Here is a 57325-nt window from a genome sequence, read left to right as displayed (position 1 = left end):
GTCTGCCTGCTCTGCTGCCGGGGGTCGGTGCCGGGCTTGAGCCGGGAGGCGGCTCCCGGACAGCCGATGCGGGCGGCGAACTCCGGGCGTTCGTCGATGATCTGGCGGCACAGGCCGGCCTCGACGCTCTCGCCGGAGCGGGTGGTGCCGATCGCCCAGATGCTGCCGTCCATCTCTTCGACGACGACCACCTTGGGAAGTCCCCGGGGCGGCGGGCCCGCGGTGACCTCGCCGGTGCGGGCGTCGAAGATGCCCTCGTGGCAGGGGCAGTAGAGCTCGCCCTCGGTGCCGCGCTCCTTGCGCCACAGGACGGCGCAGGCGAGGTGGGTGCAGACCGCGGAGTAGCCGACGAGGGAGCCGTCCTCCAGGCGTACGGCGACGGCGCGGTCCTCGTCGCCCGGGTAGCGGAAGGAGAGCGACTCGCCGCGCGGCAGACGGTCGGCGATCTTCTTCGCCCTGGGTGCGCCGTCGCCCTCGGGTTCGCCGTGCCGGTGCAGCACTCCCCCGGCGACCGCCAGGCCGCCGACGGCGAGGCCGCCGGAGACGGTGGCGACGATGCGGAGGTAGTCGCGGCGGGTGGTGAGGGAGTCGGCACTGATCCGGTCGTGCAGGGCGGCCTGGGCGTCGTCGGTACGGGAGTCGGCGGAAGGGGAGTTGCCGGCCCGGGAGTCGCCGGCCTGGGCGTCGTCGGTGCGGGAGGGGGTTTCGGTGGTGCCCGGTGGGGGCGGCTGGACGGTGCTCATCGGACGTCGACTCCGTTCACCTCGACGACCGGGAGCCCGCCGGGCACCGGCCACTGGACCTTGTCGGCGGGGACGACCATCGCGACCCCGGTGGAGACCATCACGTCGCCGAACGCGAAGGAGTCGGCGACCTGGACGCCGGGGCGCTCGGCCTGGAGCTCTTCGAGGGTTCCGTAGAAGAGCGCTCCGGTCGGGCAGACCGTGGCGCACATGGGCGCGAGCCCGTAGGCAGTGCGGTCGTAACAGAGGTTGCACTTCATCTGCAGCTTGGCTTCGAGGTCGATCTTGGGGACTCCGAAGGGGCAGGCGTTGACGCAGTTGGCGCAGCCGATGCAGCGGGTGGTGTCGGCCTGCTGGACCACCCCGTCGGCGGTCACCAGGATCGCGTCGGCGGGACAGACCTCGGCGCAGGGTGCGACCGGGTCCTCGCAGTGCATGCAGACCGTGGGAAGGGAGGCGACGGATTGACCGGGCTCGGTGTAGTCGAGGTGGATCATCGACTTGCCGCGGTGCGAGTCGCATTCGCGGCAGGCCGAGACACAGGCCTGGCAGCCGATGCAGCGCCCCGGGTCGATGAAGATCGTTTTACCCATCATGGCTGGTCAGCGCCTCTCTTCTGCGGTTGCCCTGCCCTGCGGGGCGGTGGGCGGCAGGGGGTCGGTGCGGGAGACCTGGGTCTCGGGGTACGCCTCGTGGCCAGGGGCGACCGGCGGCGCCGGGACCTCGTCGATGTGGTCCGCGCGTTCGATCCGGCAGGCGCAGACCTTGTACTCGGGGATCTTGGCGCGGGGGTCCAGTGCGTCGATGGTCAGGACGTTCGCGGCCGTCGGCGCGGGCCAGTGGTACGGGATGAAGAAGGTGTCCGGGCGGATCGCCTCCGTGACGAGTGCCGGGTAGACGGAGCTGCCGCGCCGGGTGACGACACGTACCGGGTCGCCGTTCTTGAAGCCGTGCGAGGGGTGCACCTCCACCCACGGCCGCGGGGTCTGCTCGACCAGGGCGCCGAGCCGGCGGGTCTGGTTGCCGGAGAGGAAGTGCGCGACGGTGCGGCCCGTGGTGAGCGACATCGGGAAGTCGTCGTCGTACGGGTCCATCGGCAGGTGCCACTCGACGACCTGGAGGTGGATCTTGCCGTCCGGGTGGTAGGTCCGGCCGTCCTCGAAGAGGCGGGGGGTGCCGGGGTGGGCGGTGTCCGGGCAGGGCCAGGCGATGCCGCCGGTCTCCTCCAGGCGTTCGTAGGTGATGCCGTAGTAGTCGTTGACGGTGCCGGCGGAGGCGGTGCGCAGCTCGTCGAAGACCTCGCGGGACCCGGCGAAGGCGAACTTGTCGCCCTGTCCCAGGCGTTGGGCGAGCTGACACATCACCCAGGTGTCGGTGCGTACACCGGCCGGGGGCTCCTGCGCCTTGTTGTGCTTGACGACGCGGGCCTCGGCGTTGGCCATCACCCCCTCGTCCTCGGCCCAGGTGGTGACGGGGAAGACGACGTGCGCGTTGGCGGCCGTCTCGGAGAGGAAGAAGTCGAACTGGGCGTGGAACTCGGTCGCGTCGTACCCCTCCTTCACCACCCGGTGGTTGGGGAGCGAGACGAAGGGGTTGTTGCAGACGCCGATCAGGCCGCGGATCTCACCGCGCTGCATCTGCCAGACCATTTCCATCATCGAAGTTCCGGCGGCGGGGAGTTCGGACTCCTCGATGCCCCAGATCTCGCAGATCTGGCGGCGGTGCTCCGGGTTCATGATCGAGCGCCCGCCGGGCAGCAGGTCCGACTTCTGGCCGTGCTCGCGGCCGCCCTGCCCGTTGCCCTGGCCGGTGATGGTGCCGTAGCCCGCGCCCGGCTTGCCGATGTTGCCGGTGGCGGCGCACAGATTGATGACGGTCAGGCAGTTCTCGACGCCCTGCGAGTGGTGCTCGATGCCGCGCGCGTGCCAGGCCATCGCCTTGCCCGCGCCCGCGAAGACCCGTGCGACCTGCACGACCTGGGAGGCGGGGATCCCGCAGATCTCCGCGGCGCGCTCCGGCGGGTACTCGGCAACCTTGGCCCTGACCTCGTCCCAGCCGGTGGCGTGCGCGGCCAGGTACGCCTCGTCGACGAGGTTCTCCCGTACGACGACGTTCAGCACGGCGTTGAAGAACGCGGCGTCCGTGCCCGGTCTGAGGGCGACGTGGATGTCGGCGGTGCGGGCGACCGCCGTCTCGCGCGGATCGACCACGATCAGCGTGGCCCCCCTGTCCCGGGCACCCCACAGGTACTGGGTCATCACCGGGAAGCACTCACCGACGTTGGAGCCCGCGATGAGCAGGCAGTCGGTGAGGAGGATGTCGGAGAACGGGTTGCCCGCGCGGTCGATGCCGAAGGCCAGCTTGTTGGCCCCGGCGGCGGCGACCATGCACAGCCGCCCGTTGTAGTCGACGTGCCGCGTCTTCAGGGCGACCCTGGCGAACTTGCCGACCAGGTACGTCTTCTCCGAGAAGAGGCTCGCGCCGCCGAGCATGCCGAACGCGTCGTTCCCGTACGTCTGCTGGATGCGGCGGACCTCGGAGACGGTGAAGTCGAGGGCCTCCTCCCAGGAGACCTCCCGGAACGCCTCGTCGCGGGAGCGCCGCATGAGCGGGGCGGTCAGCCGGTCCGGGTGGTTGACCTGCTGGTAGGCGTTGATGCCCTTGGGGCACAGCCGCATCCGGTTGATGTCGTGGTTGCGGGGCTCGACGCCGAAGACCTTGCCTCCCTTGTCGACACGCAGGTACATGCCGCACTGCACGCCACAGAAGCAGCAGTGGGTGGGGACGAGGGTCTCGCCGTTCTGGTCCGCGTGCCACTGGTCGGCGGGGATGCCGCCCGCGTCGCGGAAGCCGCGGGTGCCGGGCGGGGCGATGGACGGGTCCAGCGGGATGCGAGCGCCCGAGGGCGCGGGCCTCCCGCCCCGTACGGTGGGCCCCAACGGGACGTCCTGCGCGGTCACTTGAACCCCTTCTTGACGTTCGCGAGGTAGGCGTTGCCGCGCAGTTCGCGCTTGCAGCGCGGGCAGTACTCGGCCCACTGCGCGAAGTCGAGCTTCAGGTCCCGCATGGTCGCTTCGAGGTTCTCGACGTACGGAGCGGTGTCGATCGGCGTGTCGCAGCGGCGGCAGTGGAAGACCTCGTCCTTCTGCCGGGCGGTGTACTTGAACAGCTGCATGCCGACGGCCGCGGGCCGCTGCACGATGTGGAAGAACTTCCCGAACGGGATGTAGATCAGGGTGAAGACCACCGAGACCATGTGCAGGATCGCCAGGAACTCGTAGCCGCCGCCGTGCAGGAAGATCGACGAGAAGGTGAGGAGCAGACCGGTCACCGAGATCACGATCAGCGCGATGAGCGGTACGAGGTCGTAGGCGAAGCGCTGTCCTGTCATCGCGCCGCGGTCCTTCATGCGGCGCCACAGGAAGTACGAGGCGCCGGGGATGACCAGTACCGCGGCGACGTCGAGGCCGTGGAACATCAGCCAGCCGATGATGCTGGAGGAGTCGTAGCCGAGGACCTTGATGCCCCAGACGCGCATCTCGTAGCCGGGGCCCGCACCACTGCCCGACGTGAAGGTGAACCAGCCCCAGGTGAGCGGGAAGGTGATCGCGGCGGCCAGGATGCAGCCCCAGAAGATGAGCTGGTGGGCGGCCCAGCGGGCGTGCGAGCGGGCGCCGAGGAACTTCTGGAAGCCGAGGTAGGTGGCGATCATCTTCGGCAGGGCGGTGGGGGCCTTGCGGAAGTTCTCCGCCGAGAAGAGGCTGCCCCAGCCCCTCTTGAAGAGGCGGCGGGCGCCGGGGGCGGAGACCCAGACGGTGTAGCGGTAGGCGATGCCGAAGGCGAGGAAGATCGTCGCCACCGCGTAGGGGATGAGGGCGGAGTCGAAGTCGCGCAGCATTCGGCTGCCGAAGTAGATGGCGAGGATGAGGAGGAGGGAGACGGTGGTGCCGGCGAGGGTGGCGCGCCGGGTCACCTGCGGTGGGCTTGCGGGGGGAAGTACCGGGGCCTTGGGCGGTACGGGGGTGCCCGGCGGTACCGGTTCGCCGGGCGGTACCGGTTCGCCGGGCGGTACCGGGGTGCGCGGGAGCGAGGGGGCAGCGTCCGCCGGGGGCCGCCCTGTGCCCACCCGTTCCGCCCCCAGGGCGGCCCTGCTGCCCACAGAGCTGGGGTCTGGCGGCGAGGCGGGGTTCGTGGGGTCAGTCACGAACTCAAATTAGGGTGAACAGGGCATTTTCACCTCCCAAGTGACTCAAACGGCGTACAGGCCGTGTCCCTCGAAGATCTCGCGGGCTGCCGTCACCTGTTCCGGGCCCGGTGACGGGGTGTCGTGCAGGGTGAAGGGCTTGCCGAGGGCTTCCCACTTGGTCTCGCCGAGCTTGTGGAAGGGCAGGACGTCGACGCGGGAGACGACGCCCAGGGAGGCGGCGAAGGCGGCGACGCCCTCGATGTTCGCGGGATCGTCCGTGAGGCCGGGCACCAGGACGAAACGTATGTGCACCGGCTTGTCGAGGGCGGCCAGCCGGCGGGCGAAGGCCAGGGTGGGGGCCACCTCGCGTCCTGTGACCTTCGCGTACGTCGCCGGGTCCCAGGACTTGATGTCGAGCAGGACCAGATCGACGTCCCTCAACAGGGCGTCGGTGGCACGGGCGCCGAGGTACCCCGAGGTGTCCAGGGCGGTGTGCAGGCCCAGTTCGTGCTTGAAGCGGTGGAAGAGTTCGCCCGCGAAGACCGGCTGGAGGAGGGGCTCGCCGCCGCTGAGGGTGGCGCCGCCGCCGGAAGCCCGGATGAACGCCGTGTACTTCGCGGCCTCCGCGACGATGTCGTCCGCCGCATACCGCTTCCCGTTGCGCATCTTCCAGGTGTCCGGGTTGTGGCAGTACAGGCAGCTCAGCGGGCAGCCGGAGAGGAACGTGACGAAGCGGGTGCCGGGCCCGTCGACGCCGGTGGACAGGTCCCAGGAGTGCGCCGAGCCGCTGATCGGCCGCCGGGTGGCGGCGCCGGCCGGGGTGGCGGGTTCCACCGGGACCGCCGCCCCGAGCCGGACTGTGGTGGTCATGGCAGCACCTCTCTGAAGCTCTACGGCGGGAAGCTCTACAGCGAGCAGCTCTACAGCGAGCCGTGGAAGGTGCGGTTGATGACGTCGAGCTGCTGCTCGCGGGTCAGCCGCACGAAGTTGACCGCGTAGCCGGAGACCCGGATGGTCAGTTGCGGGTAGTTCTCCGGGTGCTCCATGGCGTCTTCGAGCATCGCCTTGTCGAGGACGTTGACGTTCATGTGGAAGCCGTTGCTCGCCATGAAGCCGTCCAGCACTCCGGCCAGGTTCTGGATCCGCTCCCCCGCGGTGCGGCCGAGCGCGTCCGGGGTGATGGTGTTGGTCAGCGAGATGCCGTCCTCGGCGTCGTCGTACGGCAGCTTCGCGACCGACAGGGCGGAGGCGATGTAGCCGTGCTCGTCGCGCCCGTTCATCGGGTTGGCGCCGGGCGCGAAGGGGGTGCCCGCCCGGCGGCCGTCGGGGGTGTTGCCGGTCTTCTTGCCGTAGACGACGTTTGAAGTGATCGTCAGCACAGACTGTGTGTGCACGGCGTCGCGGTACGTCGGGTGCTTGCGGATCTTCTGCATGAAGTCCTCGACGATGCGCTTGGCGATCGCGTCCGCACGGTCGTCGTTGTTGCCGTACGCCGGGTAGTCGCCCTCGATCTCGTAGTCGACGGCGAGCCCTGTCTCGTCGCGGATCACTCTCACGCGGGCGTGCTTGATGGCGGAGAGGGAGTCCGCCGCCACCGACAGTCCTGCGATGCCGCAGGCCATGGTGCGCAGGATCTCCTGATCGTGCAGGGCCATCTCGATGCGCTCGTAGGCGTACTTGTCGTGCATGTAGTGGATGACGTTGAGCGCGTGTACGTACGTCTTCGCCAGCCAGTCCAGCATCGCGTCGTAGCGCGGCGCGACGTCCTCGTAGTCGAGGTGGTCGCCCGTGACGGGTTCGAAGCCCTCCACCACGCGCTTGCCGGTCTTCTCGTCCCGGCCGCCGTTGATCGCGTACAGCAGCGCCTTGGCGACGTTGACCCGCGCGCCGAAGAACTGCATCTGCTTGCCGACCGCCATCGCCGAGACGCAGCACGCGATCGCGGTGTCGTCGCCGTACTTGGGGCGCATCAGCTCGTCGGACTCGAACTGGATCGCCGAGGTGTCGATGGCGACCTGCGAGGCGAACGACTTGAAGCCCTGCGGCAGGTGCTGCGACCAGAACACGGTGAGGTTGGGCTCGGGGGCCGGGCCGAGGTTGTAGAGCGTCTGGAGGGCGCGGAAGGTGGTGCGCGAGACCAACGGGCGGCCGTCCTCGCCGATGCCGGCCATCGACCAGGTGACCCAGGTCGGGTCCCCGGAGAAGCCTTCGTTGTACTCGGGCGTGCGCAGGAAGCGGACGATGCGCAGCTTGATGACGAAGTCGTCGATGAACTCCTGCGCCTGCTCCTCGGTGAGGAGACCCCGCTCGATGTCGCGCTGGAGATAGATGTCGAGGAAGTTGTCGATGCGGCCGATCGACATGGCCGCGCCGTTCTGCTCCTTCACCGCCGCCAGGTAGGCGAAGTACAGCCACTGGACGGCCTCGCGGCCGGTGCGGGCCGGGCCCGAGATGTCGTAGCCGTACGAGGCGGCCATCGACTTGAGCTCGTTCAGGGCCCTGATCTGCTCGGAGACCTCCTCCCGGTCCCGGATGACGTGCTCGGTGGCCCACTGCTCGCCGAGGCGTGCCTTGTCGGCCTCCTTCGCCTCTATGAGGCGGTCGACGCCGTACAGGGCGACCCGGCGGTAGTCGCCGATGATGCGGCCGCGGCCGTACGCGTCGGGGAGGCCGGTGATGATGCCGGAGGAGCGGCAGGCGCGGATCTCGGGGGTGTACGCGTCGAAGACGCCCGCGTTGTGGGTCTTGCGCAGGTGCGTGTAGATGTCGCGGACCTCGGGGTCGGCCTCGTAGCCGTACGCGTGGAGGGCGTTCTCGACCATCCGCCAGCCGCCGTTGGGCATGATCGCCCTCTTGAGGGGGGCGTCCGTCTGGAGGCCGACGATGAGGTCCTTGTCGGCGTCGACGAAGCCGGGGGCGAAGGCGTCGATGCGCGACGGAGTCTTCACGTCGACGTCGTGGATGCCCTTGCTGTTCTCCTCGGGGAACATCTTGAGGAGCTTCTGCCAGACGGCGGTGGTGCGCCCGGTGGGTCCGGCGAGGAAGGCGGCGTCGCCCTCGTACGGGGTGTAGTTGCGCTGGACGAAGTCGCGGACGTCGACCGCGTCGCTCCACAGGCCGCCCCGGAAGCCTTCCCAGGCGTCCGTGGTCGCTGTGCCTTCCGCGCCGTTCACCGCTGTCTCCACGGGGGCTGTGGTCATCGTCCGCACCTTCCGTTTCCTGCTCCGTCGCTATGTCTTCATTGCACTCCTCCGGGCCCCGTCCCGGGGCGCGCAATGGTCCTCGTTCGAGGGCCGAAGGTCCCCACTTTCGGAGGTCCTGTTCACCGCTTCCGCGCGCGCCCCGCCGCCGCCTCTGGTCTCTTGTACGTATGAGCCACTCGACCGCGCCCGCCGGCCTGCTGCGCCGTATGACGGCGCGCAGCCCCGACGAGGGCCACCGCGCCGCGACCCCGCTGGAACTGTTCTTCGACCTGTGTTTCGTGGTCGCCGTCGCCCAGGCGGGCGCGCGGCTGGTGCACGCGGTCGCGGAGGGGCACTTCGGATCCGGGATCCTCGGCTATTTCCTGGTGTTCTTCGCCATCTGGTGGGCGTGGATGAACTTCACCTGGTTCGCCTCGGCGTACGACAACGACGACGTGTTCTACCGTGTCGCCGTACTCGTGCAGATCGCGGGCGTGCTGGTGCTGGCGGCCGGGGTGCCGCGCGCCTTCGACGACGGGAACTGGGCCGTCGCCATCATCGGCTACGTCGTGATGCGTCTCGCCATGACCTGCCAGTGGCTGCGGGCCGCCCGGCACAACACGGGCGCCGAGCGCGCCACCGCTCTGAAGTACGCCCTGGGACTGGTGATCGTCCAACTGGGCTGGATCGCCGTGCTGTTCGTTCCCGACAGTGTGCGCCTGTACCTCTTCCTGCTGCTCGCCGTCGCCGAACTGAGCGTGCCGGTGATCGCGGAGAGGAGCTTCCAGACCTCCTGGCACCCGCACCACATCGCCGAGCGGTACGGCCTGTTCACCATCATCGTGCTGGGCGAGTCCGTCACCGCCGCCACCATCGCCGTACAGGAGGGCCTGGACGAGTACGACGAGCTGGGCGAGCTGCTGTCCATCGCGGCCGGCGGCCTGCTGATCGTCTTCGCCGCCTGGTGGATCTACTTCTCCTCGCCCGCCCAGGAATGGCTCACCTCTTTGAGGCGGTCCCTCCAGTGGGGATACGGGCACCTCTTCATCCTGGGATCCGCGGCGGCGATCGGAGCGGGCGTCGAAGTGGCGGTCGAGCAGGTCGTCGGCAAGGCGCACATCTCCTCCGTCGCGGCGACAGCGGCGGTGACGATCCCGACGGCACTGTTCCTGTTCACCAGCTGGTTCCTGCAGGCGCGGCACTTCAAGCGGGACACCGCCGAGCTGGCACTGATGCCGGTGGCAGTGGTCGCGGTGCTCGCGTGCACCTTCCTCGGCACCTGGGGAGTGCTCGCGGCGGGCCTGGTCCTGATGCTGGCGGTGGCCGTCGGCGTACTGCTGTCCAACCGGCCGGACACGGACACGCTGCGCATGCCCCAACTGACGTGATACGCAAGGCCCCATGGGAGAACTCAGCGGGAAGCCGGGACCGAACGACGCACTGACCGACGTGGCCGGCCTCCGGGTCGGCCACGCGCGCGTGGGGGGTGCGTACGCCCTGTCGGGGAGCACCGTGGTGCTCGCCCCCGAGGGCGGCTTCGTCGCCGCCGTGGACGTACGGGGCGGAGGTCCCGGCACCCGCGAGACGGACGCCTTGGACCCGCGCAATCTGGTGCAGCGCACCGACGCGATCGTGCTGACCGGCGGCAGCGCGTACGGGCTCGACTCGGCGTCCGGGGTGGTGGCCTGGCTGGAGGAGCAGCAGCGCGGCTTCCGGATCGGCCTCGACCCGGCGCAGGTGGTGCCGGTGGTGCCCGCGGCCTGTCTCTTCGACCTGGGGCGCGGCGGCGACTGGCGGCGGCGGCCAAACGCGGCGACGGGTCGGGCGGCCGTGGAGGCCGCCGCCCGTACGGGAGTGGGCGCCCCGGTGGAACAGGGCTCGGTCGGCGCCGGTACGGGCGCGGTGGTGGGCGGTCTCAAGGGCGGCGTCGGCACCGCGAGCGTACGGCTCGCGTCGGGGGCGACGGTGGCGGCGCTCGTGGTGGTCAACGCGGTGGGTTCGGCGGTCGATCCGCTGACCGGGGTGCTGTACGGGGAGTACTTCCAGGGGCGCGTCGCGTACCCCGGCGAAGAGGTCCACCGGGAAGCGGTGCGGCGTACTCAAGAGGCGCGCGAGGAGTCCGCGCGACGCTACGCCCAGTCCGTGCACCCCCCGCTGAACACCACCCTCGCGGTCGTCGCCACCGACGCCGAACTCACCCGCGCCCAGGCGCAGAAGCTCGCCGGGACGGCGCACGACGGCTTCGCGCGCGCCCTGCGGCCCGTGCACCAGCTGACGGACGGGGACACGGTCTTCGCGCTGTCCACGGGGGCGCGGCCGCTGCTTTCCGGGGAGCAGGACCCGGCGTTCGCCGTCCAGCTGGCGGCCGGTGCCCTCAATGAGGTGCTGGCGGCGGGTGCGGACACCGTGTCCCAGGCGATCGTCAAGGCGGTGCGGGCGGCGGAGGGTGTCGACGGGCCGGGCGGGATCTTCCCCTCATACCGGGACCTCTACCCCGGGACGGGGTGAATCGGTGAACTGCGGTATTTCGGGGGCGGTTTGCGGGAACCTCTCGTACTCCGCCCTTCGTTCACAGGCCAATAAGTGACAACCCGGGGCGCGATGTCAGACCCAGCGGCTACTTTGAGTATTGAGAGAGTCACACGCGGCGACGGCCTGGAGAAGCCTTGAACGATCCGTACGAGAACGAGAGCGACGGCCTCGAACCCACCGAGGACCACCTCGGGCTGCTCCTGGGCCGTGCACTGAACTCCTTCGACCTGCCCGACGAGACCGTGGAGCGGCTCACATCGGCGCTGGCGCACAGCTCGTCGCTGCGCTCCTCGCACCACAGCGCCGGCCTCCGCCGTTCCCTGCACCTGCACACGTTCCTGCTCGCCGACGGGTCCTGCCTCAGCCTGTGGGAGCTGGTGCACAACGCGGGCCGCGACCACCGCACCGAGCACGAGCTGTACACCGACATCGGCGGGGCGAGACTCGCCGCCAACCGGCTGCCGCAGGGCGCGGATCCGTCCTCCGACGACCTGCCGCTGTTCCCCGAGTACATCGACGGGCACGACGCCATCGCCGTCCCCGACGACCTCTCGGACCATGTGGAGAGCGACCTGGAGGTCCTCTCCGGCCTGCTGGCCCACCCGCGCAGGGCGGCCAGGCGCTCCTTCGTGCCGGACAACTCCCCCGACCACGCGCGCCGGGTCCTGCGCCGCGCGGAGAACGCGGACCGGCCGGGCGCGGAGACGGCCCGGCTGCTCGCCGACGCCCTCGCGCACGAGATCACACAGGTGTTCGGGCGGCAGTGCCGCATCAAGGGCAGGGAAGTGGGATTCACGCTGTACGAGCACGCGTTCCTGCTGCTGGACGGCAGCGAGGCCAGCCTGTGGGAGGTCGAGCACACGGCGACCCCCGACGGACGCCACATGTGCGAGGTGTACGCGGACAAGAACACCGCCCGCGAAGCGATGGCGCTCCGCGGGCGGGTGCGCTGACCGGACCGGTGCCAGTGCCGGCGCCGGTGCCGGTGCCGGTGCGCCAACCGGTTCGGTCCCGGTGCTGCGATGCGCCGACCGGATCGGTCCCCGTACGGAGAACCCGCCCTCGCGCGGTGTGCGCGGGGCGGGTTCTCGGTCGGCACGGCGCTTCGTGCGCCCGCGGGGAGGGGGATCAGGCGGCGACGGCCACCTTCTCCTCCGGCTGCTCCGTCGTGTGTCCGGACCGGGTTTCCGGCTGCTTGCGCGCCCCCTTGAGCAGGACGACCAGCCCCGTACTGACGCAGACACCGGCGACGATCGCCACCAGGTAGAGCAGCGGGTTGCCGATCAGGGGCACCACGAACACGCCGCCGTGCGGGGCGCGCAGGGTGTTCTCGAAGGCCATCGACAGGGCGCCGGTGACCGCGCCGCCCGCCATCGAGGCGGGGATGACACGCAGCGGATCGGCCGCCGCGAACGGGATGGCGCCCTCGGTGATGAAGGAGGCCCCGAGCACCCAGGCTGCCTTGCCGTTCTCCCGCTCGGCCTTGGTGAAGAGCTTGCCGCGCACGGTCGTGGCGAGCGCCATCGCGAGCGGCGGGACCATTCCGGCGGCCATCACGGCAGCCATGACCTTGAGGTTGCCCTCACTGGCGTTGGCGGAGAGACCGCCGATGGCGAAGGTGTAGGCGACCTTGTTGAAGGGGCCGCCGAGGTCGAAGGTCATCATCAGTCCGAGGACGATGCCCAGGACGATCGCGTTGCTGCCGTTGAGGCCGGACAGCCAGTCCGTCAGCGCCGACTGGAGCTTCGCGATCGGCTCCCCGACCACCAGGAACATCAGGAACCCGACGACGATCGACGACAGCAGCGGAATCACGACGACCGGCATGATGCCGCGCAGGGCCGCCGGAATGCGCACCTTCTGGATGGCCATGACGACCGCACCGGCGAGCAGACCGGCGACCAGGCCACCGAGGAAGCCCGCCTTGATGGTCACCGCGATCGATCCGCCGACGAAGCCGGGCACGAGACCCGGCCGGTCGGCCATTCCGTACGCGATGTAGCCGGCGAGCACCGGGATCAGGAAACCGAAGGCCAGGCCGCCGACCTGGAACAGCAGCGCCGCCCAGCTGGTGTGGTCGCCCCATGCGAAGTGCTCCATCACGGAGGGCGCCTTGTCGATCTGGTACCCGCCGACGGCGAATCCGAGAGCAATCAGCAGACCTCCGGCGGCGACGAACGGCACCATGTAACTCACGCCGGACATCAGCCACTTGCGGAGCTTGCTGCCGTATCCCTCCCCCGCGGCGCCGGACTCCTCGACCGGGCTCCCCTTTGCGGGCGCGCTCGACAGGTCGCCCCTGGCCGCCCTCTCCTTGGCCTCGGCGATCAGTTCGTGCGGCCGGTTGATGCCCGCCTTCACGCCGACGTCCACCGTCGGCTTCCCGGCGAACCGCTCGCGGTCCCGTACGGGCACGTCGTGGGCGAAGATCACCGCGTCGGCGGCGGCGATGACGGCGGGGTCGAGGCGGGTGAAGCCGGAGGAGCCCTGCGGCTCGACGGTGAGCTGCACGCCGTCGCCGTTGCCCGCCTGTTCGAGGGACTCGGCGGCCATGTAGGTGTGCGCGATGCCGGTGGGGCAGGAGGTGACGGCGACGATACGGAAGGGAGTGTCGGGCCTTTCGGCTTCCGCCGCGTCCGCCTCCGCCGCGTCCGCCTCTGCCGCGTCCGCCGCTGCCGCTGCCGCTGCCTCAAGAGGAGCTTCCGGGGCGGGGGTTGCGGCCACGGCCGCAGTCTCCACAGCCGGAGCTGCGACCTCCGGGGTCTCGTCGCCCCGGATCAGCGCCGCCGCCGACGCCGCGTCCCCGACCGCCCGCAGCGCGTCCGTGAACTCCGCGTTCATCAGCTGCCGCGCCAGGCTGGAGAGGATCGTCAGGTGGGCGTCGTCCGCGCCCGCCGGGGCGGCGATCAGGAAGATCAGGTCCGCCGGGCCGTCCGTGGCACCGAAGTCGACACCGGCGGCACTGCGCCCGAAGGCCAGTGTCGGCTCGGTGACATGGGCGCTGCGGCAGTGCGGGATGCCGATGCCGCCCTCGAGCCCGGTCGGCATCTGCGCCTCGCGCGCCGCGACGTCCGCGAGGAAGCCGTCGAGGTCGGTGACCCGGCCCAGCGTCACCATCCGGGTCGCCAGGAGACGGGTCGCCTCTTGTTTGGTGTCGGCGGCCAGGTCGAGGTCGACCAGGTCCGCGGTGATCATCTGGCTCATCGCGGGCTCCTTTGCACGGATGCATCAACGGGCTGGGCGGGCGCCACAGACGGGGCGGCGAGCGCCACAGGCAGAGCGGGCACAGGCAGGGCGGGCATAGACGGGGCGGGCACAGGCGCGGCGGGCACCGGCAGGGCGGCCACAGCAGCTGTGTGGTGACGGGCGGCGGCCACGCGACGGTGGCCCGTGCCGCTCACGTCGCGGGCTCCGTCAGCGCGCGGTCCAGCGGCACGTCGGCGGTCACGGTCACCGCCGCCGGGTCCAGGTCGGCGGGCGTCGGCATCACGCTGCCCGGCAGCTGCACCGCCGCCGCACCGTGTGCGACCGCCGCGGCCAGAGCCTCGGGGCCCTCGCCGCCTGCCGTCAGGAACCCGGCCAGGGACGCGTCTCCCGCGCCGACATTGCTCCGTACGACCTCGACCCGCGCGGTCGCGAACCACGTGCCGGAGTCGGCGACCAGGAGCTGTCCGTCGGCGCCCAGGCTGGCGAGCACGGCCCGCGCACCCAGTGCGCGCAGTTGCTCGGCCGCCTCGACCGCGTCGCCCACCGTCTTGAGCGGTCGCTCAACCGCTTCGGCGAGCTCCTCGGCATTGGGCTTGACCACGTCGGGCCGCTCCCGCAGCGCCGCGAGGAGCGACGGGCCCGAGGTGTCCAGGGCGATACGGGCCCCCGCCTCGTGCGCGCGGGCCACCAGGGCGGCGTACCACTCGGGCGTGAGACCGCGCGGCAGGCTGCCGCAGCAGGCGATCCAGTCGGCGTCGCCCGAGTGGTCCCGTACCGCCGACAGCAGTGCCTCGGACTCGGCGGCGGTCAGTTCGGGACCGGCCGCGTTGATCTTGGTGAGGGCGCCGTCGGGTTCGGCGACGGAGATGTTGGACCTGGTCTGTCCGGCCACCGGCACCGGCGCGACCTCGATGCCCTCGGCGCCCAGGAGTTCGGCGACGAGCGCGCCCGGGGCGCCGCCCAGCGGCAGGACGGCGAGGGTGCGGTGCCCGGCGGCGGCGACCGCGCGCGAGACGTTGACGCCCTTGCCGCCCGGGTCGATGCGGTCGGCGGTGGCCCGCAGGACTTCCCCGCGCATCAAAGAGGGGACTTCGTAGGTGCGGTCCAGGCTGGGGTTGGGGGTGACGGTGAGGATCATCGGGTCACACTCGCTGTACTTCTGTTCCGGCCGCCTCGATGGCGGCGGCGTCCGCCGGGCTCAGCCCGGTGTCCGTGATGAGCAGGTCGACGTCCGCGAGGTCTCCGAACCGCGCGAAGTGCTCCTGGCCGTGCTTGGCCGAGTCCGCGAGCAGTACGACCCGGCGGCCCGCCGCGATCACCGCCCGCTTCACCGCGGCCTCGGCCAGGTCGGGGGTGGTCAGGCCGTGCGCGGCGGAGAAGCCGTTGGCGCCGAGGAAGACGACGTCGGCGCGGATCTCGCCGTACGCCCGCAGCGCCCAGGCGTCGACGGCCGCCCGGGTACGGTGGCGGACCCTGCCGCCGACCAGGTGGAGGTCTGTCCCGGGGTGGTCGGCGAGGCGTGCCGCGACCGGCAGCGAGTGCGTGACGACGGTCAGGGCGCGCTCCAGCGGGAAGAGCGCCGCGAGCCGCCCCGCCGTCGAACCCGCGTCGAGGACGACGCTGCCCTCGGACGGCAGCTCGGCGGTCGCGGCCTGCGCGATGCGGTCCTTCTCGTCGGCGGCGGTGGACTCGCGCTCGGCCAGATCGGGCTCGAAGTCGAGCCGCCCGGCCGGGATCGCCCCGCCGTGCACGCGGCGCAGCAGCCCGGCCCGGTCGAGGGCCTTGAGGTCGCGCCGTACGGTCTCGGCGGTGACCTGGAAGGTGTCGGCGAGGGACAGCACGTCGACGCGTCCGCCTTCGCGGGCGAGACGGAGGATCTCTTGCTGGCGCTCCGGTGCGTACATGTGGGTTTACGTCCGTTCGATGCCCGAACCTGTGGTTTCCCTGGCAGAGTACCCCTAGGTGCCACCCAAGTAAACACATCTGGGCTCCGTCCGGGCATGAACGGACTTCGGTCCGGGTTTGCCGGAGCCGCTCGGGCATACGAGAAGCCCGCAGGGTCCACCGGACCCCACGGGCTTCTCGCCGCACTCCCTGCCGCAGTCGATCAGGCCGTCAGCGCGGGCTCCTTCTGTACGTCGTCAGCCCTCTCGGGCCCCTCGTGCTCGGGCACCTCGTGCTCCGGCGCCTCGTGCCCCGCCGCCCGCTTCGGCAGCGCGAACATCAGCAGGAAGATCACCACCAGGACGCCGACGACCCAGCCCAGCGCGTTCTGGAAGGCGTCCACATAGGCCGCCCCGACCGCGCTCTGTGCGCCGTGCGCGAGGTCCATCTTGTTGTCGACGATCCCGAAGAAGACCACCGACACCAGGCCGATGCCGAACGCGTTGCCGGTCTGACCGGTCGTGTTGATCAGCCCGGACGCGGAACCCGCGTGCTCCTTGGGCACCTCGGACAGCACCGCGTCCGTCAGCGGCGCCACGATCAGGCCCATGCCGAGGCCCATCACGATCAGCGGCAGCGCCATCTGCCAGGACGAGATCTCCTTGCCGAAGTGGTCGGCCTCCCAGATGTAGAGCAGCAGGCCGGCCGCCATCGTCAGCGCACCCGTCTGCAGCACCTTGCGGCCGAACCGCGGCACCAGCTTCTGCACCGAGATGCCCGCGGCCACCGACACGGCGATGGAGAACGGGATTCCGGTGACGCCCGCACGCAGCGCGCTCCAGCCGAGCCCGATCTGCATGTACAGCGTCCACACCATGAAGAAGATGCCGCTGAAGACACCGAAAGTGAGCTGTACGGCGATGCCCGCCGCGAAGCTCTTGACCTTGAACAGCGACAGCTCCACCAGCGGCGACCCGTCGCGCCGTGTCTTCCACCGCTCGTACGCGACGAACACGGCGAGTACGACCAGGCTGCCCGCCATGGACAGGTACCCCCACAGCGGCCAGTCCAGCTCGCGGCCCCGGGTCAGCGGGTAGATCAGCGCGAGCAGCGCGAGGGTCACCAGGACGACGCCCGGCAGGTCCAGGCGCAGTGCGCGCGGGGCCTTGGACTCGGTGATGAACTTGCGGCCCAGGATCAGTCCGGCAATGCCGACGGGCAGGTTGATCAGGAAGATCGGGCGCCATTCGAGACCGAACAGGTTCCACTCGGTGAGCAGAGCGCCGAGCAGCGGGCCCGTCACCGCACCGAGCCCGACGATCGCGCCGAACAGGCCGAAGACCTTGCCGCGCTCGTGGGCGGGGAAGGTGGCGTGCACGATCGACAGCACCTGCGGGACCATCAGCGCCGCCGTCGCACCCTGGAGGATGCGGGAGGCGACCAGGATGTCCGGGTTGGCGGCGAAGCCGCAGAGCGCGGAGGCGAACGTGAAGCCGCCGATGCCGATGAGGAACAGGCGCTTGCGGCCGTAGATGTCGCCGAGCCGGCCGCCCGTGATCAGTCCGGCGGCGAAGGCCAGTGCGTAACCGGCGGTGATCCACTGGATCGCGCTGAAGGTCGCGCCGAGGCTGCCCTGAATGCTGGGTATCGCGATGTTGACGATCGTGACGTCGACCAGGTCCATGAAGGCGGCGGTCATCACGATGGCGAGCGCGAACCAGCGGCGGCGGTCGGAGGGAGAAGTGGCAGGCGTACCAGGTTCTGGGGCGGCGGGTGTTGCGGCTGCGGCGGGTATCGGAGACTCGGCCCGAGCCCCCGACGGGGGTGCTGATGTCATGTGGACGACGTTAGTCGTCATATAGGACACCCTGTGTCCCACATCCCCGGCATCCTGGGTGTTATGACGGACACACCGGCACGGCTGCTGCAACTGCTCTCGCTGCTCCAGACGCCCCGTGAATGGCCGGGCAGCGAACTCAGCGCCCGGCTCGACGTTTCGCGCCGGACGGTACGGCGGGACATCGACCGGCTCCGTGACCTGGGCTATCCGGTGCAGGCCACGATGGGTGCGGAGGGCGGGTACCGGCTGGTCGCGGGCAAGGCGCTGCCGCCGCTCGTACTGGACGACGAGGAGGCGGTGGCGATCGCGGTCGGCCTGCGGGCCGGCGCCGGGCACGCGGTCGAGGGCATCGAGGAGGCGTCGGTACGCGCCCTGGCCAAGCTGGAGCAGGTGCTGCCGTCCAGGCTGCGCCACCAGGTCTCGGTCCTCCAAGCCGCGACGATCCCGCTGACCAGCGGCGACGGCGCGAGCATCGACCCGCAGACGCTGACCGTGATGGCGGGGGCGGCGACCGGCCACGAGCGGCTGCGGTTCGGCTACCGCTCGGGCGACGGTACGGAGACCAAGCGCCTGGTGGAGCCGCACCGGCTGGTCAGCACGGGGCGCCGGTGGTACCTCGTCGCCTACGACATCGACCGCGAGGACTGGCGTACGTTCCGGGTGGACCGGGTCAGCGAACCCTTCGCGACGGGGGCGCGGTTCGTGCCGCGCGGGGTGCCGACGGGGAACGCGGCGGACTTCATCCGGCGGTCGCTGACCGCGCTGGGCGGGGGCCGCCGAGAGGAGCCGTACCGACTGGTGGTGACGTTCGAGGCGCCCGCCGAATTCGTGACGGCACGGCTGCACGGCACGCTGGGAACGCCGGTCGCGACGGGCGACAACAGCTGCCTCCTGGAGACCGACCTGGAGTCGTCGGTGGAGTGGACGGCCTTCCGACTGGCCATGGTGGGCTGCGAGTTCGGCGTACGGGAACCCCAGGAACTGGTGGCCTACATGGAGTCGCTGGGGGCACGGATCGGGCGGGCGGTCGCCACACCCGGGTCCGCCTGATCCGCCTGATCCGCCTGAGGGGGCGGTGGTGGGGAGCCCCGGCGCTCGGGGGGAGACGCGCCGGGGCTTCGTCCCGGGAAGGACGCGACGGCCTGGTGGGTGGGATGCCGTCGCATCGTGGTCTGTCGGGTACGGGGCCTCACGGACTCGTACAAGGCCTCACGCAGCCGCGTCGAAGCCCGTGTCATGGGCCATCTTCTTCAGCTCCAGCAGGGCGTGCTTCTCTATCTGCCGGATCCGCTCGCGGGTCAGCCCGTGCTGCTTGCCGACCTCGGTGAGCGTGCGCTCCCGGCCGTCCTCTATGCCGTACCGCATGCGGATGATCGAAGCCGTGCGCTGGTCGAGCTTGCCGATGAGGTCTTCGAGCTCCTCACTGCGGAGCATCGACAGGACGGACTGCTCGGGCGACACCGCGGAGGTGTCCTCCAGAAGATCGCCGAACTGGGTCTCGCCGCCGTCATCCACCGGCATGTTCAGCGAGACCGGGTCGCGCGCCCAGTCCAGTACGTCGCTGACGCGCTGGGTCTTGGTCTCCAGCTGGCGGGCGATCTCCTCGTGCTCGGGGTCGCGGCCGTTCTCCCGGTTGAACTCGCGCTGCACGCGCCGGATCCGGCCCAGCTCCTCCACCAGGTGGACGGGCAGGCGGATGGTGCGCGACTGGTCGGCGATGGAGCGGGTAATGGCCTGGCGGATCCACCAGGTCGCGTACGTGGAGAACTTGAAGCCCTTCGCGTAGTCGAACTTCTCGACCGCACGGACCAGGCCGGCGTTCCCCTCCTGGATCAGGTCGAGCAGCGGCAGACCGCTGCGCGGGTAGCGGCGGGCCACCGCGACGACCAGTCGCAGATTGGCCCGGATGAACCGGTCCTTGGCACGCTCGCTCGCCTCGAACAGCGCTTCCAGCTCCTCGCGGGAGGCACCGCCGGCTGCCGACTCGTCCACCTTGCCGTCGAGGATCTGGCGTGCGTACACACCGGCCTCGATGACCTGGGACAGCTCGACCTCCTTGGCGGCATCGAGCAGGGGCGTCCGTGCGATCTCGTCGAGGTACATGCCGACCAGGTCGCGGTCGGCGATCTCCCCGCCTACGGCGCGAACGCTGCTTGCCCGGGTCGATCCGGTCGAGGACCGACGGGCGACGGCACGGGTTGCCATGCTTGGTGCTCCCTTGCGTGAGTAGGTCGCGTGTGGTGTGGCCGTGGCTGCGGGGACCCTTCTCGGGTTCCCCGCCTCCAAAAGATCCAACGGTTGGAATCGGGACAGAATTCCCCGCACCCGCACTCAATTTCGTGATCTTGCAGTACCCTGTCGGCCCACCAGGGAGGAATCTTGCCCCAAATCACCACAGAAGTGCAGGTCAGGCCGGGTATCGAGGCCGATCTGAGGGAGCTCACCGACCTTTACAACCACTTCATCCATGAGACCTCGATCACCTTCGACACAACCCCTCTTACGCCCGAGGAGCGTCGTCCGTGGCTGCTCTCCCACCCTGAAGACGGCCCGCACCGCCTCATGGTTGCTCGCGATGCCCGAACTGCCCGGATTCTGGGATATGCGACGAGCAGCCCGTTCCGGCCAAAGGCCGCCTACGGAACCTCGGTGGAAACGACGGTCTACTGCGCACCCGACACGGGCGGCCGGGGCATCGGCACGCTCCTCTATGAGGCGCTCTTCGCGGCGCTCGCGAAGGAGGACGTGCACCGCGCGTACGCGGGCGTCACCCAGCCCAACGAGGCGTCCGCCCGGCTGCACGCCCGCTTCGGCTTCACCCAGGTCGGCCTCTTCCGCGAGGTGGGCCGCAAGTTCGGCCGTTACTGGGACGTCGCCTGGTACGAGAAGAACCTCGGCACGCCGGACCTGCCACCGGGCCCGCCACCGAACCTGCCACCGGACTCCTCCCCCGCCCCGCAGGGCCCAGGGCCGGTCCGTCCCGGGGCCTAGGTCCGCAGCCCGTTACGGATCGCGGGCCCCGCACCTACTGTCCGGCGCATGGACCTCACCGGGACGTACGACGAAGCCCTGACCCGACTGCATGCCACCGGCCCCGAGCGGCTCGGGCGGCTCTCCAATCACGCGCCGATGGCCGTCGAGGCCCTCGCCGCCCACGGGCAGGGGCGGGCCGTGCACCGCTGGCTGGATCTGTACGCGGCCAGGCTGGAGGAGTTCCCCGCCGCCCACGCGCGCGTGACGGACGCCAACTGGCGGGAGGCGCTGGGTGATTCGCGCCGGGCCGCCGACTGGATCGCGTACTTCGAGCGGCTCCTCGACGGGCGCCCCTGGCGGGATGTGCTCGCCCAGTGGTGGCCGCGGCTGCTGCCCGGCATGTACGGCGGCGCCACGCACCCGGTGATCCGGGTCGGCCACGCGGTGCGCTCGCTGCTGGCGGACGGCGCGGAGAGAGCGCCCCGGGTGGCCGAGCTGGCGCACGGGCTCGGGTACTGGGCGGCCTGCCAACTCCCCGCGCCGGACGTCGTACCGCTGCCTGGCGCGGCCACCGCTGCCGCGGCCCTGGACTCCGTACCGCCCCTGGACGTACGCAGCGGTGGCTTTCCGGACCGTCTCGCGCGGGTGACGCACCTGCCCGTGTGGGCGGCGGCGCCGGCGTCGCCTCAAGAGGCACGGGCGAAGCTGACCGAGCTGGTGCGGGCCACCGTCCACCGGTACGCCACGCACGGGCACGGCGAGGAGACAATGCTGGTGCACGCGTCGACGGCGCCCAATGCCGTACTGCGCACGCTGCCCGCGCTGCCGCAGGCCTTGTGGGTGCCGAGCCTGCACGCGGCCTGGACCGCGTCCGCCGCCGTCACCGCGATGTACGCACCGGACGAGGCCGTGGCGTACCGCTCGCGGGCGGCCGGCCTCACCCCCGACGAGGTCTTCGAGAGGGCCGTCGCGCACGGCGACGAGCACGTGGTGAAGTTCGCCGACACTGCGCTCGACGTCGGCGACGAGCAGGCGCTCTCCGCCACGCTGTACGCCGTCGAGATCAGTGAGCCGCTGACCGCCTCATAGAGGCGGCGCCCGACCGCAGGAGAGACGGCGCCGGCCGCAGGAGAGACGGCGCCGGCCGCAGGAGAGACGGGGTGTCAGCCGAATTGCAGCGAGCGCTTCGCCAGCCCCATCCAGAACCCGTCGATGACGCTGCGCCCGTCCGCCAGTTCGTCCTCGGCCGCCCCCAGCGTCACGAACAGCGGGGCGAAGTGCTCGGTGCGCGGGTGCGCGAGGCGACCCGCCGGGGCCTTGTGCTCGAAGTCCAGCAGCGCGTCCACGTCCGCGGCGGCCAGTGCCCGGCGCCCCCAGTCGTCGAACTCCGCCGACCAGAGCGGCACACCGGGCCCCGTGTGCCGCAGGGCGGCCAGGTTGTGGGTGAAGAACCCGCTGCCCACGATCAGCACGCCCTCGTCGCGCAGCGGGGCCAGCCTGCGTCCGATGTCCATGAGCTTCTGCGGGTCGAGGGTCGGCATCGAGACCTGGAGGACGGGGATGTCCGCGTCGGGAAACATCTCCACCAGGGGTACGTACGCCCCGTGGTCGAGCCCTCGATCGGGTACGTCCTGGACGGGCATTCCGGCGCCGCGCAGCAGCTTCCGTACGGAATCGCCCAGTTCAGGGGCGCCCGGGGCCGCGTACCGCACCGCGTAATAGTGCTCGGGGAAGCCCCAGAAGTCGTAGACGAGGGGCACGGTGGTGGTTGTCCCGAGGGCCAGCGGCGCCTCTTCCCAGTGGGCGGAGACGACCAGGATGGCGGTGGGGCGGGGCAGACCGGCGGAGACGGCCGCGAGTTCACCCGGCCAGACCGGATCATCTGCGAGAGGCGGTGCTCCGTGGCTGAGATAGAGGGCGGGCATACGCGCTGCGGTGTTCGCCATGCAGGCTAGTTTAACTTTCAATGAGGAGTTCTACAGTGGAGCGCATGAGCACACAGAAGAACGCGGTCCACCGGGACGTCCGCAAAGAGGCGGCGGCGCCGCGCTGGCTCAACGACGAGGAGCAGCGCGTCTGGCGTGCCTACATCCACGCCACGACCCTCCTCGACGACACCCTGGACCGCCAGCTCCAGCGCGACGCGGGGATGCCGCACATGTACTACGGGCTGCTCGTGCAGCTCGCCCAGGCGCCGGAGCACAGGCTGCGCATGACGGAGCTGGCGAAGCACGCGAAGATCACCCGCTCCCGCCTCTCGCACGCCGTCGCCCGGCTGGAGAGGAACGGCTGGGTGCGCCGCCAGGACTGCACGTCCGACAAGCGCGGCCAGAACGCGATCCTCACGGACGAGGGCTACGCCGTCCTCAAAGAGGCTGCGCCGCGACACGTGTCACTCGTACGAAAAGCCATGTTCGACCGGCTCAGCGAGGAACAGGTGCACCAGCTCGGTGAAATCATGTGCGTCATCGCCGACGGCCTTGAGCCGACCGGTACGGGTGCGGATCTGCCCTGGCTCCGCTGAGCGGCGGAACCAGGGCAGATCGGGGGCGCGCAGAACCGACGGTCAGTGCGCGACGACCGGGATGCGCACCTCGTCCTCGGCGCCCTCACCGTCACCGGTGCCGGAGGCGACCGTGGTGCTGCTCGGCCGCCCGGTGGTGATCAGGGTCAGCGCGATGGCTGCCGAGACGACCAGGATGCCGACCGCCCACCAGATGGCGCTGGCGTAGCCGTGCACCATGGCCTGCGCCTGGAGCAGCTGCCGGCTGGTCGCACCGGCCGCGTTCGCCGCGACGTACGCGGTGGTGGCGCTCGCCGCGATGGTGTTCAGCAGAGCGGTGCCGATCGCGCCGCCCACCTGCTGCGAGGTGTTGACCATGGCGGACGCGACACCGGCGTCCCGTGCCTCGATGCCGTGCGTGGCGAGCGACATGGCCGGCATGAACGCCGTACCCATGCCGAGGCCCAGCAGCAGCTGCGCGGGCAGGATCAGACCGGCGTACGAGGACCCGATCTCCAGCTGCGTCAGCAGCAGCATGCCGAGTGCGGCGACCAGGAATCCGGGGCCCATCAGGAGGCGGGGCGGAACCCGGGTCATCAGCCGGGCGCCGATCTGGGTGGAGCCCGTGATCATGCCCGCGATCATCGGCAGGAAGGCGAAGCCGGTCATGACCGGCGAGTAGCCCTTCACGATCTGCAGGTAGTACGTCAGGAACAGGAACAGCCCGAACATCGAGATGACGGCGAGACCGAGCGAGAGGTAGACCCCGCCACGGTTGCGCTCCAGCAGGACGCGCAGCGGCAGCAGCGGGTTCTTCACCCGTGCCTCGACGGCCACGAAGGCGGCAAGCAGGACCACCGCGGCGGCGAACAGGCCGAGCGTCGATCCGGCCAGCCAGCCGTCGCCCTCGGCGCGCGTGAAGCCGTACACGAGGGACACCAGGCCGAGGGTGGAGAGGACCACGCCGGGGATGTCGAGCGGCGAGCGGTTGCGGCCGCCTGCCGGCTCACGGATGAAGAAGTACGCGCCCAGGGCGGCGACCACGGCGAAGGGGATGTTGACGAAGAACGTCCAGCGCCAGTTCAGGTACTCGGTGAGGAAGCCGCCCAGGATCAGGCCGACCGCGCCGCCGCCGCCCGCGATGGCACCGAAGATGCCGAACGCCTTGGCGCGCTCCTTGACGTCGGTGAACGTCACCGCGAGGAGGGAGAGCGCGGCGGGTGCGAGCAGGGCGCCGAAGAGGCCCTGCAGGGCGCGCGAGCCGAGCATCATGGCCTCGCTCGTCGCCGCGCCGCCGAGTGCCGAGGCGGCGGCGAAGCCGACCAGGCCGACGACGAAGGTGCGCTTGCGGCCCCAGAGGTCGGCGAGGCGTCCGCCGAAGAGGAGCAGTCCGCCGAAGGCGAGCGCGTAGGCGGTGATGACCCACTGCCGGTTGGCGTCGGAGATGCCGAGGTCGTGCTGGGCGGAGGGGAGCGCGATGTTCACGATCGTCGCGTCCAGGACCACCATCAGCTGGGCGAGCGCGATGAAGACGAGCGCCTTCCAGCGGTTGGGGTCGGGTATGGACTCACGGGACAGGGACGGGGAAAGGTCTGTTTTTGGCATGGGAGGAGCCACCTAGGGATGCGAAAGACATGAAAAAAGGACGTAGGCCGCGCTGCTTCTAGGGCGTGGCGGGGGCTGCTTCTAGGGCGTGGCGGGGGCTGCCACCAAGGCTGTTGCCGGGACTGCCACCAGGGCTGTCACCGGGGCTGTTGCCGGGGTCGGCGGAGGTCTTCCAGGGTTGCCGCGCTGCCCGGCAGTACGGAGCGTGCGGGCGCTTGGAGCCCGTCGAGGAACAGCTGCAGATGACGGTGGACGAACTGGTCGAAGTTCACGCAGCCGCTGCCCGGCAGCGGTCGGGTGAGCTGGGACAGCGCCACCATGAGGTCTCCGACGGCAACGTCGTCGCGGAGACGTCCGGCCTTCCTGGCCCGGTCCATGAGGTCCCCGAGAGCCGCTTCGAGGCGCTCGCGCCCGGCGAGCAGGTCCTCGTGGTTCATGTCGAACCCCTCGGAAAGCATGGGGCACAACGCCCCGATCCGCTCGTCGGCAGCCTCGTGGACGAAGCGCCGCAGGGCCTCGAAGGGGTCGCCACCTTCCTGGGCGGCCCCCAGGGCCGCCGCTTCGGCGCGCTCGGCGGTGCGGGACAGCACCGACAGCACCACCTCGTGGATCAGGTCCTTACGGTCCGGGAAGTGGCGGTAGAGCGTGGCGTTGCCGACGACCGCACGCCGTGCGATCTCGTCGAGCGGCACCTCGGGCCCGTGCTCGACGAACATCTCGCGCGCCGCAGCGACGATCCGCTCCCGGTTGCGCAGGGCGTCGGCGCGCGGACGCGGGACGCGGCGCTGTGCGATGGGGGTACCGGTTTCGCTGACCACCACGGCTCTCCTTCTGCTCTCTGTTTCTGCGCTCTGTCGCCGAAACGGGGACGGCTTCCCCACTTCCTTGCGGACACAAGTGCAAACGGGGAGCGGCTCCCCGGTTATTTCCTCACCTCATGTGACCTGACTCACAAGCCCCTCCACCATCGGCCCACCCAGCGAGCGGCCCCGCGCGCACCACCAGAGGGTGGGCAAACAGGAGCAGTCGGGACTGTCCGTGACAGAACGGGCAGGGCTGCATGGAGCGGAAGGCGATTCCCATGCAGCAGCCGCGCCCCCGCCCAGGCATATCCGGCGCCCGCCACGCAGGCACTCGTCACACAGGCACTCGTCACACAGGCACTCGTCACACAGGCACTCGTCACACAGGTGCCCGTCACGCAGGCACCGGCGGCCCTCGCCGCACCTTCACCTTCGCTGCCGTGGCGGCCCTCACCCTCGCCGCCGTGACCTCGGCCAGCACTCCCCTCGGGGAATCGGGTCATGTCTCCCCGGGGCCGGCCGGAACCCTCCGCACCAAAGCCTCCGCCGACATCCCTGGCCGCGTCCACAAGCAGCCTGAGCCCGCCGGTCCGCCCGGCTCCGCCGAAGCCGCCGAAGCGGCGGTCCGCCCCTGCCGCATAGCGGGCGCCCGGGGCGTACAGATGTCGGAGGGCATGCCCACCCCGCCCGGCTACACGCGCTCGACCGGCGAGGTCCGCGCCCTCAACCTGATGATCGACTTCTCGGACGCCCCCGGCCAGGGCCGCGCCCTCGACCGCTTCCAGGAGTTCGCCCCGCAGACCGCCGCCTGGTTCGAGACCAGCAGCTACGGGCGGCTGCGCTACGTCCCCGAGGCCCCGGTCACCAACTGGCTGCGGATGCCGCTCCCCTTCGCCGAGTACGGGATAGAGCGCGGCGCCCCCTTCGAGCCCGGTTACGAACAGCTCGTGCGCGACATCGTCACCACTGCCGACCCCCAAGTGGACTTCTCCGCGTACGACTTGGTGAACATCCTGGTCACCCCGAACGCGGGCCCCTCCGCCCTGGACACGGTGCTGTCCGTGACGTTCTCCGGCAACCACGAGGCCCCGGTCGCCGACGGCGTCCCCCTGGCCAACACCTCATTCATCTACAGCCGCCAGGACGACGGCTCCGGCAGCTACTCCGAGACCGGCTTCCGCGTGCTCCCCCACGAGAACGGCCACGTCTTCGGCCTGCCCGACCTGTACACCACGGACGGCGGCGCCTCCGTCGGCCACTGGGACATCATGTCCGAGGACTGGGGGGCCAACAACGACCTCCTCGGCTGGCACAAGTGGAAGCTCGGCTGGCTCGACAGCCGCCAGATCGGCTGCGCCACCCGCCCCGGCAGCACCGAACTCACGCTCGCCCCGTTGTCCTCCCCGACCGGCAACCGGAAGCTCGCCTTCGTACCGCTCTCCGACAAGACGGGGTACGCGGTCGAGGTCCGCACCCGCGGCGGCAACGACGACGCGATCTGCAAACCCGGCGTCCTCGTCTACCGGGTCGACGCGGACGTGGACACCGGCAACGGCCCCATCACCGTCGCCGACAGCGAACGCGACAGCGGCGGCTGCACCCGCCGACCCAACGTCCACCTGGAGCTCTCCGACGCCCCCTTCGAGCCCGGTACGTCCTTCACGGACAAGGACCAAAGGGTCCGCATCGACGTACTGGACCAGGACGAGGCGGGAAATCACCGGATCCGCATCACCCGGGACTAACACCTGCTTCCGGTCTCCTCCCCCTTCGAGCGAGCCGCCTGCGACATCCGCTAACCTGTCCTGAGCTGCCCCCAGGGGCGGTGTCGCCTCCGTAGCTCAGGGGATAGAGCACAGCTCTCCTAAAGCTGGTGTCGCAGGTTCGAATCCTGCCGGGGGCACAGAGAGAAGGGCCAGACCGGGGGCTTGATCCCCAGGTACTGGCCCTTCGACATGAGCGCGACCGTGCCACTCATGTGCCACGAGGCGGCGGCTGACCCTTCTCCCGGGCTTCACGGATCATCGCGCCGAGCCGGTCAGCGATCTCCCGGTCACGCCCGTTGGCCATGTGCTGATAGATCATCGCGGCGCGGGGTGTGCTGTGCCCCATCCTCGACATCAGCTCACGCGGGCTTGCCCCCGGCGCGGCGAGGGTGTTTCCGGCGTGCCGAAGATCGTGGAAGTGCACGTTCCCCTCAATCCTCGTCACCCTGGACAGGCTGCTCAGGAGTTCGACGAGGCCCCTCTTCATCGGTGGCGACCCTCTTGGTCAGCAGGTCCGCTGCGGGGATCGAGGGCTCGTGCCACAGGAGCGTCACGCCGTGTTCTTCGCAGTACACGCCGCTCCCGTCCTCGTACGGGAACGTGTGGCGCGCAGTGCCATGGATGCAGTAAGTCATCGGTTCACCGTCCGCTGCCCACGCTGGCGGAGATGACAGGAGCAGTCGCAGCACAGGGTCATCAGCGGCACAGTGGCCGAGGCCACCGGCAGGTAGATCTCCACGACCGGGGCCTTCTGGCACCAGCCGTGATGGCCGAGGGCACACTCGCCCCGGACGTACGGCTTCTCGCCCGCCGCACGCCGCCGCTGCCCGTATCGGTAGCGAGAAACCTGGTCCATCACTGTCCGCCCTCGCCGGAGAGGCGGGCGAACCCGACCTCCACCAACTCGGCAACTGCCATCAGGTCGCAGAGACGTCCGGGCGCCCGCATCGGCACCGACCAGTACATGCCCGGTTCTGCGAGCTGATCCGTACGCGGCACGCCCAGCCACCCGTGTCCGAGATAAGTACCAGACCGCGCAATCCAGTTGGGGGCTCCTCCCACCGGTACGAGCGGGTAGAACCACCGCTCGGAATCCTGAATCACCGGCCCGCCGAGGACCGCCTCCAAGAGAGGCCCCACAGCGGCCTGGTTCCGGGTTCCGACGGCTGCATAGACGACCTCGACCGGGATGCGTACCGCGTCGAAGCGGGAGCCGAGAGGCAGCACGGCCACATGCCGCTCCGTCCACTCCAGAGGTGCGACGTCAGGGGCCTGATGGGCGCGCGCCAGCCAGCCGGAGGCTTCGGCATTGGCGTCGGTCTGGGGTTTCTGGGTCTGCACGGGGACCGCCTTCACTGCCTCGGAATGGCTGCTGGGTACCCATCGTGAACCCGAAGAACGTCCCCTTAAAGGCCGTAAAGAGGACTCTTACAGGACTCCAAAGGGCCTTACTGTCATTCGAGTTGGCGTCTACCGTGGAGAACAGAAGCAACCTGGAGGTACGAATGCCCCGCCCTAACGGCAACACCGCGTTGAAGGCCGCTCGCGTCGCCGCCGGGTACGCCACCCAACAGGCCCTCGCCGACGCGCTGAACAACGCGGGCCCCCGACTCGGGCTCGGCGACCTGGAGGTCAGCCTCCGACAGGTACGCCGCTGGGAGTCCGAGAAACCCCCGTGGCCACAGGCCCACTACCAGCGCGCCCTGCGCCACGTCCTCGGCAACATGACCATGGCCGAACTCGGCTTCAGCCCCTCCTGGGGGGCCACGCCTGCACCCGAGGACGTCCCCCGCGGCATGCTTGCCGGCCTCGGCACGATCGGCCCCGCGCCTCTCCCGCTGCCCAACGGCGACGGAGGCTTCCAGCCCGACAGCGTCGCCGCCGACTACGCGCTCATCACCAGCAGCCACCGGCGTCTGTATTGGACCGTGCAGCCCGCCCAGATGCACCCCACCGTCGTCGAGCACACCCGTCTCGGCACCGCCCTCATGTCCGAGACGACCGGTCTCGCACGCATCTGCCTGGCCCGCGCCCTCGCCGAGTCGGCCCTGATGGCGGGACGGATCGAGTTCTTCGACCTCCAGGACCCCGATGCCGCAGCCGACACCTACGTCCGCGCCCTCCAGGCCGCCGCCGAAGCCGACGACTCGCTCCTCGGCTCGGCGATCCTCGCCCACACGGCATTCGTCCCGGGCTGGGCGGGCGACCGCAGCACCGCGCAGGAACGGATGCGGGCAGCCCGCTCGTACGCCCGCCGAGGTCGGCCGTCCACCGCGTTCCTGGCCTGGCTGGACGCCGTCGAAGCGGAGTGCGAGACCCGCTGCGGACACCCGCGCACCGCCCTGACGCTGATCCGGCACGCCGAGGAAGTCCTCACCCAGGACAGCGAGTTCCCGTCACCGGAGTGGATGGACTGGTTCAGCCCTGTCCGGCTGGCGGCCTTCAAGGGAAACACCCGACTCAAGGCAGGCCACTACCCCCAGGCCCGCCAGACTCTCCTCCACGTCCTCGACGAACTCCCCGCCGACGCGGGGAAACAGCGAGCCGTCGTTTTCGGTGACCTCGCCGCAGCAGCCGTCGGCGAGCGACAGATCGAGAACGCTTGCGAGTGGGCACAGAAGGCCCTCGGCCAGCTCACCGTCACCTGGTACGCCACTGGCATGGACCGTGTTCGCGACGTACGCCAGACCCTCCAGCCGTGGAGCGACCACCCACGCGTCGTGGAGCTGGACGACGCGATGTTCGGCTGGCGGGCTACCGTCAGCGCTCTCCAGCGTTGAACTTGCCAATCAGCTGCGGGAGTTCGGTAAGACTGTCGATTCGGAACGTCGGCAGCTCCACCGCCTCCTCGGTCCGCCACTGAATCGTCGCCCACGGCCCGCGTCGTACGAGAGCAGTCGGCATGCCTGCAGCTACCGCCGGACGCAGATCGTTGTCCACCCGGTCCCCGACATACAGGATCTCCTCCGGAGCGAACGGCACCACCGCCGCCACCCGCACGAAGAACTCGGGATCGGGCTTGGACGCACCCCAGTCGTCCGACGTCCCGATCAAGTCGACGTCCTCGGCGAACAACCCACGAAGGATTCCCCCGGCGCGCACAGTCTGGTTGCCCGCAATGCCCAGCCACAGCCCGGCCTCCCGCAGCGCCGCGAGCGCGGGGCGGACGTCGGAGTACAGATCCGACTCGTCGAAGTGCTCCGGCCGACCCACATCAGCACGCGCCTGCCGCTGCTCGTACAGATCGAAGCCCGGCCGGAACTCCTCGAAGACCTCCCGGTAGTCCCGCCCCTGCGCAATCACCGCGCCGAACATGGCCGCGAACGTGTGCCGGGGCACGCCGAGCCAGTCCGCCCAGGTCCCGTACTCCCGCGTCTCATCGACCAGACACTCACCGACGTCGAACACCACAGCGCGAATCATGGTCGGAAGGATAGGCCGGGACTAAGCCGCCCAACAGCCCTGCGGAATCTCTGCGGCCAGGAACCATTCCTGTCGTGGTGTCCAGCTCCGGAGTGGCCCCCCATGGATTCCAGCGGACATCGTCACCGAAACATCGCTGGTCCTCCGACCGGGAAGGTTCACCGGAGCGGCAGTGTTCGGCCCCGGACGTTGTCCCCGGAGTGGATCAAGCCCTCCGGTCAGGTCCGGCGAAGGGCCTTCATCATGATCTGTTCCCTGGTCGTCCCATCGGGCAGCACGTCGCCGCGCTCTCCCGTGGCCATGAACCCGTTGCGCCGGTAGAAGGCGTTGGCGGGTTCGTTGCCCGGGAGCACCGCGAGCTTCAAGGCTGCTCCGCCCGAGCCCAGAGCCCAGGTCTCAATTGCGGTAATCAGCTGGTTGCCGATTCCACGGCCTCGCACCTCAGAGCTGACCCAGACGGACCTCAACTCCCTGATATCAGCGGCGCAGGGAAGGCCGCTGGCCATGCCAACGGCGTGCCCATCCAGCAGTGCGGCAACGTGGTAGGCGCCGGGAAACTCCAGGCGGGCATGCCAGCGTTCTTCTTCGCCTCTGTCCCAGTCGACGAGCCGGGCTTTGAACGCGTTCGGCGCATCGGTCAGCGCCGCAAGGCGGAGTGCTCGCCACAACGGCCGGTCGTCTGTCGTGAGAACCCGCAGAGTCACCATGTCCGCGAGTCTTTCGCCGTGCGGCCGGGGAGGTCCACCGTGATCACGCCCCGACCCGGCGCGCGTTCCTCTCGTTGCTCCGTCAAGCGTGGCAGTAATGCCCGACAACGTTCGCCGAGTTGTTCGATCACGAGGCGAGGGCTGGTCTGCCGCCCCAGCGAGGGGGCCGAAGTGGGCCTCGGTGGGATTGGCCCAGGACGCGCAGCCGTGGAAGTGGGCACCCCGTGGGTGCGGTGGTAGGCAGCGGAGTGAACCTGTTGATAAGGGTGACGGCGAGGACCACAACAGGCCCACCGGTCCAGCCTGCCGGGCAGAGATTCGGTCCGTGCGGTCGAGGGCCCTCCCGTTCGTGCGAGCGGGAGGGCCCTCGTGTGTTCGGTGGCCGGTCAGCAGGATTCGCCGAACTTGACCGCGCTGATCGTGACCGGCTTTCCGTCGAGGGACGAGTCGGCGGCGGGGGTGATCGTGCACACCGTCCAGTTCGACTCGACGAGGACCATGCGGTCCTGGCCCGAACTGTCCCGGACGGTCACGGATGCGTTGGCGGGCAGCGTCGTACGGGCCGCCTTGACGCTCTTCCCGATCAGGTCCGGCATCGTGCCCGTGGCCTTCTCCGGTTCGCCCGCGTCGGCGGCGGGACACGATTCCTCAAGTTTCACCGTGCCGAAGTCGACGGCGGTCGAGAGGGCGTGCGTCCCCGGGCCCGGGGTCTGGGAACAGACCTTCCAGTTACGGTCGAGGACCTGCTTGCGGCCGCGGCCGAGCGCGTCGTGGCTCTTCAGTGCGTAGAAACCCGCGGCCTGGGCGCCGTCCTGCGCGGCTTGGAGGCCCTGGCCCACGAAGTCGGGCAGTGCCGCCGGGCCCTTGGCCGCGGCCGGGGCGTCCGCGCCTTTCCCGGGCGCCTTCGGGGTGCTCGGGGAACTCGGGGTGCTGGTGACAGTGGGCGGCCCGGGGACTCCGCCGGACGTGACGTCCTGGCAGGCCGTGAGTGCGAGGAGCGCCGCGGTGGTGAGTGCGATCGCGGTCGAGCGGTGGTGCATGGTCCCCCCTGGGATATTGCTGTGGTGAGGGGACCATCATCCGGGGCGTGAAGAAGGTGGGGTGCTGATGTGACTGACCCGTGACACGGCGGGCACGCCGGTGGGCTGCCCGCCGATGCGTCGGGTCGGTCAGGAGGCCCGGCGTACCGCCGCCGCCTTCCGGGCCGCGGCCATCTCGGCGCTCTCGCGGCGTCCGCGCGACGGGGCCGGGGAGCGGCGCGAGTGGGTCGGGCGGCCTCGGCCCTGGTCGGCGGAGCCGGTGGTGGAGGAGGTGGCGGTGCGGGTGCGTTCTCCGGAGGCCGGCCGGACCGGGACGCCGGACGGGGCCTGGGCGCCGGTGATCCGGCTCAGTTCGGCGTCGCCCGAACGTACGGCCGCGGTCTGCGGGTTGATGCCCGCCTCGCGCATCAGCCGGTGCATGTCCCGGCGCTGGCCGGGCGTGACCAGGGTGACGACCCGGCCGGACTCTCCCGCTCGGGCGGTACGGCCGCCGCGGTGCAGGTAGTCCTTGGGTTCGGTGGGGGGATCGACGTTGACGACGAGGTCGAGGTTGTCGATGTGGATGCCGCGGGCCGCGACGTTCGTGGCGACGAGGACGTTGATCTCGCCGTTCTTGAACCGGTCGAGCGTGCGCGTACGCAGCGGCTGCGACTTGCCTCCGTGCAGGGCCGCCGCGCGGACGCCCGCGTCCTGGAGGTCCTTGGTGAGCCGGTCCACGGCGTGCTTGGTGTCCAGGAACATCAGGACGCGGCCGTCGCGGGCCGCGATCTCGATGGTGGTGGCGTGCTTGTCCGCGCCGTGCACCTCCAGGACGTGGTGCTCCATGGTGGTGACCGCACCCGCGGACGGGTCGACGGAGTGGACGACCGGGTCGGACAGGAAGGTCCGCACCAGCTTGTCGACATTTCGGTCGAGGGTCGCGGAGAAGAGCATCGTCTGGCCGTCCTCCCTGACCTGCTGGAGGAGTTCGGTGACGTCGGGCATGAAGCCCATGTCGCCCATCTGGTCGGCCTCGTCGAGGACCGTGATCCTGACGTGGTCGAGCCGGCAGTCGCGGCGTTCGATCAGGTCCTTGAGGCGGCCGGGGGTGGCGACGACGACGTCCGAGCCGCGGCGGAGCGCGGAGGACTGGCGGCCGATCGACATGCCACCGACGACGGTGGCGACGCTGAGGTTCAGCACCTTGGCGTACGGGGTGAGCGCGTCCGTGACCTGCTGCGCGAGTTCACGCGTCGGTACGAGGACGAGCGCGAGCGGCAGCTTGGGCTGCGCCCGCCTGCCGTACGCGGCCGTACGGGTGAGCAGCGCCAGACCGAACGCGAGGGTCTTGCCCGAGCCGGTGCGGCCACGGCCGAGGACGTCGCGCCCGGCGAGTGCGTTGGGGAGGGTCGCGGCCTGGATCGGGAAGGGCTCGGTGACATCCTCCGCGACCAGTGCGCTCTGCACGGTGTCCGGCATGTCCAGCTCGGTGAAGGCCGTGACCGGGGGCAGGGCCGGGGTGACCGTGACCGGGAGGGCGAACTCGCCCTTCAGCGCCACGGGGCGGCGCGACCGGCCGCCACCGCTGCTGTTGTTGCTGCCGCCGGTGCGGTTGCCGCTGCTGTTGTTGCTGCCGTTGGTGCGGCTGCCGCTGCGGTTGCCATTGCCGGATCCGCCGCCGGATTTCTTTCCGGCGCTGGTGTCACGATTTCCGCCGAAGCGGGCATAGTTCGTACTCACAGGGAGTCCTCTCGATACCGGCACGTATCGAGGAAATCCCGACACCATCAGTGGAGCCGTATTTCAAGAACGAGCCGAATTAGATTAAAAACAAAAAGTAGGTCCGGCTCGTTTAAACAACGAACGGACCTGTTTCATTCCCGGTCGCGCGCCCGGGGCCCACGCGCAAAAACGGGCTGGGACCTGCACCCTAGGTGCAGGTCCCAGCCGCGCTTGTCACCGCTGATCAGGCACGAAGCCGGTGATCAGTGATTAGGCGGGGGTGATGTTCTCCGCCTGCGGGCCCTTCTGGCCCTGCGTGACGTCGAAGTTCACCTTCTGGCCTTCCTGGAGCTCACGGAAGCCAGAGGTGGCGATGTTCGAGTAGTGGGCGAAGACGTCGGCGCCGCCGCCGTCCTGCTCAATGAAGCCGAAGCCCTTTTCCGAGTTGAACCACTTCACGGTGCCAGTAGCCATGTCAAATCTCCTTCGGGGTAAAAACCCGGGGAACACACACTGTGCGTGTCCCACGTCGCGCGATGATGACCCCGTCCGGGAGAAAAGCACCGGAAATACAAAAGAAAAGTGCGCCCACCGGAGACGAATGTGACGAATCCGAGGAGAGCACTTGTAAGTCTTTTCGGGAACCACAACTGCAACTACGAATAACCGTAGCATGCCGCGAGCATTTCGGCACGGCGAGTAGGCGAAGTATTCGAGACCGCGATCTCGTGGCGCAGCGCGGGGACCGAATGTACCCACGTGATCAGGGCGGTAACCGTCCTCGGCACGACGAGTTCGCCGGTGGCACGACGAGTTCGCCGGCGAGCCGGACGGGCCGAAGGCTCCTGCGTCTTCGGCCCGTCCGGCGTTGCGGTCCGGCCGTCGGCCGACCCGTATCAGCCCACCCGTATCAGCCCACCCGCGTCAGCCCACCCGTGTCAGCTTCGCGCCGAAGCCCGGTTCGGCCAGGTCCGACTTGAGCGCCACCGGCGCCGAGACCTTCCCGGGGCCCGTACCGGCGGTCACCTCGCCGACCACGTCCCCCGCCTTCCCGGTGTGCGGCACCGTCTTGCCCGCCGCCGCGCCGATCGCCAGGTTCACCTTGAGGCCCGGCCAGCCCACCGCCTTGAGGTCCTTCGTCGCGACGACTTGAGTACGTCCGCCGAGCCCGTCGTCCACGTACCCGACAACATCGCCCTTCTTGATCACCGTCGCCGAGGTCACGACCTCCTGCGCCTTCTGGATCAGCTTCAGGCTGTTGTCGATCGACGTCTGGAGCTTGTCGATGAGCTTCGTGCCGGTGTGCTGGTTCATCACCGCACCGATGATCCGGCGCTCCTTGCCGTCGACGACGGTGTTCGCCGTGAACAGCAGGTTGCCGCCCGCCGGGGTGGTCGAGCCGGTCTTGATGCCGCTCACGCCCGGCTTCAGCAGGATGTTGTTGTTGTTGTAGATCTTGCCGGGGAGGCCGGGGATCTCCACCTCCGGCATGTTGACGATCTCGCGGAAGATGTCGTTCGCCATGACGGCCTTGCCCAGCTTGATCTGGTCGACCGGGGTGCTCACGGTGCCCTTGTCGAAGCCGCTGGAGTCGGTGTACGTCGAGTTGGTCATGCCGAGGTCCTTGGCGGCGGCGTTCATCTTCTTGACGAACTCCTCCTCCGACTTGGCGTCCCAACGGCCCAGCAGCCGCGCCACGTTGTTGCCGGACGGGATCATCAGCATCTGGAGCATCTGGCGCAGCGTGTACTCCTGGCCCTTCTTGACCTGCGCCGTCGACTCGTCGCCCTTGCCCGCGTCGTCCTCGCCCTGCTGGTCCACCGTGATCTTCGGGCCGTTCTCCTTGCCCGTGATCGGGTGGTCCTTGAGGATCACGTACGCCGTCATGGCCTTCGCCATGCTCGCGATCGGCGCGGGCTTCTGGGCGCCCTCGGTGCCCATGCTGCCGACGCCCTCGACCTCGATCGCGGACTGGCCCTCGCCGGGCCACGGCATATCGGTCCTGCCGCCCTCGAAGGTGTACGAGGGCGTCGCGCTCAGCGCCAGCTGCGTGTCCGGCAGCGGGCGCACGAACTGCACCACCGCGAAGACGACCACCAGCAGCAGGACCAGCGGCGTCCAGATCTTGAACCGGCGCACGGTCGTCCGTACCGGCGTCTCCGGCGGGGCGGGCTTGTTCGTCAGCTCGGCGAGCAGGTCGAGCGGCGGCTTCGGCGGCAGCGGCTGCTGCTTGGTCCGCTCGGCCTCGGGGAGGCCGGAAGCCGCGGGTGCGGCAGGCGGCGGCCCTGCGGCCCACGAGGGCCGGCCCTGCGGCTCGGGCTGGGCGCCGGGCTGGGCGCCGGGCTGGGCCCCGGTCTGGCCGGGCTTCCTGGGCGGCCCTGACGGCCGTACGGCATCAGGCTTCAGCGGTACGAAGGTGCTGGTCCGCTCGGTGTCCGACTCGGGCCGGCCCGTCTTGGAACCCTTGGGGCCCTTGGAACCCTTGGGGCCGGTCGGCTCCTTGGGCGGCAGCTTCAGCATCGCCGTCGGCTGGTCGGACTGCGGCGCCGAACGCGGCATCGTCCTGAAGACGGCGGTGGCCTGATCCACGCCCTTGCCGTCGTCGGCGTCGTCGGAGTCATCGGAGACGTCGGCGTCGCTGGAGTCGTCCGCGTCGTCGGACTCGCTGGGCTTGTCGGACTCGCTGGGCTTGTCGGCGGCCGCTTCGGAGGCGTCGTCGGCGGACTTGTCAGGGGCCGTTACGTCCTCCGCAGTTGCGGCAGCAGCCGACTTGGCGCCTTCATCGTCGGCGACGGGCTTGTCGTCGTCGGAAACGGGCTCGTCGTCCGGGCCGGACTCGTCGCCATCAGCGTCGGCAGTGGCCTCGTCAGCAGCGGCGGCGGAACGGTCCTGCTCGCCACCGTCGACGTCCGCATCCGCAGCCGCGTCACCCGGACCAGCGGCCGGCTCGGGGTCGGTGTCGTTGTCGGTGTCGTTATCGGCACCGTTTGCATCCGTATCCGTATCCGCGTCCGCGTCGGGCTCTTCCGCCGTCGCCACCCAGGCGGCCACCGCCGCACGCAGCCGTGAGTCTTCCGCCACCGGGGCGTCATCGGACGCCTCTTCCGGCTCGGACTCGTGCTCCGGGTCGTGCTCCGACTCCGGTTCCTCGGACGCGGATTCCGCATCCGTATCCGCGTCCGTATCGGCGTCCGCAGCCGATTCGTGCATGACCTCTTCGGAGTCGGCGCTCTCTTGCGCCGACTCCGAATCCGACCCCGACTCCGACCCCGACTCCGACTCCGACTCCGACTCCAACTCAGGTTCCGGCTCCGCGACCGACGCCGCCGTCTCCGGCGTCCTCTCGCGGAACACCGCGAGACGGGGATCGCGTTCGCTGTCAGCCGTCTCCCCCGACGACTTCCGCTGCTCCGACTTGCCGGGGGACTCGCCCGCCACCGATGCCTCCTCAACGCAAAAAGGTCGTAGCGGGGGACTCCCCCGCCTGTCCGATCCATGGACCAGTGTCCCGCTACGGGACCCGCACCCACGTGCTAGACGAGAACGACATACCTACTGGTTCCCGTACGAAGCACCCAGGCACCCTCGACAGATGAATGTGAGAGGGGTCACCCTGTCATTCATCCACGCGGGGAGGCATGGATGGGCAGGAGCCGCAGAACAATTCCGGAGGAGCTTCTGTTGCTCGCTCTGGACCCGGCAACGGGTACCACAGCGCAGCCGCAGTCGCTCGACCTCGGCCTGGCCGGGGCACAGCTAGTGGAGCTGGCTCTGGCAGGACGGATAGCCCCTGACGGGGATCGTATCGCCGTGGTGATGCCACGGCCGACCGGAGATCCGACACTGGACTCCGCACTGGAACTGCTGCGCCGACGCGGCAGCCCGGTTCGGGCGGTCCACTGGATTGGTGGGCCCCGACTGGGGCTGCGCCAGATCTATCTCGCGCACCTGGAGCGGTGCGGCATGGTGCATGCCGTATCGGGTCAGATGTGCGGGGTACTGCCGACGACTCGCTATCAGGCGACGGACACGGCAATCAGCCGGGACATCCGTGCCCGGCTGGACAGTGCGATCCGCACCGGCGTACCGCCGGACCCGCGGACCGCGGCGCTCGCCGCGCTGGCCCACGCAGTCGGGCTCGGCAAGCACCTGTATCCCGGCAACGAGGGCCGGTCGTCCAGGTCTCGTCTCAGGGACCTGATTCGGCACGACCCCATGGGCGGACTCGTGGCGCACGCCGTGATGGACGTCCAGAACGGTGTGGCAGCTCAGCCGCGCCGTGCAGCACCCGGCCCATCCGCAGCTCCGGGCACCCCGGGCGGCGGCGGTGGCGGGGTACGTCAGACCGCATCGGCATCGGTGTCCGTGCAGCCGCACCGCGGCAGCATGGCCCGTGCCGCAGCGCACTGACCCAACGAGGAACCGGCACGACCAGCACAGCCAGCAGGACCCGCAGCACCAGCAGGACCAGCAGGACCAGCACGAGTGAGCCGCCGCACCGACGTCCCCAAAGACCCGGTTCGGGAGCCGCACCATCGCGCGGGGCAGTGGACCGGCCGTCCGGACGAGGGCCGGGCCACCGCCCCGCGCGTCACTCGTGTCCCCAGTTGCTCGTACTCCTCGTACTCCTCGTACGTCCTCACGACAGCGACCGCGCCCGTACGGATGCGTACCCGTCGCACCACCCTGTGTTGTCATTCGCCAGCGCGGCCGGGCCAGTTGGTGGCAGTCTGCTGAAAAGTAGATAAGCGCAGCACGCAGCCGGAGGTGCAGTTCCGTGGCGTCCCCCAACATCAATCCCACCGTCAGGCGACGCCGACTGGGGCAGGAGTTGCGTCGGCTCCGCGAGACCAAGGGCCTCACCGCCGAGGGTGTGGCCGAAAAGCTCCTGGTCTCGCAGTCCAAGATCAGCCGGCTGGAGAACGGCCGCCGCAGCATCAGTCCGCGTGACGTCCGAGACCTGTGCGGGGTGTACGAGGTGGAGGATCCCCGGGTCGTCGAGTCGCTGATGCAAATGGCCAAGGACTCGCGCCAGCAGGGCTGGTGGCACGCCTTCGGCGACATCCCGTACAGCGTGTACATCGGCCTGGAGACCGACGCCGAGAGCCTGCGCGTGTACGAACCGCAGGTCGTGCCCGGCCTGCTGCAGACCCCGCAGTACGCGGAGGCGGTCATCTCCGGCGCCCTGCCCGAGAGCACTCCCGAGGAGTGGGCGAAGCGCGTCGGCGTCAGGCTGCGCCGGCAGGAACGAATCACCACCGCCCCCGCGGCGCTGCGGCTGTGGGCGGTGGTCGACGAGGCGGCGCTGCGCCGGATGGTCGGCGACCGGCACCTGATGCTGGCGCAGCTGGAGCACCTCCAGGCGCTGGCCCGGCTGCCCCATGTGACGGTGCAGGTGCTGCCGTTCAAGGCGGGCGCGCACACGGGCCTCAGCGGGCACTACGCGATCCTGGAGTTCCCGGAGACGACCGACTCCAGTGTGGTCTACATCGAGGGCGTGACGAGCGACCTCTACCTGGAGAAGACCGCCGACGTGCAGAAGTACACGGTGATGTACGAGCACCTGCGGGCGAAGGCGCTGAGCGCGGAGGAGTCGCAGGAGTACATCGACGACATCGCGAAAGGCTACGCGACCTAGGCCTGGATCCAGATCGCGAAGGGCTACGCGGCCCAGGCCTGGATCCAGCTCTGAGCCTCGACCTGTCGAACGGCGGCCGGGCGCGGCCCCGGGGGCCTCGCCCCTCCTGGGGTCGCGCACAGTACACCGTCCCGCTGGAGCAGTGGAAGACCCACCGGTATATGCCATCCGGTCGAGTGAACGGCCCCTGTGGGCAGGGGAGTTCCGGCGTAGCGTCGATCACGCCAAGCAAGACCGGTTGGCACCTCACAGTGAACGACGAACGACTGGTGGAGGCTGAACGAACATGGCAATTCTCAAGGGCGCGACGGCCGAGTGGACGAAGTCCTCGTATTCCGGTGGCAACGGGGCATGCGTGGAGGTGAAGTCGCCTGCGGTTCAGGCCATTGACGTACGGGACTCCAAGGCTCCCGAGGGCCCTTCGATCTCCTTCTCCCCCGGTGTGTGGACGTCGTTCATCTCGGAGGTCGGCCAGGGATCCCTCGACCGCGGCTAAGCCCCACGCAGCACCGCGCCGAGCACGACGCATGTGAGCCCTCTCGACTGGTCCGCCGTCCTGGCCGAGGGGGCTCCTCGCTTGTCATATTCCGCTCGGCTTACCTGAGTTGGTCGACGTACCGGTCCGTCCCCACGACCGTCGGTACGAACGGTGCCACCAGTTCCACCCGCCCGAGCCCCGCCCCGGCGACCGCCTCCCCGAGCCCTCCGAAGCGCTCCTCCCACCGCTCGCGCGGGTCCTCCTCCAGGAACCACAGCAGGGTCAGCCGGGTGTCGACGCCCTCGACCTGCTTGACGTACGTCATCCGGTCCCCGGGCAGCGGCGTCGGCCGGAAGACGGTGACCATGGCAGTGGCCGAACCCTTCAGCCGCTCAGGCAGATGCTCGTCGCGCAGCCACTCCAGCAACTCCCGCCGCTGTTCGGCGCTTTGGGTGTCGATCACCTCCAGTACGAGTCCCTTGTACGGGTGGTCGAGGGCGTGGAAGTCGCGCGGCCCCGACGCCCCGTCCCGGTAGACCGTCGCCTCATGGTCCTGGAAGGCGGTGAAGACGTGGGTGCGGGCCTGGTGGACGCGGTCGTCTCGGTTGAGGCGCTTATTGATCGCGACGGTCCACTTCATGTGCTCGTCGTAGCGGCCCTCGGTGATCCAGTACGTGGTGAGGTAGCACCCGGCGGTGACGGGGTCGGCGACCGCCGACTCGGCCGGTCGGCGCAGGAGTTGGAGGTCGCGGGTGGCGACCCAGCGGCGCCCCGCGTACATCCAGGGCATCGCCATCGCGCCCGCCATGAAGTGGTCGTCCTCGTACCAGCGGTTGTACGCGTACTCCTGGCCAGGGTGCGGCTCGACCATGGTGATCAGTGCGTGGCCGGGTCGCACCCCGTACGGGCCGACGGCCGCCAGCTCCGCGTACGTCTCGCTGTGCGTCTCGCTTTGGGTCTCCTCGCTCATTCCCTGCCCCTTCCAAGTGGCCTGTGACAGACCTACTCTGACGGTCCGTCAGACAATGGGCCAGAGTGCGGAGGCAACCAGGTGCGTAGCGAACACAGCGACCACAGCGGTCTCGTCGGGGGGAAGACCGTCGTCGTGTCCGGCGTCGGTGCGGGGCTCGGTCACCAGGTCGCCGCCGCCGTGGTCCGCGACGGCGGCAACGCGGTGCTCGGCGCCCGCACCGAGGCCAATCTCGCCAAATCCGCCGCCGAGATCGACCCGGACGGCGAGCGCACGGCCTGGCTGCCCACCGACATCACCGACGAACGCAGCTGCGCCCGCCTCGCCGCCCATGCCGTGAAGCGCTTCGGCCGGATCGACGCGGTCGTCCATGTCGCCGCGTACGACACCAGCTTCGGCGGTCTGGAGTCCGCGGACTTCGCCGAATGGCAGCGGGTCCTGGACGTGAATCTGCTGGGCACCCTGCGGATGACCCGGGCCTGCCTGCCCGCCCTGAAGGAGCGCGGCGGCTCGGTCGTGATCATCGGGACCCAGTCGGCGGTGGCCGCTCCCAGCGAGGTGGAGCAGGCGGCGTACGCGGCTTCGAAGGGGGCACTAACCTCGGCCTCGTACTCCCTCGCCCGTGAGCTGGGACCGCACCGGATCAGGGTCAACACGGTCCTGCCGGGTTGGATGTGGGGTCCGCCGGTGCAGGGGTACGTGGCGTACGCGGCGAGGTCCGAGGGGGTGCCGGAGGCGGAGGTCCGGGACCGGCTGACGGCCAGGATGGCACTGCCGGAGCTGGCGACGGACGGGGATGTCGCGGATGCGGTGGTCTTCTTTGCTTCGGATCGGGCGCGGGCGATTACTGGGCAGCAGTTGTTGGTGAATGCGGGGGAGCTGATGCGGTGAGGGGCAGGCATGTAGGGGCGCGGAGGGGGCGTGCTCCGCGTGGGGGCCGCCCCCTTGCCCACCCGTCCCGCCCCCGGGGGGCGGCCCCGCTGCCCAAGGCGGCTGACGATAGGGGCGCGGGGAACTGCGCGGCCGGCCACGACGCACCCGTGCGACGACCACCGCACCACCGGCCCGCAGGGGTCAGGACCGGGGGTAGCGGGTCAGCCAGCCCGGTGCGCTGGCCGTGGGGCCGTGCAGGGCGGGGCCCTGGGTCATTTCCATGGCGAAGTCGTCGGCAAGCTGGAGGACGGTGGGCCGGCCCTCCAGTTCGGCGAGCCACCCCGGCGGCAGCGCCGTCTCGCCGTGCATCGCACCCAGCAGCGCCCCGCACAGTGCGCCGGTGGTGGCGGACGCTCCGCCGTGGTTGACCGCGAGCCGCAGCCCGTGCCTGACGTCCTCGCCGACGAGCGCGCAGTACACGGCGACCGCGAGGACCCCCTCGGGGGTCCGCCCGTCCCCGAGGGCCTCCACCCGCTCGGGAGCCGGCATGCCCTGCCGTACGCCGCCGAGCGCGGCCTGGAGCGCGTCGGTCACGGGCTGGTGGCCGGGGCGGGCGGCGAGCTGGGCCAGTGCCCGCTGCACCGAACCGTCGAGGCTCTCCCCCCTGGCCAGCCCGTGCACGACGACGGCGAGCGCGCCCGAGGCGAGGCAGGAGGAGGGGTGGCCGTGGGTCTGGGCCGCGCACTCGACGGCGAGCTGGAAGACGAGCTGCGGTTCCCAGCCGACCAGCAGCCCGAACGGGGCGGAGCGCACGACGGCCCCCGGGTCGGTGGCGTCCGGGTTCCTGGGGTGGTCGAGGGTGCCCATGCCGGGGTCGGCGAGGCCGGTGAGGCTGGCCCTGCTGGGCGACCTCCTGGTGTACAGCCACTCCTCGCGGGCCAGCCAGCCGTCCTCGGTGCGGCGTTCGTCGGGGCCCCAGTCGTGCTGGGTGGCGGCCCACCGCAGATAGGCGCGGTGCACGTCGGTGGGCGGGTGCCAGGCGCCGGTGTCCCGGCGGACCTGGGCGCGTATCAGACCGTCGACGGTGAACAGGGTGAGCTGGGTGGCGGCGGTGACCGCCCCTCGTCCGGCCCCGTGTCCGGCTCCGTACGTGCTGCCGGGCGCGGCGGGCGGCACGGGCAGCAGGTCGAGGACTCCGGCGGGCCCGTGGGCCTCCCGTATCGCCGCGAGCGGGAGGGCGTCGACGGCGGCACCGAGGGTGTCGCCGATCGCTCCTCCCAGCAGGGCGCCGCGCACCCGGCTGCGGAAGTCCTGCTGCTCGGTGCGGCCCCAGACACCGGTCGCGGCGGCGGTGGCGGCTGTACTGCTCATGGCGCGACACAGTAACTGATCGGCTTGCGGCATTTCAGGTTCAGAAAAGCCGCAAGCCGGTCAGTTACGTGCAGTTGGGTCGATCGGATCGGATTGGGCCGACCGGATCGGATCAGTCGCTGATCGGGATCTGGCCGTTCGCCGGAACGGGCTGCTCCGGGATCTCGGCGGACTCGGCGGACTTGGCGGACTTGGCCGCGCCCTTCTGCGCGATCCCCTTCAGCAGGGCGGTCAGGTCGACTCCCGTGGTGGAGCTGAGGAGCTCCATGCCCTGGGCGACGTTGTCGGTGACCGTGCGGGAGAGCTGGGACGCCCCGTCCGTGGAGATCACCGTCAGCTTGTCGATGGCGCTGAGCGGCTCGGCCGCCTTGGCGACGACCTGCGGCAGTGCCTCGACCAGCATCTGGATGACGGCCGCGTCCCCGTACTGGGCGAACGCGTCGGCCTTCTTCCGCATGGCCTCGGCCTCCGCCGAACCCTTCGCGGCGATCGCGGCGGCCTCGGACTCGCCCTCGATCCGTACGGCCGCCGCGAGCGCGGCACGGTGCAGCTTCTCGCCCTCACCGGTGAGCCGGGAGCGCTCGGCGTCCGCCTCGGCCTCCTTGACCTGGCTGATCCTGCGCGCCTCGGCCTCCTGCTCGGCCTGGTAGCGGGCGGCGTCGGCGGGCTTGCGGACCTTGGTGTCGAGCTCGCGGTCGGTCAGGGCGGCCTGCCGCTGGGCGACCTTCTCCTGCTCGGAGAGGACCTCCTGCTGACGCGCCGCTTCGGCGAGCGGACCGGCCGCGTTGGCCTTGGCCGCCGCGGCTTCCGTTTCGACGCGGATCTCGGCCTGCTTGAGGTAGAAGGTCCGCTCCGCGATGGCGACTTCCTCCGCCGCCTTCAGCCGGGCCTGCTCGGAGGCCCGCTTGGAGATGGCCTCGGCGATGTCGGCCTCCTGGCGGGCGCGGGCGGCCTCGGGCCGGCCCAGGTCCTCCAGGTAGGAGCCCTCGGTGGTGATGTCGTGGATCTGGAACGCGTCCAGGACCAGGCCCTGCCCGGACAGGCTGGCCTCGGCCTCCTCGGCGACCTGACCGGCGAACGCGGCCCGGTCCCGGATGATGTCCTCGACCGACATCCGGCCGACGATGGCGCGCAGTGCGCCGGACAGCACTTCCTGGGTGAAGCCGACGATGGAACCCTGCTGGCGCAGGAAGCGCTGCGCGGCGGCCCGGATGGCGTCCTCGTTGCCGCCGACCTTGACGATGGCGACGCCTTCGAGGTTGGCCTTCACGCCGCGCAGGGTGACCGCACCGCGCACGGCGATCGGAATCTGCCGGCTGGAGAGGTCGAGCGTGGACTTCTGCTGGACGAACGGGACGACGAAGACGCCGCCGCCGACCACGACCTTCTGGCCGCTGTTGTCGGTACTGATCCGGCCGGTGACCGGGTCGGTGGACTTCTTGCCGCGCCGCCCGGTGATGATGAACGCCTCGCTGGGCCCCGCGACCTTGTAGCGCGAGACGACGACGAGGGCGAGCAGGACGAGGAGTACGACGACTCCGACGACGGCGATGACAACTGGACTCATGGGCGTTCCCCCGATGTGGGTGCTGTGGTGCGTAAGAAGCGTGTGGGGCGCGGGAGCCGTACGGGCTCGGGGCAGGACGGGGCGTGCGGGAAGTGCGGGACGTGCGGGACCTCAGGGCGAGGCGTTCAGCGTGCGGCGCTCAGAGTGCTGCGTACTGCGTGCGGTGCTCAGAGTGCTGCGTGCGGCGTGCTGCGTGCTGCGTGCTTGCGTGCCGGACTCAGCGCTCAACGGGGCGTACGGCGAGCGAAGTCGAGGTCAGGCTCGCCTCGACCCACACGTCCGCACCCCGCGCCACCGGTATCGCGCTCTTCGCCGCGTACTTCACCGGCTGTCCGCCGAGGTAGACCAGCACTTCTCCGTACCCCTCGGCGGGGATGGCCGTGACCACCGATCCCGAGGTCCCTACGAGGTCCTCGCCGCGCGGTGTCGCGTCCGTCTGGTCCCGCATGAGTACACGCGTGAACCTCCAGGTCAGCCAGGATGCGACGAGCCCGGCGACGATGCCCACCCCCGTGGCGGCACCGGCGCCGAGCCCGGTCGTGCCGAGCGTGATCGCCCCGCCGAAGCCGAGCATCGCCGTGAATCCGGCGACGACCGGCAGCGAGAGCAACCCGTCGAACAGCCCCTCCAGCGCGGAGAATCCGCCGAAAAGGCCCTCCAGCAGTCCGTCGAAGATCAGCGCGAAGAGCAGCAGCACCAGTCCCGCGATGCCGAGACCGAGAAACAAGGTCATGCCTGCCCCTTCCCCCGTGAACGCCGATCCGTTGACTTCGCTGACTTGTCTGAACCTTCGCACACGGCACTGACATTCGACATTGCCTGGTCCCGGCAGCCTTTACGCGTTCTTAATGCCGTACGGGCAACGGGCCCCCGGAAGTGGCAAAGGGCGCCACCGCACCAGCGACGACGCCCCTCCCCACCCCTTCGGTTCCGGCTCAGTCCCCCAACACCGGGAGCAGTTCCGGAAGGTGGCCGTCCGAGGCGTGGGCGGCAGCCACCCGCTCCTCGGACACCTCTCCGTACAGCGTCGTACGCGGCCGCGAGGGCCGTCCGGCGGCGTCCGCGATGGCGATCAGGTCCTGGATGGAGCGGTACGAGCCGTAACTCGATCCGGCCATCCGGGAGATGGTCTCCTCCATCAGCGTGCCGCCGAGGTCGTTCGCCCCCGAGCGCAGCATCTCCGCCGCACCCTCGGCGCCCAGCTTCACCCAGCTGGTCTGGATGTTGGTGATGTGCGGGTGGAGGAGGAGGCGGGCCATGGCGGTGACGGCCCGGTTGTCGCGGACGGTCGGGCCCGGCCGGGCGATGCCCGCCAGGTACACCGGCGCGTTCGTGTGGATGAAGGGCAGCGTCACGAACTCCGTGAAGCCGCCCGTCTCCTGCTGGAGCCGCGCGAGCGTCCGCAGGTGCCCGAGCCAGTGCCGGGGCTGGTCCACGTGTCCGTACATCATCGTGGACGACGACCGCAGCCCCACCTCGTGGGCCGTCTTGATGACCTCGATCCACTCGGCGGTCGGCAGCTTCCCCTTGGTGAGGATCCACCGCACCTCGTCGTCGAGGATCTCGGCGGCCGTCCCGGGAATCGAGCCGAGTCCCGCTTCCTTGGCGGCGGTCAGCCATTCACGGAACGAAAGCCCCGTCCTGGTGGCCCCGTTGACGACCTCCATCGGCGAGAAGGCGTGCACATGCATGTCCGGTACGCGCTCGCGCACCGCCCGTGCGATGTCGAAGTACGCCGTGCCGGGCAGGTCCGGGTGGATGCCGCCCTGCATGCATACCTCGACCGCGCCCACGTCCCACGCCTGTGCGGCGCGGTCGGCGACCTGGTCGAGGGAGAGGGTGTACGCGTCGGCGTCCGTGCGGCGCTGGGCGAAGGCGCAGAAGCGGCAGCCGGTGTAACAGACGTTGGTGAAGTTGATGTTCCTGGTGACGATGTACGTGACGTCGTCGCCGACCACGTCGCGCCGCAGGGTGTCCGCGATCCGGCACAGTTCGTCGAGTGCGGGCCCGTCCGCATGCAGCAGTGTCAGTGCCTGGGCGTCCGTCAGTTTGGTGGGGTCGTCGGCGGCCTGGGACAGCGCGGCCTTGACCTCGCCGTCGATCCGGCTGATGTCGCCGTTCATCCGGGACGGCACCATGCCGGGCGCGGCCGCCTCGCGCAGCGCCTCCCAGTCTCCGTACACCGCGTCGAAGTCGTTGCGCCGGTCGCCGGTGCGGCCCTCGGTGTCGATGGTGTGGTGCAGGTCGGTGCGCCCGCTCGCGGTGAACGCCTCGTCCGGCTCCTGCCAGGGCAGGCCCTGCGGCTTCACGTCCTCCCTCGCCATCCCCGTCTCCGGGTCCGCCAGCGCGGAGACGTGCGGGATCAGCCGGGGGTCGAGCCAGGGCTCGCCGCGCTGGATGAACTCAGGATAGATGGTGAGGCGCTCGCGGAGCGCGAAGCCCGACTCCCGTGTCCTGTCGGCCAGTTGGTCGATGTGCGGCCAGGGGCGCTCGGGGTTCACATGGTCTGGCGTCAGCGGCGACACCCCGCCCCAGTCGTCGATGCCCGCGCCGATGATCAGTGCGTACTCGTCGTCGACGAGGTTCGGCGGCGCCTGGATGCGGGCGTTCGGCCCGAGGATGTGGCGGGCGACGGCGATGGTCGCGGCCAGCTCCTCCAGCTCGGCGTCGGGCATCTTGCCCATCGCGGTGTCGGGCTTGGCCCGGAAGTTCTGGACGATGACTTCCTGGATGCCGTGGTACGCCCGTGCCGTCTTGCGCAGCGCGAAGAGGGAGTCGGCGCGCTCCTCGTAGTTCTCGCCGATGCCGATGAGGATGCCGGTGGTGAAGGGGACGTTGGACCGTCCCGCGTCCTCCAGCGCGCGCAGCCGTACAGCGGGCTCCTTGTCGGGCGAACCGTGGTGCGGGCCGCCGGGCTCGCTCCACAACCGGGTCGCCGTGGTCTCCAGCATCATGCCCATCGAGGGCGCGACGGGCTTGAGCCGCTGGAGCTCGGTCCACGTCATGACCCCGGGGTTGAGGTGGGGCAGCAGCCCCGTCTCCTCCAGCACGCGGATCGCCATGGCCCGTACGTACGCGAGGGTGTCGTCGTACCCCTCGGCCTCCAGCCACTCACGCGCCTCGGGCCAGCGGTCCTCGGGCCGGTCGCCGAGCGTGAACAGGGCTTCCTTGCAGCCCATTTCCGCCCCGGCGCGGGCGATCTCCAGCACCTCGTCGGGCGACAGGAACATGCCGTGGCCGGCCCGGCGCAGCTTGCCGGGGACGGTGACGAAGGTGCAGTAGTGGCATTTGTCCCGGCAGAGCCGGGTCAGCGGGATGAAAACCTTCTTCGAGTACGTGATGACGCCGGGCCGCCCGACGGCCTCAAGTCCCGCGTCCCGTACGCGTGCTGCGGAGGCGCACAGATCGGTGAGGTTCGCGCCGCGTGCCTGGAGGAGAACGGCGGCCTCGGTGACGTCGAGGGCGACGCCGTCACGGGCACGTTTGAGGGCACGCCGCATCGCGTTGTCCGTGGGACCTTGACTGGTGGGCTGCGCTGCGGAGCTGGTCATCTTTTGAGGATACGTTCGCCCTCCGAACCCCGTCCGCCCCCTGCCCCTGGCCGCCTGGCCACCTGGGGCAGCGGGGCGGTCATCGTGCGGGTGCGTCGTGGCTGGTCGCGCAGTTCCCCGCGCCCCTAAATGCCTGCCCCTTAGCCCCCAGCCCCCTCGGGCCCCTCGGGCCCCTCGGGCCCCTCGGGCGGCTGACGCCGCCGTCCCCTAGCCCTCTTGGGCAGCGGGGCCGCCCCCCGGGGGCGGGACGGGTGGGCAAGGGGGCGGCCCCCACGCGGAGCACGCGCCTCGCCCCAGCCCACGCTCGGTGGGAGTGAGCCGCAGGGGTGGCGGCGGAGCGGTGGTCGAGCGGGGCTCAGAGGAATTCTGCGTACGTGTCCAGCGTGCGCAGGACTTCGGACTCTCCCGCCGGCGGCAGTTGCAGTACCACTTCTTCGATGCCCAGGCCCTCATAGTGCTCCAACTTGCCGGGGCTCGGCAGGACCGCGTACGGCACCACGTGCAGGTGCTTCGGGTCGCGGCCGGCCGTCTCCCACACCTCCCGCAGCACCGGGATCGACTCCCCCAGCCCGCGTCCGCCGATCGGCAGCCAGCCGTCCGCGTACGCAGCGATGTCCGCGAAGAGCTTCGGTCCTGCCGCCCCGCCGACCAGGATGCGCGGTGCGCCGCCGCCCGGCTTCGGGTGTGCCTCGCTGGCACGTACCGAGCCGAATTCGCCTTCGTACGAGGTGGGTTCGTCGCTCCACAGCGCGCGCATGAGTCCCACCCTGTCCCGCCCGAGCTCCCGCCTCGTACGCCACTCCACTCCGTGGTCGGCGGCCTCCTCCTTGTTCCAGCCGAAGCCGAGTCCCAGGGTGAACCGTCCGCCCGACAGGTGGTCGAGCGTGGCGATCTGCTTCGCCAGGTCGATCGGGTCGTGCTGTGCGATCAGCGTGATCCCGGTCCCGAGTCCGAGCCGCTGTGTCACCGCCGACGCCTGCCCCAGCGCGACGAAGGGGTCGAGGGTCCGCCCGTACTCGCGCGGCAGCTCCCCGCCCGCCGGGTACGCGCTCTCCCGTCCGACCGGAATGTGCGTGTGCTCGGGCAGGTACAGCCCGGCGAAGCCGCGCTGCTCCAGCTCCTGCGCGAGCCGTACCGGCGTGATCGTCTCGTCGGTCAGGAAAATCGTGGCCGCGATCCGCATGCAAACTCCTCCGTCGGAAACCGTCGGGAACCTGGTAGCCGCCTCACGCTACGGCGTAGCGTGCCGAAAGCCGAGGGTCCGCGAGGACCCGGTCACACACGGGGAAGGCCGCACCACCATGCGCATGAGCACCAGGGTCACCACAGCATTCCTGCTTACGGGCACGCTTCTGTTCGGAGTTCCCGCCCTGTCGCTGTCCTCGGCGGCGGCAGCATCTCGTACGACGATGACGTCCACGGCGGTGTCGACGTCCACGGCGGGCACTACGACGCAGGCGGCCGGGGCGGACACGACACAGGCGCAGACGCAGACGCAGGCTCAGACGCTCGCATCCGCCACCGACTCCAAGCCCAAGAAGAAGAAAAAGAAGAAGAAGTCGAAGGGGATCGGCCTGATCATCGGCCTCGTGATCGGGGCGATCGTGCTGGTCCTCCTGATCCTCGTCATCCTCTATCTGGTGCGCCGCAACCGCCGCGCCACCTGAGTCGGCCACTCTCCGCCCATGACTGGAGCGCAGGAACCGACCGGCCCGCTCGGCCCGACCACCAGACGCGCCTTGTTCACGGCGGGGGCGGCCGCCGCCCTCACCCTCACCTCGGTGAGCTTCGCGCGAGCCGCGGGCGCGGACGGGGACGCGGGCGGGGACGCGGGCGGGGACGGGGACAGCGCGGGGGACAGTTCGCTGACCCGTACCGTCCGCGGCACGCTCCCGCCCGGCGCCCCCGACTTCGTACACCTACCGCTCGAAGTGCCGCCCGGAATACGGCAGTTGCACGTCTCGTACGCCTACGAACGCCCGCCCGCTCCTCCCGGCACCCTCGGCAACGCCCTCGACATCGGCATCTTCGACGAGCGCGGCACCGCTCTCGGCGGCCGTGGTTTCCGGGGGTGGTCGGGCGGCGCCCGCAGCGAGTTCTTCCTGCGCGGCGACGACGCGACCCCGGGCTATCTGCCGGGCCCGGTCCGCCCCGGCACCTGGCACATCGCGCTGGCCCCGTACACGGTGGCCCCGCAGGGACTCCCGTACGAGGTGAAGATCACGCTCACCCCCGGGCCGACCGCGCCCACACCCCGCCCGGTGTATCCGCCCACCCGTGCGGCGGGCCGGGGGCGGGCCTGGTACCGGGGCGACTGCCACCTGCACTCCGTCCACTCGGACGGCAGACGCACCCCGGCGGAGATCGCCGCCCTCGCCCGCAGGGCCGGCCTGGACTTCATCACCACGACCGAGCACAACACGCCGTCCTCGCACGCCCATTGGGAGGGCCTGTGGGGCGACGACCTGCTGATCCTCACCGGCGAGGAGCTCACCACCCGCAACGGTCACGTGCTGGCCCTGGGCACGAAGCCCGGCACCCACACCGACTGGCGCTACCGGGCCGGGGACAACCGGTTCGGCCGGTTCGCCCGGGAGATCCGCCGGGCGGGCGGCCTGGTGGTCCCGGCGCATCCGCACGCCAACTGCCTCGGCTGCGGCTGGCAGTTCGGGTTCGCGGAGGCGGACGCGGTGGAGGTGTGGAACGGTCCGTACACCCCGGACGACGAGGTGTCCCTCCAGGCCTGGGACAAGTCCCTTGTCCAGCCGGGAGGTTGGATCCCGGCGATGGGCAACAGCGACGCCCACCGCGACCCCGACCGGATCGGCCATCCGCAGACCGTGGTGCTGGCCGACGCTCTGTCCCGCGAGGCGATCCTCGCCGGAATCCGGGCCGGCCGCTCCTACGTGGCGGAGTCCTCCGCCGTCTCCCTCGACCTCACCGCCGCGGACTCGCGGGGCCGTACCGCCACCTTGGGCGGCCGGCTCACCGCCCCGGCGGGTTCCCCGGTGACGGTGCGCCTGAAGGTCTCGGGCGCCGCCCCCGACTGCACGACGCACCTCGTCACCGATCAGGGCACCGTACGCAGCGGGCCCGCCACCGGCGTCGAGTGGTCGACCACCCCCTCGTACGCCGCCTACGTCCGTGCGGAGGTCCGCCGCCCGCCGACCGTCCCCGGGCTCCCCGGCCCGCCGGCCGCCTTCACCAACCCGGTGTTCCTGCGGACGGCCGCCTAGACCGCACCGGACTGCATCAGTCCTCGACCACCAGCACCGGGGTGTCCTTCGTCAGTACCTCGCCCCGGAAGAACGCCGGGCTGCGCCGCTGCATCACCAGCATGATCACGAAGCCGACCAGCAGCAGCCCGACCCCGATCACGAACACCGAGCCGACGCCGAAGACGGACGAGCCGCTGCCGTACGCCGGGTCCCACATGTCGTACAGCGTCTTCGCGAAGACGGCGGCCAGCAGGACACCGCCCAGGACCGGGAAGATCCCCTTGAAGAAGGCGTCGCGCACCGACCGTGTCAGCTCGCGCCGGAAGTACCAGGTGCAGGCGAACGACGTGATCGCGTAGTAGAAGCAGATCATGAGGCCGAGCGCGTAGATCGTGTCGACCAGGACGTGCTCGCTGACCAGGGTCATCACCGTGTAGAACACGCCTGTCGCCACGCCCGCCATGACCGTCGCGCGGCCGGGGCTCTTGAAGCGCGGGTGGACGGCGGCGTACGAGGCGGGCAGGGCCTCGTACGCGGCCATCGCGAGCACGGTCCTGGCGACCGGGATGAACGTGGTCTGGAGGCTCGCGGTCGCGGAGGCCAGGACGGCGACGAAGAGCAGGATGCCGAGGACGGGGCCCATGACGGGCCCTGCGAGGGCGGCGAAGACGTTGTCGGAGGTGTCGGGGTTGCCGAGACCGAGCCCCTTCTCCCCGGACCCGACGGCCATCTGTGCGGCGACGGCGGTGGCCAGGTAGGAGCCGACCAGGACGACCATCGCGATCAGGGCGGCCCGGCCGGGCGTCTTCTCGCTGCCGGTGGTCTCCTCGTTGGCGGTCAGGCAGGCGTCCCAGCCCCAGTACATGAAGATCGACAGGGAGAGCCCGGCCGTGAAGGCGGCGAAGGAGCCCACCGAGAACGGGTTGAACCAGGACCAGGAGAAGTCGATGCCGCCGGCGAACTCGGGGGCGGCGCTGCCCGCCTTGCTGAACGCCATCACGACGAACAGCACGAGGACGGCGAGCTGGAGGCCGACAAGGGCGTACTGCACGCCCTTGGTGGCGGTCATCCCCCGGTAGCTGACCAGCGTCGCCAGGGCGATCAGGGCGAGGCAGGTGAGGATGTGGACGGGTTTGTTGTCGGCGAGCTGGGCGACCTTGTCGCTGCCGGTGAGCTCACCCGCCAGGAGCCAGAAGTACGAGGTGGCGACGCCCGCCAGGTTGGACAGCACGATGATCGTGGCGACCACCAGGCCCCAGCCGCACATCCAGCCCAGCCGGGGGCCGAACGCCTTCACGGTCCAGGTGAAGGAGGTGCCGCAGTCCGGCATGACCTTGTTGAGCTCCCGGTAGGCGAAGGCCACCAGGAGCATCGGCAGGAACCCGGCGAGGAAGATCGCGGGCATCTGGAGGCCGACCTCGCCGGCGGTGGAGCCGAGGGTGGAGGTCAGACAGTAGACGGGGGCGACGGTGGAGATGCCGATGACGGCGCTGCCGAAGAGGCCGACGGAGTTGCCGCCGAGACCTTTGCTGCGTACGCCGTCGCCTGCCGGCTGCTGGAGAGCTGCCCCCTTGGGGACGCCCCTTACCGGGTCTCCGGCCTGCGGCTTCGTTTCCACCTGAGTCATGAACAGGACGTTAAGTCCTGCGGTTTCCACATCCGGAGGCTGAAAGTCCGTTACAAGATCCTTGAGTTGAAGGGGACAAACCCCTCAACGATCAAGGATCTCCAGGTGAATGCAGAGCGTACGCCTTGCGAATACCGGCAAAGGCGAGCTCTCTCCACTATGCGAAAACCGCAGGTCCGTCCATTTTGTCCTAGTTCTAAATTTTCCCGCCCTTCCCTCACCCGTCTCGGCGGAGGCCTCACCCGTCTCGGTGGAGGGCGCCTCGACCTCACCCGTCTCGGTGGAGGGCGCCTCGACCTCACCCGTCTCGGTGGAGGGCGCCTCGACCTCACCCGTCTCGGCGGAGGGCGCCTCACCCCGGCCAGACCACCGCCTGCACCTCGCTGTACGCGTGCAGTGCGTACGAGCCGACGTCGCGCCCCACCCCACTGCGCTTGAAGCCGCCGAAGGGTGCCTCCATGTTGCGGCCGATGGTGTTGATGCCGACGCCACCGGCGCGGAGCCTGCGGGCGACGCGGAAGGCGCGGGCGACGTCGCTCGACCAGACGTAGTCGAGCAGCCCGTAGTCGCTGTCGTTGGCGAGCGCGACGCCCTCTTCCTCGTCGTCGAAGGGGACGACCACCACCACAGGACCGAAGATCTCCTCGCGGACGATCCGCATGTCGCGGGTGCAGTCGGCGAAGAGGGTGGGGGCGGCGTAGAACCCCCGCTCGACGTCCGGGCGCACTCCCCCGGCCACCAGCCTCGCCCCCTCCTTCTTCCCCAGCTCGACGTACGACTCGACGCGGTCGCGGTGCGCGGCGGAGATGAGGGGGCCGACGACGGTGCCGGGCAGGGTCGGATCGCCGACCTTCAAGTACCCGATATAAGCGACGAGCTTCTCCAACAAGGCCTCGTACACACCCCGTTGGACGACGACACGGGTCGGCGCGGTACAGATCTGCCCGCTGTAGAAGGAGAACGTCGTCCCGATCCCCCTCACCGCCGAGTCCAGGTCCGCGTCGTCGAAGACGAGCGCCGCACCCTTCCCGCCCAGCTCCATCAGCTGCCGCTTCATGCCCCGCCCGCAGACTTCCGCGATGCGCTGCCCGACCTGCGTACTGCCGGTGAAGCTGACCATGTCGACGGACGGGGAGTCGACGGCCGCCTCGCCCACCCCCACCGCCACACCATTCACGACATTGACGACCCCGGGCGGAATACCCGCCTCCACCAGCGCGTCCGCCATCCGGAAGACCGACAGCGGGTCCTGCGGCGCGGGCTTCACGACGACCGTGTTCCCCATGGCCAGGGCGGGTGCGATCTTGCCGGCCGGGTTGGCCCAGGGGTTGTTGTACGAGGTGATGCAGGTGACGACGCCGACGGGCTGGCGCACTTCGAGCGCCCCGAAGACGCCCGCCTTCCCCATCGGCCCGGCCTCGTTGATCTGCGGGGGGATACCGGTCTCGGTCGGCTCCATCGCCCCCTTCGCGTACCGCCGGAAGCGCGCCTCGCCGACGGCGACCTGCATGCCACGCGCGGTGCCGGTGGTGGCACCGGTCTCGGCCTGGGCGAGCTGTGCGTACGGGGCGGACTCCCGCCGGATGATGTCGGCCGCCCGGTCGAGGACGGCGGCCCGCTCCTCCGGTTTCGTACGGGACCAGGAGGCGAAGGCGTCGCGGGCGGCGTCGGTGGCGGCCCGTACTTGACCGGGGGTGGCTTCGGGTGCGAGGCCGACGACTTCTTCGGTGGCGGGGTTGATCACCTCGTAGTGCCCGCCGGCGGGCTCAACCCACTCCCCCCCGATCAACAGCCGCTGTTCTCGGCTGACTTGGTGGCTCACTTGGCTGCTCACTTGGTGGCCACCGTCCTGGTGTCGCGCCCGGAGCGCAGGACGGTCCCGGGTACCGCGCCCGTCACCTGGTCGTCGCGGATCGTCTCCACGCCGTTGACCCGTACGCTCACGATTCCGATCGCCTTGGAGTCGAGCCGCGGGCTGTCCCCCGGCAGGTCGTGCACGAGGGTGGCGGGCCCGGCGGCGATACGCTCCGGGTCGAAGAGCACCAGGTCGGCGTGGAACCCTTCCTCGATACGCCCCCGCTCCCGCAGCCCGAAGAGCTGGGCGGGGTCGTCGGTCAGCATCTTCACGGCCTGTTCCATGGGCATCAGCTTCCGCCCGCGCAGGCAGTCGCCGAGGAAGCGGGTGGTGTACGGGGCGCCGCACATGCGGTCCAGATGGGCCCCGGCGTCGGAGCCGCCCAGCATGACGTCCTCGTGCTCCCAGGTCTCGCGGCGCAGCGCCCACGAGGCGGGGTCGTTGTCCGTGGGCATGGGCCAGAGCACGGTCCGCAGCTCGTCCTTCGCGCAGATCTCGACGAGACAGTGGAAGGGGTCCTGACCACGCTCGGCCGCGATGTCGTTGACGACACGGCCGCTCACACCCGCCCGCTGGTTCTCGTCGCTGTACGTGTCGCCGATGACGTACCGCCCGAAGTCGGCGAGCCGCCGGAACACCCCGGCCTCCTTGGAATCCGCACGGCGCAGCATCTCGGCGCGTACGTCCGGATCACGGAGCTTCGCGATCCGCTCGGGCACGGGAAGGGACAGCACATCCCCCCACCCCGGGATCAGATTGAGTGCGCAGAAGGTGCCCAGCGACATGTTCATGGGGGTGAGGATCGGCATCGTCAGAGCGACGATGCGGCCACCCGCCTTGCGGGCACGCTCGCTGGGTATGAGCTGGCGGGGCACGCGCTCGGGAACGGCGGCGTCGATGGTCAGAACATTCCAGTTGAGCGGCCGCCCCGCGACCGCGCTCATCTCTACGAGCAGCTCGATCTCGTCGTCCTCGAACTGGTCGAGACACCCGGCGACGATGGCCTCGATCTGGGTGCCCTCGTGCTCTCCCACCGCTTTGCTGAGCGCGAGCAGTTCCGCCGGACGGGCATGCCGCGAAGCGACAGGCCTACCGTCGCCGTCAGAGTGCGTGGAGGACTGGGTGGTAGAAAACCCCCAAGCTCCAGCCTCCATCGCCTCCTTCAACAGCCGGACAATCTCGGTGAGTTCGGCGGCAGTGGGCTGCCGGTCGGTCACGGCGTCCGCGCCCATCACGTACCGGCGCAGCGCGCAATGCCCCACCATGAAACCGGCGTTGACCGCGATCCGCCCCTCCAGCGCGTCCAGATACTCGGCGAACGACGACCACGACCACTCCACCCCCTCTTCGAGCGCGGCCAGCGCCATGCCCTCGACCTTGGACATCATGCGGCGCGTGTAGTCGGCGTCCTCGGGCCGGTCGGGATGCAGCGGGGCAAGGGTGAACCCGCAGTTGCCGCCCGCGACGGTGGTCACGCCGTGATTGAGGGAGGGGGTGGCGTACGGGTCCCAGAAGAGCTGGGCGTCGTAGTGGGTGTGGGGGTCGACGAACCCGGGCGCAAGAACGAGCCCGGTGGCGTCCTCCTCACTACGGGCCCGCTCCTGAAGGGCACCGGGGTCGGCGACGACAGCGATACGCCCGTCCCGGATGCCGACGTCGGCAATCCGGGAGGGACCACCGGTCCCGTCCACGAGGATCGCGTTGCGGATGAGGTGGTCGAGCATGGGGGTCCTTTCGGGGGGTTGGGGGGGGCGGGGGGCACCTGTAGCCCGGTCCGGCAGACATCTTCGGCCCGGTCTGGGCATCTCCAGCCTGGTTCAGCCACTCCAGCCCGTCCGGCGTTTGAGGACGCACGGCGCAGCCGTGCACCGGGCGCAGCCCGGAACACCCGCCCCCACCGGCCCCGCGGCGAGCGGTTTAGGTGAAGGGGTGGGGAGGGGCCGCCTCCGCGAAGCGGCCCACGGGCCCGCACGGGGTGCGGGGGCGGAGCGGGTGCGGTCGCGGAGGGGGCGTGCTCTGCGTGGGGGCCGCCCCCTTGCCCACCCGTCCCGCCCCCGGGGGGCGGCCCCGCTGCCCAAGGAG

At 70.3% G+C, this 57325-nt stretch carries 46 protein-coding genes, 1 tRNA gene and 1 pseudogene (1 of these 48 cut by a window edge); 16 read left to right on the top strand and 32 right to left on the bottom strand.

The window, feature by feature from the left end; all coding sequences use genetic code 11:
• The 6 genes from AB0D18_RS16085 to pflB all read right to left on the bottom strand — a co-directional run.
• Positions 1 to 743: the 5' portion of a Rieske (2Fe-2S) protein gene (locus tag AB0D18_RS16085; RefSeq protein ID WP_362417724.1), read on the bottom strand. 4 nt of this gene lie to the left of the window's left edge; 743 of the gene's 747 nt are visible here — the first part of the coding sequence; the start codon lies at positions 741 to 743; its stop codon lies beyond the left edge, outside the window.
• Positions 740 to 1339 carry a 4Fe-4S dicluster domain-containing protein gene (locus AB0D18_RS16080; protein WP_362417721.1) on the bottom strand — a complete coding sequence of 200 codons (600 nt, stop codon included), beginning with the start codon at positions 1337 to 1339 and terminating at the stop codon, positions 740 to 742. The genes AB0D18_RS16085 and AB0D18_RS16080 overlap by 4 nt, the downstream gene beginning before the upstream one ends.
• Positions 1340 to 1345: 6 nt before the next feature.
• Positions 1346 to 3634 (bottom strand): molybdopterin oxidoreductase family protein, encoded by a 2289-nt coding sequence (locus tag AB0D18_RS16075; protein ID WP_362418208.1) that lies wholly within the window; start codon positions 3632 to 3634, stop codon positions 1346 to 1348.
• 65 nt (positions 3635 to 3699) lie between these two features.
• The gene (locus AB0D18_RS16070; RefSeq protein ID WP_362418205.1) at positions 3700 to 4716 is read right to left on the bottom strand and encodes an MFS transporter; all 1017 of its coding nucleotides are present in this window, start codon (positions 4714 to 4716) and stop codon (positions 3700 to 3702) included.
• A gap of 276 nt (positions 4717 to 4992) precedes the next feature.
• Entirely contained in the window at positions 4993 to 5799 is an 807-nt protein-coding gene (gene pflA / locus AB0D18_RS16065) for a pyruvate formate-lyase-activating protein (protein WP_362417718.1), read from the bottom strand.
• 50 nt (positions 5800 to 5849) lie between these two features.
• Positions 5850 to 8129 (bottom strand): formate C-acetyltransferase, encoded by a 2280-nt coding sequence (gene pflB / locus AB0D18_RS16060; RefSeq protein ID WP_362417715.1) that lies wholly within the window; start codon positions 8127 to 8129, stop codon positions 5850 to 5852.
• A gap of 170 nt (positions 8130 to 8299) precedes the next feature.
• Here pflB and AB0D18_RS16055 point away from each other — a divergent pair, with 170 nt between their 5' ends.
• The 3 genes from AB0D18_RS16055 (at position 8300) to AB0D18_RS16045 (ending at position 11596) form a co-directional block, all read left to right on the top strand.
• Positions 8300 to 9499, top strand: coding sequence for a low temperature requirement protein A (locus AB0D18_RS16055; protein WP_362417712.1), 1200 nt, complete (start codon positions 8300 to 8302; stop codon positions 9497 to 9499).
• Positions 9500 to 9512: 13 nt separating this feature from the next.
• Positions 9513 to 10619, top strand: a complete 1107-nt coding sequence (locus AB0D18_RS16050; RefSeq protein WP_362417709.1) for a P1 family peptidase — start codon at positions 9513 to 9515, stop codon at positions 10617 to 10619.
• A 158-nt stretch (positions 10620 to 10777) separates the two neighbouring features.
• On the top strand, positions 10778 to 11596 hold the full coding sequence (locus tag AB0D18_RS16045) for a DUF6227 family protein (RefSeq protein ID WP_362417706.1): 819 nt from the start codon (positions 10778 to 10780) through the stop codon (positions 11594 to 11596).
• Positions 11597 to 11771: 175 nt separating this feature from the next.
• Here the strand turns inward: AB0D18_RS16045 and AB0D18_RS16040 are convergent, their stop codons facing one another.
• The 4 genes from AB0D18_RS16040 to AB0D18_RS16025 all read right to left on the bottom strand — a co-directional run bounded on the left by AB0D18_RS16040 (position 11772) and on the right by AB0D18_RS16025 (position 17571).
• The gene (locus AB0D18_RS16040; RefSeq protein WP_362417703.1) at positions 11772 to 13847 is read right to left on the bottom strand and encodes a fructose-specific PTS transporter subunit EIIC; all 2076 of its coding nucleotides are present in this window, start codon (positions 13845 to 13847) and stop codon (positions 11772 to 11774) included.
• 193 nt (positions 13848 to 14040) lie between these two features.
• Complete coding sequence (gene pfkB / locus AB0D18_RS16035) at positions 14041 to 14988, bottom strand: 1-phosphofructokinase (protein ID WP_362417700.1); 948 nt, start codon at positions 14986 to 14988, stop codon at positions 14041 to 14043.
• A gap of 4 nt (positions 14989 to 14992) precedes the next feature.
• A complete protein-coding gene (locus AB0D18_RS16030) occupies positions 14993 to 15754 on the bottom strand; it encodes a DeoR/GlpR family DNA-binding transcription regulator (protein ID WP_362417697.1) in 762 nt (253 codons plus the stop codon).
• 203 nt (positions 15755 to 15957) lie between these two features.
• A complete protein-coding gene (locus tag AB0D18_RS16025; RefSeq protein ID WP_362417694.1) occupies positions 15958 to 17571 on the bottom strand; it encodes an MFS transporter in 1614 nt (537 codons plus the stop codon).
• 63 nt (positions 17572 to 17634) lie between these two features.
• Here AB0D18_RS16025 and AB0D18_RS16020 point away from each other — a divergent pair, with 63 nt between their 5' ends.
• On the top strand, positions 17635 to 18624 hold the full coding sequence (locus tag AB0D18_RS16020; protein ID WP_362417691.1) for a YafY family protein: 990 nt from the start codon (positions 17635 to 17637) through the stop codon (positions 18622 to 18624).
• 159 nt (positions 18625 to 18783) lie between these two features.
• On the opposite strand, the gene AB0D18_RS16015 is transcribed toward AB0D18_RS16020, so the two are convergent.
• Positions 18784 to 19779 (bottom strand): sigma-70 family RNA polymerase sigma factor, encoded by a 996-nt coding sequence (locus AB0D18_RS16015; protein ID WP_362417688.1) that lies wholly within the window; start codon positions 19777 to 19779, stop codon positions 18784 to 18786.
• A gap of 174 nt (positions 19780 to 19953) precedes the next feature.
• Here AB0D18_RS16015 and AB0D18_RS16010 point away from each other — a divergent pair.
• Positions 19954 to 20469: pseudogene (locus tag AB0D18_RS16010) on the top strand (N-acetyltransferase family protein); the annotation flags it as partial.
• 144 nt (positions 20470 to 20613) lie between these two features.
• Positions 20614 to 21636 carry a questin oxidase family protein gene (locus AB0D18_RS16005; RefSeq protein ID WP_362417685.1) on the top strand — a complete coding sequence of 341 codons (1023 nt, stop codon included), beginning with the start codon at positions 20614 to 20616 and terminating at the stop codon, positions 21634 to 21636.
• 74 nt (positions 21637 to 21710) lie between these two features.
• Here AB0D18_RS16005 and AB0D18_RS16000 read toward each other — a convergent pair whose 3' ends face one another.
• Positions 21711 to 22493, bottom strand: coding sequence for a class III extradiol ring-cleavage dioxygenase (locus tag AB0D18_RS16000; protein WP_362417682.1), 783 nt, complete (start codon positions 22491 to 22493; stop codon positions 21711 to 21713).
• A gap of 44 nt (positions 22494 to 22537) precedes the next feature.
• Here AB0D18_RS16000 and AB0D18_RS15995 point away from each other — a divergent pair, with 44 nt between their 5' ends.
• A complete protein-coding gene (locus AB0D18_RS15995; protein WP_362417679.1) occupies positions 22538 to 23071 on the top strand; it encodes a MarR family transcriptional regulator in 534 nt (177 codons plus the stop codon).
• A 42-nt stretch (positions 23072 to 23113) separates the two neighbouring features.
• Here the strand turns inward: AB0D18_RS15995 and AB0D18_RS15990 are convergent, their stop codons facing one another.
• Together AB0D18_RS15990 and AB0D18_RS15985 are read right to left on the bottom strand one after the other, a co-directional pair.
• On the bottom strand, positions 23114 to 24655 hold the full coding sequence (locus AB0D18_RS15990) for an MFS transporter (RefSeq protein WP_362417676.1): 1542 nt from the start codon (positions 24653 to 24655) through the stop codon (positions 23114 to 23116).
• Between the two features lie 137 nt (positions 24656 to 24792).
• A complete protein-coding gene (locus tag AB0D18_RS15985; RefSeq protein WP_362417674.1) occupies positions 24793 to 25473 on the bottom strand; it encodes a helix-turn-helix domain-containing protein in 681 nt (226 codons plus the stop codon).
• A 425-nt stretch (positions 25474 to 25898) separates the two neighbouring features.
• Between AB0D18_RS15985 and AB0D18_RS15980 the strand changes: the two genes are divergently transcribed.
• Together AB0D18_RS15980 and AB0D18_RS15975 are read left to right on the top strand one after the other, a co-directional pair.
• Positions 25899 to 27203, top strand: a complete 1305-nt coding sequence (locus AB0D18_RS15980; RefSeq protein WP_362417671.1) for a M6 family metalloprotease domain-containing protein — start codon at positions 25899 to 25901, stop codon at positions 27201 to 27203.
• Between the two features lie 85 nt (positions 27204 to 27288).
• Positions 27289 to 27361, top strand: a tRNA-Arg gene (locus AB0D18_RS15975).
• 71 nt (positions 27362 to 27432) lie between these two features.
• On the opposite strand, the gene AB0D18_RS15970 is transcribed toward AB0D18_RS15975, so the two are convergent.
• From AB0D18_RS15970 to AB0D18_RS15960, 3 genes are all read right to left on the bottom strand, one after another.
• A complete protein-coding gene (locus AB0D18_RS15970) occupies positions 27433 to 27711 on the bottom strand; it encodes a tyrosine-type recombinase/integrase (RefSeq protein WP_362417668.1) in 279 nt (92 codons plus the stop codon).
• 144 nt (positions 27712 to 27855) lie between these two features.
• The gene (locus tag AB0D18_RS15965) at positions 27856 to 28080 is read right to left on the bottom strand and encodes a hypothetical protein (protein WP_362417665.1); all 225 of its coding nucleotides are present in this window, start codon (positions 28078 to 28080) and stop codon (positions 27856 to 27858) included.
• A complete protein-coding gene (locus tag AB0D18_RS15960; RefSeq protein ID WP_362417662.1) occupies positions 28080 to 28565 on the bottom strand; it encodes a hypothetical protein in 486 nt (161 codons plus the stop codon). The genes AB0D18_RS15965 and AB0D18_RS15960 overlap by 1 nt, the downstream gene beginning before the upstream one ends.
• Before the next feature lie 164 nt (positions 28566 to 28729).
• Between AB0D18_RS15960 and AB0D18_RS15955 the strand changes: the two genes are divergently transcribed.
• Positions 28730 to 30004 carry a transcriptional regulator gene (locus AB0D18_RS15955; RefSeq protein WP_362417660.1) on the top strand — a complete coding sequence of 425 codons (1275 nt, stop codon included), beginning with the start codon at positions 28730 to 28732 and terminating at the stop codon, positions 30002 to 30004.
• On the opposite strand, the gene AB0D18_RS15950 is transcribed toward AB0D18_RS15955, so the two are convergent.
• The 6 genes from AB0D18_RS15950 to AB0D18_RS15925 all read right to left on the bottom strand — a co-directional run bounded on the left by AB0D18_RS15950 (position 29985) and on the right by AB0D18_RS15925 (position 37533).
• Positions 29985 to 30647 carry an HAD family hydrolase gene (locus AB0D18_RS15950; protein ID WP_362417657.1) on the bottom strand — a complete coding sequence of 221 codons (663 nt, stop codon included), beginning with the start codon at positions 30645 to 30647 and terminating at the stop codon, positions 29985 to 29987. The two genes, AB0D18_RS15955 and AB0D18_RS15950, sit on opposite strands and share 20 nt — an antisense overlap.
• Positions 30648 to 30865: 218 nt before the next feature.
• Complete coding sequence (locus tag AB0D18_RS15945; RefSeq protein WP_362417654.1) at positions 30866 to 31354, bottom strand: GNAT family N-acetyltransferase; 489 nt, start codon at positions 31352 to 31354, stop codon at positions 30866 to 30868.
• Positions 31355 to 31740: 386 nt separating this feature from the next.
• A complete protein-coding gene (locus AB0D18_RS15940; RefSeq protein ID WP_362417652.1) occupies positions 31741 to 32394 on the bottom strand; it encodes a hypothetical protein in 654 nt (217 codons plus the stop codon).
• Between the two features lie 129 nt (positions 32395 to 32523).
• Entirely contained in the window at positions 32524 to 34113 is a 1590-nt protein-coding gene (locus tag AB0D18_RS15935) for a DEAD/DEAH box helicase (protein ID WP_362417650.1), read from the bottom strand.
• A gap of 252 nt (positions 34114 to 34365) precedes the next feature.
• Positions 34366 to 34569 carry a cold-shock protein gene (locus AB0D18_RS15930; RefSeq protein WP_185029111.1) on the bottom strand — a complete coding sequence of 68 codons (204 nt, stop codon included), beginning with the start codon at positions 34567 to 34569 and terminating at the stop codon, positions 34366 to 34368.
• 450 nt (positions 34570 to 35019) lie between these two features.
• Positions 35020 to 37533, bottom strand: a complete 2514-nt coding sequence (locus AB0D18_RS15925) for a D-alanyl-D-alanine carboxypeptidase (RefSeq protein WP_362417648.1) — start codon at positions 37531 to 37533, stop codon at positions 35020 to 35022.
• Positions 37534 to 37737: 204 nt separating this feature from the next.
• Here AB0D18_RS15925 and AB0D18_RS15920 point away from each other — a divergent pair, with 204 nt between their 5' ends.
• The 3 genes from AB0D18_RS15920 to AB0D18_RS15910 all read left to right on the top strand — a co-directional run bounded on the left by AB0D18_RS15920 (position 37738) and on the right by AB0D18_RS15910 (position 40229).
• Positions 37738 to 38505, top strand: coding sequence for a GPP34 family phosphoprotein (locus tag AB0D18_RS15920; protein WP_362417646.1), 768 nt, complete (start codon positions 37738 to 37740; stop codon positions 38503 to 38505).
• Positions 38506 to 38872: 367 nt separating this feature from the next.
• The gene (locus tag AB0D18_RS15915; RefSeq protein WP_362417643.1) at positions 38873 to 39733 is read left to right on the top strand and encodes a helix-turn-helix transcriptional regulator; all 861 of its coding nucleotides are present in this window, start codon (positions 38873 to 38875) and stop codon (positions 39731 to 39733) included.
• 286 nt (positions 39734 to 40019) lie between these two features.
• The gene (locus AB0D18_RS15910; protein ID WP_362417640.1) at positions 40020 to 40229 is read left to right on the top strand and encodes a DUF397 domain-containing protein; all 210 of its coding nucleotides are present in this window, start codon (positions 40020 to 40022) and stop codon (positions 40227 to 40229) included.
• 100 nt (positions 40230 to 40329) lie between these two features.
• Here the strand turns inward: AB0D18_RS15910 and AB0D18_RS15905 are convergent, their stop codons facing one another.
• Positions 40330 to 41181: a hypothetical protein gene (locus AB0D18_RS15905; RefSeq protein WP_362417637.1), complete on the bottom strand. Its 852-nt coding sequence runs from the start codon at positions 41179 to 41181 to the stop codon at positions 40330 to 40332.
• Positions 41182 to 41262: 81 nt separating this feature from the next.
• Between AB0D18_RS15905 and AB0D18_RS15900 the strand changes: the two genes are divergently transcribed.
• Positions 41263 to 42072, top strand: a complete 810-nt coding sequence (locus tag AB0D18_RS15900) for an SDR family oxidoreductase (protein WP_362417634.1) — start codon at positions 41263 to 41265, stop codon at positions 42070 to 42072.
• 183 nt (positions 42073 to 42255) lie between these two features.
• Here AB0D18_RS15900 and AB0D18_RS15895 read toward each other — a convergent pair whose 3' ends face one another.
• The 5 genes from AB0D18_RS15895 to AB0D18_RS15875 form a co-directional block, all read right to left on the bottom strand.
• On the bottom strand, positions 42256 to 43425 hold the full coding sequence (locus AB0D18_RS15895; RefSeq protein ID WP_362417632.1) for an ADP-ribosylglycohydrolase family protein: 1170 nt from the start codon (positions 43423 to 43425) through the stop codon (positions 42256 to 42258).
• Between the two features lie 112 nt (positions 43426 to 43537).
• Positions 43538 to 44992 (bottom strand): SPFH domain-containing protein, encoded by a 1455-nt coding sequence (locus AB0D18_RS15890; RefSeq protein WP_362417629.1) that lies wholly within the window; start codon positions 44990 to 44992, stop codon positions 43538 to 43540.
• A 217-nt stretch (positions 44993 to 45209) separates the two neighbouring features.
• Positions 45210 to 45725, bottom strand: a complete 516-nt coding sequence (locus tag AB0D18_RS15885) for a hypothetical protein (protein ID WP_362417626.1) — start codon at positions 45723 to 45725, stop codon at positions 45210 to 45212.
• A gap of 202 nt (positions 45726 to 45927) precedes the next feature.
• Positions 45928 to 48543 (bottom strand): bifunctional FO biosynthesis protein CofGH, encoded by a 2616-nt coding sequence (locus AB0D18_RS15880; protein WP_362417623.1) that lies wholly within the window; start codon positions 48541 to 48543, stop codon positions 45928 to 45930.
• A gap of 355 nt (positions 48544 to 48898) precedes the next feature.
• Positions 48899 to 49726 carry an LLM class F420-dependent oxidoreductase gene (locus AB0D18_RS15875; RefSeq protein ID WP_362417620.1) on the bottom strand — a complete coding sequence of 276 codons (828 nt, stop codon included), beginning with the start codon at positions 49724 to 49726 and terminating at the stop codon, positions 48899 to 48901.
• Between the two features lie 124 nt (positions 49727 to 49850).
• On the opposite strand from AB0D18_RS15875, the gene AB0D18_RS15870 reads away from it, so the two are divergent.
• Both AB0D18_RS15870 and AB0D18_RS15865 read left to right on the top strand, forming a co-directional pair.
• Positions 49851 to 50210, top strand: a complete 360-nt coding sequence (locus tag AB0D18_RS15870) for a hypothetical protein (protein WP_362417617.1) — start codon at positions 49851 to 49853, stop codon at positions 50208 to 50210.
• A gap of 18 nt (positions 50211 to 50228) precedes the next feature.
• On the top strand, positions 50229 to 51779 hold the full coding sequence (locus AB0D18_RS15865; protein WP_362417614.1) for a CehA/McbA family metallohydrolase: 1551 nt from the start codon (positions 50229 to 50231) through the stop codon (positions 51777 to 51779).
• Between the two features lie 16 nt (positions 51780 to 51795).
• On the opposite strand, the gene AB0D18_RS15860 is transcribed toward AB0D18_RS15865, so the two are convergent.
• The 3 genes from AB0D18_RS15860 to AB0D18_RS15850 all read right to left on the bottom strand — a co-directional run bounded on the left by AB0D18_RS15860 (position 51796) and on the right by AB0D18_RS15850 (position 56967).
• The gene (locus AB0D18_RS15860) at positions 51796 to 53388 is read right to left on the bottom strand and encodes an APC family permease (protein ID WP_362417611.1); all 1593 of its coding nucleotides are present in this window, start codon (positions 53386 to 53388) and stop codon (positions 51796 to 51798) included.
• A gap of 352 nt (positions 53389 to 53740) precedes the next feature.
• Complete coding sequence (locus tag AB0D18_RS15855; protein ID WP_362417608.1) at positions 53741 to 55222, bottom strand: aldehyde dehydrogenase family protein; 1482 nt, start codon at positions 55220 to 55222, stop codon at positions 53741 to 53743.
• Complete coding sequence (locus AB0D18_RS15850) at positions 55219 to 56967, bottom strand: D-aminoacylase (protein WP_362417605.1); 1749 nt, start codon at positions 56965 to 56967, stop codon at positions 55219 to 55221. The genes AB0D18_RS15855 and AB0D18_RS15850 overlap by 4 nt, the downstream gene beginning before the upstream one ends.
• Positions 56968 to 57325: the final 358 nt, after the last annotated feature.

The sequence above is a fragment of the Streptomyces sp. NPDC048442 genome, assembly GCF_040651475.1.
Lineage (GTDB): Bacteria > Actinomycetota > Actinomycetes > Streptomycetales > Streptomycetaceae > Streptomyces.
Note: the sequence above shows the minus strand (reverse complement) of the source record. Positions and strands in the feature narration are given on the sequence as shown.

Coding starts and splice junctions, on each gene's coding strand:
- AB0D18_RS15905 (WP_362417637.1), bottom strand. CDS start 41,181: ATGAGCGAGGAGACCCAAAGCGAGACGCACAGCGAGACGTACGCGGAG.
- pflA (WP_362417718.1), bottom strand. CDS start 5,799: ATGACCACCACAGTCCGGCTCGGGGCGGCGGTCCCGGTGGAACCCGCC.
- AB0D18_RS16000 (WP_362417682.1), bottom strand. CDS start 22,493: ATGGCGAACACCGCAGCGCGTATGCCCGCCCTCTATCTCAGCCACGGA.
- AB0D18_RS16025 (WP_362417694.1), bottom strand. CDS start 17,571: ATGACATCAGCACCCCCGTCGGGGGCTCGGGCCGAGTCTCCGATACCC.
- AB0D18_RS16055 (WP_362417712.1), top strand. CDS start 8,300: ATGAGCCACTCGACCGCGCCCGCCGGCCTGCTGCGCCGTATGACGGCG.
- AB0D18_RS15890 (WP_362417629.1), bottom strand. CDS start 44,992: ATGAGTCCAGTTGTCATCGCCGTCGTCGGAGTCGTCGTACTCCTCGTC.
- AB0D18_RS15940 (WP_362417652.1), bottom strand. CDS start 32,394: ATGCACCACCGCTCGACCGCGATCGCACTCACCACCGCGGCGCTCCTC.
- AB0D18_RS16080 (WP_362417721.1), bottom strand. CDS start 1,339: ATGATGGGTAAAACGATCTTCATCGACCCGGGGCGCTGCATCGGCTGC.
- AB0D18_RS15920 (WP_362417646.1), top strand. CDS start 37,738: ATGGGCAGGAGCCGCAGAACAATTCCGGAGGAGCTTCTGTTGCTCGCT.
- AB0D18_RS15850 (WP_362417605.1), bottom strand. CDS start 56,967: ATGCTCGACCACCTCATCCGCAACGCGATCCTCGTGGACGGGACCGGT.
- AB0D18_RS15885 (WP_362417626.1), bottom strand. CDS start 45,725: ATGACCTTGTTTCTCGGTCTCGGCATCGCGGGACTGGTGCTGCTGCTC.
- AB0D18_RS15995 (WP_362417679.1), top strand. CDS start 22,538: ATGAGCACACAGAAGAACGCGGTCCACCGGGACGTCCGCAAAGAGGCG.
- AB0D18_RS16015 (WP_362417688.1), bottom strand. CDS start 19,779: ATGGCAACCCGTGCCGTCGCCCGTCGGTCCTCGACCGGATCGACCCGG.
- AB0D18_RS16005 (WP_362417685.1), top strand. CDS start 20,614: ATGGACCTCACCGGGACGTACGACGAAGCCCTGACCCGACTGCATGCC.
- AB0D18_RS16030 (WP_362417697.1), bottom strand. CDS start 15,754: ATGTACGCACCGGAGCGCCAGCAAGAGATCCTCCGTCTCGCCCGCGAA.
- AB0D18_RS15875 (WP_362417620.1), bottom strand. CDS start 49,726: ATGCGGATCGCGGCCACGATTTTCCTGACCGACGAGACGATCACGCCG.
- AB0D18_RS16050 (WP_362417709.1), top strand. CDS start 9,513: ATGGGAGAACTCAGCGGGAAGCCGGGACCGAACGACGCACTGACCGAC.
- AB0D18_RS15880 (WP_362417623.1), bottom strand. CDS start 48,543: ATGACCAGCTCCGCAGCGCAGCCCACCAGTCAAGGTCCCACGGACAAC.
- AB0D18_RS15965 (WP_362417665.1), bottom strand. CDS start 28,080: ATGGACCAGGTTTCTCGCTACCGATACGGGCAGCGGCGGCGTGCGGCG.
- AB0D18_RS16040 (WP_362417703.1), bottom strand. CDS start 13,847: ATGAGCCAGATGATCACCGCGGACCTGGTCGACCTCGACCTGGCCGCC.
- AB0D18_RS15990 (WP_362417676.1), bottom strand. CDS start 24,655: ATGCCAAAAACAGACCTTTCCCCGTCCCTGTCCCGTGAGTCCATACCC.
- AB0D18_RS15910 (WP_362417640.1), top strand. CDS start 40,020: ATGGCAATTCTCAAGGGCGCGACGGCCGAGTGGACGAAGTCCTCGTAT.
- pfkB (WP_362417700.1), bottom strand. CDS start 14,988: ATGATCCTCACCGTCACCCCCAACCCCAGCCTGGACCGCACCTACGAA.
- AB0D18_RS15930 (WP_185029111.1), bottom strand. CDS start 34,569: ATGGCTACTGGCACCGTGAAGTGGTTCAACTCGGAAAAGGGCTTCGGC.
- AB0D18_RS15950 (WP_362417657.1), bottom strand. CDS start 30,647: ATGATTCGCGCTGTGGTGTTCGACGTCGGTGAGTGTCTGGTCGATGAG.
- AB0D18_RS15870 (WP_362417617.1), top strand. CDS start 49,851: ATGAGCACCAGGGTCACCACAGCATTCCTGCTTACGGGCACGCTTCTG.
- AB0D18_RS16020 (WP_362417691.1), top strand. CDS start 17,635: ATGACGGACACACCGGCACGGCTGCTGCAACTGCTCTCGCTGCTCCAG.
- pflB (WP_362417715.1), bottom strand. CDS start 8,129: ATGACCACAGCCCCCGTGGAGACAGCGGTGAACGGCGCGGAAGGCACA.
- AB0D18_RS15860 (WP_362417611.1), bottom strand. CDS start 53,388: ATGACTCAGGTGGAAACGAAGCCGCAGGCCGGAGACCCGGTAAGGGGC.
- AB0D18_RS15945 (WP_362417654.1), bottom strand. CDS start 31,354: ATGGTGACTCTGCGGGTTCTCACGACAGACGACCGGCCGTTGTGGCGA.
- AB0D18_RS15865 (WP_362417614.1), top strand. CDS start 50,229: ATGACTGGAGCGCAGGAACCGACCGGCCCGCTCGGCCCGACCACCAGA.
- AB0D18_RS15970 (WP_362417668.1), bottom strand. CDS start 27,711: ATGAAGAGGGGCCTCGTCGAACTCCTGAGCAGCCTGTCCAGGGTGACG.
- AB0D18_RS15895 (WP_362417632.1), bottom strand. CDS start 43,425: ATGAGCAGTACAGCCGCCACCGCCGCCGCGACCGGTGTCTGGGGCCGC.
- AB0D18_RS15955 (WP_362417660.1), top strand. CDS start 28,730: ATGCCCCGCCCTAACGGCAACACCGCGTTGAAGGCCGCTCGCGTCGCC.